Annotated in this window: 54 protein-coding genes and 1 pseudogene (2 of these 55 only partly in view); 11 read left to right on the forward strand and 44 right to left on the reverse strand. The window is 70.0% G+C overall.

Going from position 1 to position 57,087, the window contains the following annotated elements; translation table 11 throughout:
• Positions 1-404: the 5' portion of an enolase C-terminal domain-like protein gene (locus AC4BGC_RS13810; RefSeq protein ID WP_490556284.1), read on the reverse strand. 763 nt of this gene lie to the left of the window's left edge; 404 of the gene's 1,167 nt are visible here — the first part of the coding sequence; the start codon lies at positions 402-404; the stop codon falls past the left edge of the window.
• 109 nt (positions 405-513) lie between these two features.
• A complete protein-coding gene (locus tag AC4BGC_RS13815) occupies positions 514-1,347 on the reverse strand; it encodes a TetR-type transcription factor C-terminal domain-containing protein (protein WP_490556285.1) in 834 nt (277 codons plus the stop codon).
• A 152-nt stretch (positions 1,348-1,499) separates the two neighbouring features.
• Between AC4BGC_RS13815 and AC4BGC_RS13820 the strand changes: the two genes are divergently transcribed.
• Together AC4BGC_RS13820 and AC4BGC_RS13825 are read left to right on the forward strand one after the other, a co-directional pair.
• On the forward strand, positions 1,500-2,066 hold the full coding sequence (locus tag AC4BGC_RS13820; protein ID WP_490547830.1) for a VOC family protein: 567 nt from the start codon (positions 1,500-1,502) through the stop codon (positions 2,064-2,066).
• The gene (locus AC4BGC_RS13825; protein ID WP_490556286.1) at positions 2,063-2,431 is read left to right on the forward strand and encodes a nuclear transport factor 2 family protein; all 369 of its coding nucleotides are present in this window, start codon (positions 2,063-2,065) and stop codon (positions 2,429-2,431) included. The genes AC4BGC_RS13820 and AC4BGC_RS13825 overlap by 4 nt, the downstream gene beginning before the upstream one ends.
• A 96-nt stretch (positions 2,432-2,527) precedes the next feature.
• Here AC4BGC_RS13825 and AC4BGC_RS13830 read toward each other — a convergent pair whose 3' ends face one another.
• The 20 genes from AC4BGC_RS13830 to AC4BGC_RS13925 all read right to left on the reverse strand — a co-directional run bounded on the left by AC4BGC_RS13830 (position 2,528) and on the right by AC4BGC_RS13925 (position 21,977).
• Positions 2,528-3,313 (reverse strand): IclR family transcriptional regulator, encoded by a 786-nt coding sequence (locus tag AC4BGC_RS13830; RefSeq protein WP_490547827.1) that lies wholly within the window; start codon positions 3,311-3,313, stop codon positions 2,528-2,530.
• 49 nt (positions 3,314-3,362) lie between these two features.
• The gene (locus AC4BGC_RS13835; RefSeq protein WP_490556287.1) at positions 3,363-4,931 is read right to left on the reverse strand and encodes a long-chain-fatty-acid--CoA ligase; all 1,569 of its coding nucleotides are present in this window, start codon (positions 4,929-4,931) and stop codon (positions 3,363-3,365) included.
• Positions 4,928-6,061: an alpha/beta hydrolase family protein gene (locus AC4BGC_RS13840; RefSeq protein WP_490556288.1), complete on the reverse strand. Its 1,134-nt coding sequence runs from the start codon at positions 6,059-6,061 to the stop codon at positions 4,928-4,930. Before AC4BGC_RS13840 ends, AC4BGC_RS13835 begins: the two co-directional genes overlap by 4 nt.
• Positions 6,058-6,636 carry an NADPH-dependent FMN reductase gene (locus tag AC4BGC_RS13845; RefSeq protein WP_490547824.1) on the reverse strand — a complete coding sequence of 193 codons (579 nt, stop codon included), beginning with the start codon at positions 6,634-6,636 and terminating at the stop codon, positions 6,058-6,060. Before AC4BGC_RS13845 ends, AC4BGC_RS13840 begins: the two co-directional genes overlap by 4 nt.
• A complete protein-coding gene (locus AC4BGC_RS13850; RefSeq protein ID WP_490547823.1) occupies positions 6,633-7,424 on the reverse strand; it encodes an ABC transporter ATP-binding protein in 792 nt (263 codons plus the stop codon). Before AC4BGC_RS13850 ends, AC4BGC_RS13845 begins: the two co-directional genes overlap by 4 nt.
• On the reverse strand, positions 7,417-8,226 hold the full coding sequence (locus AC4BGC_RS13855) for an ABC transporter ATP-binding protein (RefSeq protein ID WP_490556289.1): 810 nt from the start codon (positions 8,224-8,226) through the stop codon (positions 7,417-7,419). Before AC4BGC_RS13855 ends, AC4BGC_RS13850 begins: the two co-directional genes overlap by 8 nt.
• The gene (locus tag AC4BGC_RS13860) at positions 8,223-9,338 is read right to left on the reverse strand and encodes a branched-chain amino acid ABC transporter permease (protein ID WP_490547820.1); all 1,116 of its coding nucleotides are present in this window, start codon (positions 9,336-9,338) and stop codon (positions 8,223-8,225) included. The genes AC4BGC_RS13855 and AC4BGC_RS13860 overlap by 4 nt, the downstream gene beginning before the upstream one ends.
• Positions 9,339-9,341: 3 nt before the next feature.
• Positions 9,342-10,223: a branched-chain amino acid ABC transporter permease gene (locus AC4BGC_RS13865; RefSeq protein ID WP_490547819.1), complete on the reverse strand. Its 882-nt coding sequence runs from the start codon at positions 10,221-10,223 to the stop codon at positions 9,342-9,344.
• 83 nt (positions 10,224-10,306) lie between these two features.
• Positions 10,307-11,557 (reverse strand): ABC transporter substrate-binding protein, encoded by a 1,251-nt coding sequence (locus tag AC4BGC_RS13870; RefSeq protein ID WP_490547818.1) that lies wholly within the window; start codon positions 11,555-11,557, stop codon positions 10,307-10,309.
• Positions 11,558-11,823: 266 nt separating this feature from the next.
• A complete protein-coding gene (locus tag AC4BGC_RS13875) occupies positions 11,824-13,482 on the reverse strand; it encodes a long-chain fatty acid--CoA ligase (protein WP_490556290.1) in 1,659 nt (552 codons plus the stop codon).
• Between the two features lie 61 nt (positions 13,483-13,543).
• Positions 13,544-14,209, reverse strand: a complete 666-nt coding sequence (locus AC4BGC_RS13880) for a TetR/AcrR family transcriptional regulator (protein ID WP_490556291.1) — start codon at positions 14,207-14,209, stop codon at positions 13,544-13,546.
• A gap of 97 nt (positions 14,210-14,306) precedes the next feature.
• Positions 14,307-15,047 carry a 3,4-dihydroxyphthalate decarboxylase gene (phtC, locus tag AC4BGC_RS13885; RefSeq protein WP_490556292.1) on the reverse strand — a complete coding sequence of 247 codons (741 nt, stop codon included), beginning with the start codon at positions 15,045-15,047 and terminating at the stop codon, positions 14,307-14,309.
• Positions 15,044-16,294, reverse strand: a complete 1,251-nt coding sequence (locus AC4BGC_RS13890; protein WP_490556293.1) for an NAD(P)/FAD-dependent oxidoreductase — start codon at positions 16,292-16,294, stop codon at positions 15,044-15,046. The genes phtC and AC4BGC_RS13890 overlap by 4 nt, the downstream gene beginning before the upstream one ends.
• Complete coding sequence (locus AC4BGC_RS13895; protein WP_490547813.1) at positions 16,291-16,488, reverse strand: ferredoxin; 198 nt, start codon at positions 16,486-16,488, stop codon at positions 16,291-16,293. Before AC4BGC_RS13895 ends, AC4BGC_RS13890 begins: the two co-directional genes overlap by 4 nt.
• 13 nt (positions 16,489-16,501) lie before the next feature.
• Entirely contained in the window at positions 16,502-17,281 is a 780-nt protein-coding gene (gene hcaB / locus AC4BGC_RS13900) for a 3-(cis-5,6-dihydroxycyclohexa-1,3-dien-1-yl)propanoate dehydrogenase (protein WP_490556294.1), read from the reverse strand.
• Entirely contained in the window at positions 17,278-17,634 is a 357-nt protein-coding gene (locus tag AC4BGC_RS13905; protein ID WP_490556295.1) for a hypothetical protein, read from the reverse strand. Before AC4BGC_RS13905 ends, hcaB begins: the two co-directional genes overlap by 4 nt.
• Positions 17,631-18,218, reverse strand: coding sequence for a 3-phenylpropionate/cinnamic acid dioxygenase subunit beta (locus AC4BGC_RS13910; RefSeq protein WP_490547810.1), 588 nt, complete (start codon positions 18,216-18,218; stop codon positions 17,631-17,633). The genes AC4BGC_RS13905 and AC4BGC_RS13910 overlap by 4 nt, the downstream gene beginning before the upstream one ends.
• The gene (locus AC4BGC_RS13915) at positions 18,215-19,618 is read right to left on the reverse strand and encodes an aromatic ring-hydroxylating oxygenase subunit alpha (RefSeq protein WP_490547809.1); all 1,404 of its coding nucleotides are present in this window, start codon (positions 19,616-19,618) and stop codon (positions 18,215-18,217) included. Before AC4BGC_RS13915 ends, AC4BGC_RS13910 begins: the two co-directional genes overlap by 4 nt.
• Before the next feature lie 186 nt (positions 19,619-19,804).
• Positions 19,805-21,052 (reverse strand): CaiB/BaiF CoA transferase family protein, encoded by a 1,248-nt coding sequence (locus AC4BGC_RS13920; RefSeq protein WP_490556296.1) that lies wholly within the window; start codon positions 21,050-21,052, stop codon positions 19,805-19,807.
• A gap of 40 nt (positions 21,053-21,092) precedes the next feature.
• Entirely contained in the window at positions 21,093-21,977 is an 885-nt protein-coding gene (locus AC4BGC_RS13925) for a hydroxymethylglutaryl-CoA lyase (RefSeq protein ID WP_490556297.1), read from the reverse strand.
• A gap of 98 nt (positions 21,978-22,075) precedes the next feature.
• On the opposite strand from AC4BGC_RS13925, the gene AC4BGC_RS13930 reads away from it, so the two are divergent.
• Complete coding sequence (locus tag AC4BGC_RS13930) at positions 22,076-23,068, forward strand: phosphotransferase family protein (protein ID WP_490556298.1); 993 nt, start codon at positions 22,076-22,078, stop codon at positions 23,066-23,068.
• A 2-nt stretch (positions 23,069-23,070) separates the two neighbouring features.
• On the opposite strand, the gene AC4BGC_RS13935 is transcribed toward AC4BGC_RS13930, so the two are convergent.
• Genes AC4BGC_RS13935 through AC4BGC_RS13950 form a run of 4 tightly spaced genes read right to left on the reverse strand, consistent with a single transcriptional unit; the run spans position 23,071 to position 25,648 of the window.
• Complete coding sequence (locus AC4BGC_RS13935; protein WP_490547805.1) at positions 23,071-23,367, reverse strand: putative quinol monooxygenase; 297 nt, start codon at positions 23,365-23,367, stop codon at positions 23,071-23,073.
• 54 nt (positions 23,368-23,421) lie between these two features.
• Positions 23,422-24,612: an acyl-CoA dehydrogenase family protein gene (locus tag AC4BGC_RS13940; protein ID WP_490556299.1), complete on the reverse strand. Its 1,191-nt coding sequence runs from the start codon at positions 24,610-24,612 to the stop codon at positions 23,422-23,424.
• The gene (locus AC4BGC_RS13945; RefSeq protein WP_490556300.1) at positions 24,609-24,995 is read right to left on the reverse strand and encodes a DUF6285 domain-containing protein; all 387 of its coding nucleotides are present in this window, start codon (positions 24,993-24,995) and stop codon (positions 24,609-24,611) included. Before AC4BGC_RS13945 ends, AC4BGC_RS13940 begins: the two co-directional genes overlap by 4 nt.
• The gene (locus tag AC4BGC_RS13950; protein ID WP_490556301.1) at positions 24,995-25,648 is read right to left on the reverse strand and encodes a carboxymuconolactone decarboxylase family protein; all 654 of its coding nucleotides are present in this window, start codon (positions 25,646-25,648) and stop codon (positions 24,995-24,997) included. The genes AC4BGC_RS13945 and AC4BGC_RS13950 overlap by 1 nt, the downstream gene beginning before the upstream one ends.
• A 191-nt stretch (positions 25,649-25,839) precedes the next feature.
• Between AC4BGC_RS13950 and AC4BGC_RS13955 the strand changes: the two genes are divergently transcribed.
• Positions 25,840-26,706, forward strand: a complete 867-nt coding sequence (locus tag AC4BGC_RS13955; protein ID WP_490556302.1) for an aspartate/glutamate racemase family protein — start codon at positions 25,840-25,842, stop codon at positions 26,704-26,706.
• Positions 26,707-26,728: 22 nt separating this feature from the next.
• On the opposite strand, the gene leuC is transcribed toward AC4BGC_RS13955, so the two are convergent.
• From leuC to AC4BGC_RS14030, 15 genes and pseudogenes are all read right to left on the reverse strand, one after another.
• Entirely contained in the window at positions 26,729-28,183 is a 1,455-nt protein-coding gene (gene leuC / locus AC4BGC_RS13960; protein WP_490556303.1) for a 3-isopropylmalate dehydratase large subunit, read from the reverse strand.
• 5 nt (positions 28,184-28,188) lie between these two features.
• The gene (locus AC4BGC_RS13965; RefSeq protein ID WP_490556304.1) at positions 28,189-28,893 is read right to left on the reverse strand and encodes an SDR family oxidoreductase; all 705 of its coding nucleotides are present in this window, start codon (positions 28,891-28,893) and stop codon (positions 28,189-28,191) included.
• A gap of 129 nt (positions 28,894-29,022) precedes the next feature.
• Entirely contained in the window at positions 29,023-29,472 is a 450-nt protein-coding gene (locus AC4BGC_RS13970; protein WP_490556305.1) for a hypothetical protein, read from the reverse strand.
• Between the two features lie 8 nt (positions 29,473-29,480).
• Positions 29,481-31,127, reverse strand: coding sequence for a GMC oxidoreductase (locus tag AC4BGC_RS13975; protein ID WP_490556306.1), 1,647 nt, complete (start codon positions 31,125-31,127; stop codon positions 29,481-29,483).
• A gap of 125 nt (positions 31,128-31,252) precedes the next feature.
• The gene (gene katG, locus AC4BGC_RS13980; protein ID WP_490556307.1) at positions 31,253-33,523 is read right to left on the reverse strand and encodes a catalase/peroxidase HPI; all 2,271 of its coding nucleotides are present in this window, start codon (positions 33,521-33,523) and stop codon (positions 31,253-31,255) included.
• The gene (locus AC4BGC_RS13985) at positions 33,520-33,972 is read right to left on the reverse strand and encodes a Fur family transcriptional regulator (RefSeq protein WP_490556308.1); all 453 of its coding nucleotides are present in this window, start codon (positions 33,970-33,972) and stop codon (positions 33,520-33,522) included. The genes katG and AC4BGC_RS13985 overlap by 4 nt, the downstream gene beginning before the upstream one ends.
• A gap of 46 nt (positions 33,973-34,018) precedes the next feature.
• A complete protein-coding gene (locus tag AC4BGC_RS13990; RefSeq protein WP_490556309.1) occupies positions 34,019-35,725 on the reverse strand; it encodes a phytoene desaturase family protein in 1,707 nt (568 codons plus the stop codon).
• An 89-nt stretch (positions 35,726-35,814) separates the two neighbouring features.
• The gene (locus AC4BGC_RS13995) at positions 35,815-37,599 is read right to left on the reverse strand and encodes a helix-turn-helix domain-containing protein (protein ID WP_490556310.1); all 1,785 of its coding nucleotides are present in this window, start codon (positions 37,597-37,599) and stop codon (positions 35,815-35,817) included.
• Positions 37,600-37,677: 78 nt separating this feature from the next.
• Positions 37,678-39,363, reverse strand: coding sequence for a long-chain fatty acid--CoA ligase (locus AC4BGC_RS14000; RefSeq protein WP_490556311.1), 1,686 nt, complete (start codon positions 39,361-39,363; stop codon positions 37,678-37,680).
• Positions 39,360-40,385, reverse strand: coding sequence for an ABC transporter ATP-binding protein (locus AC4BGC_RS14005; RefSeq protein ID WP_490556312.1), 1,026 nt, complete (start codon positions 40,383-40,385; stop codon positions 39,360-39,362). Before AC4BGC_RS14005 ends, AC4BGC_RS14000 begins: the two co-directional genes overlap by 4 nt.
• A complete protein-coding gene (locus AC4BGC_RS14010; protein ID WP_490557186.1) occupies positions 40,382-42,097 on the reverse strand; it encodes a dipeptide/oligopeptide/nickel ABC transporter permease/ATP-binding protein in 1,716 nt (571 codons plus the stop codon). Before AC4BGC_RS14010 ends, AC4BGC_RS14005 begins: the two co-directional genes overlap by 4 nt.
• Before the next feature lie 114 nt (positions 42,098-42,211).
• Positions 42,212-42,394, reverse strand: a pseudogene (locus tag AC4BGC_RS14015) (hypothetical protein); the annotation flags it as partial.
• Positions 42,391-43,338, reverse strand: a complete 948-nt coding sequence (locus AC4BGC_RS14020; RefSeq protein ID WP_490556313.1) for an ABC transporter permease — start codon at positions 43,336-43,338, stop codon at positions 42,391-42,393. The pseudogene AC4BGC_RS14015 and the gene AC4BGC_RS14020, both read right to left, overlap by 4 nt.
• A gap of 25 nt (positions 43,339-43,363) precedes the next feature.
• The gene (locus AC4BGC_RS14025) at positions 43,364-44,911 is read right to left on the reverse strand and encodes an ABC transporter substrate-binding protein (protein ID WP_490556314.1); all 1,548 of its coding nucleotides are present in this window, start codon (positions 44,909-44,911) and stop codon (positions 43,364-43,366) included.
• An 88-nt stretch (positions 44,912-44,999) separates the two neighbouring features.
• Positions 45,000-47,600, reverse strand: coding sequence for a CaiB/BaiF CoA-transferase family protein (locus tag AC4BGC_RS14030; protein WP_490556315.1), 2,601 nt, complete (start codon positions 47,598-47,600; stop codon positions 45,000-45,002).
• 203 nt (positions 47,601-47,803) lie between these two features.
• On the opposite strand from AC4BGC_RS14030, the gene AC4BGC_RS14035 reads away from it, so the two are divergent.
• Genes AC4BGC_RS14035 through AC4BGC_RS14050 form a run of 4 tightly spaced genes read left to right on the forward strand, consistent with a single transcriptional unit; the run spans position 47,804 to position 51,321 of the window.
• A complete protein-coding gene (locus AC4BGC_RS14035; protein ID WP_490556316.1) occupies positions 47,804-48,991 on the forward strand; it encodes a thiolase family protein in 1,188 nt (395 codons plus the stop codon).
• Positions 48,992-48,996: 5 nt separating this feature from the next.
• Positions 48,997-49,416 carry a Zn-ribbon domain-containing OB-fold protein gene (locus AC4BGC_RS14040; protein ID WP_490556317.1) on the forward strand — a complete coding sequence of 140 codons (420 nt, stop codon included), beginning with the start codon at positions 48,997-48,999 and terminating at the stop codon, positions 49,414-49,416.
• Positions 49,409-50,551, forward strand: coding sequence for an acyl-CoA dehydrogenase family protein (locus tag AC4BGC_RS14045; protein ID WP_490556318.1), 1,143 nt, complete (start codon positions 49,409-49,411; stop codon positions 50,549-50,551). The genes AC4BGC_RS14040 and AC4BGC_RS14045 overlap by 8 nt, the downstream gene beginning before the upstream one ends.
• Positions 50,464-51,321 (forward strand): SDR family NAD(P)-dependent oxidoreductase, encoded by an 858-nt coding sequence (locus tag AC4BGC_RS14050; RefSeq protein ID WP_490556319.1) that lies wholly within the window; start codon positions 50,464-50,466, stop codon positions 51,319-51,321. The genes AC4BGC_RS14045 and AC4BGC_RS14050 overlap by 88 nt, the downstream gene beginning before the upstream one ends.
• 82 nt (positions 51,322-51,403) lie before the next feature.
• Here the strand turns inward: AC4BGC_RS14050 and AC4BGC_RS14055 are convergent, their stop codons facing one another.
• The 3 genes from AC4BGC_RS14055 to AC4BGC_RS14065 form a co-directional block, all read right to left on the reverse strand.
• Complete coding sequence (locus tag AC4BGC_RS14055) at positions 51,404-52,057, reverse strand: TetR/AcrR family transcriptional regulator (RefSeq protein WP_490556320.1); 654 nt, start codon at positions 52,055-52,057, stop codon at positions 51,404-51,406.
• Entirely contained in the window at positions 52,029-52,415 is a 387-nt protein-coding gene (locus AC4BGC_RS14060; protein ID WP_490556321.1) for a hypothetical protein, read from the reverse strand. The genes AC4BGC_RS14055 and AC4BGC_RS14060 overlap by 29 nt, the downstream gene beginning before the upstream one ends.
• Positions 52,416-52,486: 71 nt before the next feature.
• Positions 52,487-52,936 (reverse strand): Hsp20/alpha crystallin family protein, encoded by a 450-nt coding sequence (locus AC4BGC_RS14065; protein WP_490556322.1) that lies wholly within the window; start codon positions 52,934-52,936, stop codon positions 52,487-52,489.
• Between the two features lie 264 nt (positions 52,937-53,200).
• Here AC4BGC_RS14065 and mgtA point away from each other — a divergent pair, with 264 nt between their 5' ends.
• From mgtA to AC4BGC_RS14080, 3 genes are all read left to right on the forward strand, one after another.
• On the forward strand, positions 53,201-55,873 hold the full coding sequence (gene mgtA / locus AC4BGC_RS14070; protein WP_490556323.1) for a magnesium-translocating P-type ATPase: 2,673 nt from the start codon (positions 53,201-53,203) through the stop codon (positions 55,871-55,873).
• A gap of 119 nt (positions 55,874-55,992) precedes the next feature.
• Positions 55,993-56,541 carry a copper chaperone PCu(A)C gene (locus tag AC4BGC_RS14075; protein ID WP_490556324.1) on the forward strand — a complete coding sequence of 183 codons (549 nt, stop codon included), beginning with the start codon at positions 55,993-55,995 and terminating at the stop codon, positions 56,539-56,541.
• Positions 56,538-57,087, forward strand: the start of a protein-coding gene (locus AC4BGC_RS14080) for a Dyp-type peroxidase (protein WP_490556325.1). It continues 668 nt past the right edge of the window; 550 of the gene's 1,218 nt are visible here — the first part of the coding sequence; its start codon is at positions 56,538-56,540; the stop codon falls past the right edge of the window. Before AC4BGC_RS14075 ends, AC4BGC_RS14080 begins: the two co-directional genes overlap by 4 nt.

The following is a 57,087-nucleotide window of genomic DNA, read 5'->3' on the forward strand; positions in this document are numbered from 1 at the left end:
GCGATCGTCGCGTATGCCGGCTCCCCGGCCGCCTTCGCGAGCAGGTCCCAGCAGGCCAGCTCCAGGACACTGGCCGCCGCGGCACGGTCACCGTGACCCCCGGGCTTCTCGCCCTGCAGGCACACCGCGAGCACCGCCGCCGGCGAGAGCATCCCGGAGACCGGGTCCAGCAGCTCGTCCGGGTCGGCTGCCAGCAGCCGCGGGATCATCCGGTCACGCAGGATCCCGCTCTGGGCGTGCCGCCCGATCGAGTTGAACGCCACCCCGGTCAGCGGGCGGCCGTCACGGACCACGTCGGTGACCACCGCAACCAGCGAGACGGTGTGCCCCGCGAAGCTGACCACCGCATTGGCCAGGTTGCCGCCCAGCGGCACCGCGACCTCACGGATCTCCACGATGCGCATCAGCGCCCCACCCTCCGGTTGTTCGCACGCATGCGTTCGCCTCTCCACTAGTGAGCGTTCGCTAATTTAACCGGTAACGGTCACGATGCAAAGCACCGGCGGGGCCGGGTCAGGTCGCGACCGGCCGGACGCCTGCCATCGACAGGGCCAGGGCGACGTACTGCCGGGTGAGGTCGTCGGCAGGCCCGTGCAGGCGCTCGTCGTACCAGTCGGCGATCGCGACGCACATGGTGATGATCGCCCGGGCGGTCAGCTCCGCGGAGGTCTCCGCGACCGCCCCGGCCCGCGCCTCGGTGATCACCCCCTGGACCATCCGACGGACGTGTCGGCGCGAGTCGATCAGCCTGGCCTTGTCCTCCTCGCCGAGCGAGCGCAGCTCGGTCGCGGCCAGGACGGCCCAGCGCCGGCGGTGCAGGTGGAACAGCACGACGCACTCGGTGAGGTTGGCCAGGCGCCCTTCGTGCGTGTCCCCGTCGGCCGCGGCAGCGGCGCACCGGTCCGCGAGCTCGCGGATCCCCCGGGCGAGCATCCGGCTGAGCAGCTCCTGCTTGCTCTCGGCGTGGTGGTAGACGCCCGCGACCGAGAGCCCGCACCTCTCGGCGATCATCCGCATGGTCGAGGCGTGGTAGCCGAGCTCGGTGAAGATGTCGAGGGCAGCCTCCGTGACCGGGTCGAGCTCGACCGGGTCGAACTCGCGCCAGTGCTCGAACCACGGCGCGGGCGGTTCCGGGGTCGCCACCGTCACCGGCACCTCCAGCGCCCGGGAGAGCGCCTCGAGCCGCGGTGCGCCCGGGGTGGACTTGCCGTTCTCGAACTCGCTCAACGACGACGGGCTCATCCCGACCTGGTGGGCGAGCTCGCGCAGGCCGACGTGCCGGGAGACCCGGGCAGCCTTCATCCGGGCCCCCAGGCCCTGCTCCTTCACACTCCGCACCCGATCCACGGCGACACGTTATCCACGATCGGGCATCGATGCCGACCGTTCTCACGAGGGCTACTTAGCGGACGCTAACTATTGACATCGCCGAACACTTGTGACTATCGTCACCGCCAGGGTGCGAGGTTGCACACGTCACACACGTCAAGGAGAGACCCATGGCAAACACGGAATTCGAACTCGGTGGGCTCTGCCACCTCGCGCTGGTCTGCGAGGACATGGAGCGAACGGTGGACTTCTACACCAACGTCCTCGGCATGAAGCTCGCCAAGACCATCGCCATGAGCAACGGCGGCCAGCACTTCTTCTTCGACATGGGCCACGACGAGTACATCGCGTTCTTCTGGTTCCCCGGCGCGCCCAAGCGGGCCCCCGGCATCGCCTCGGCCGCCGAGCTGCCCGGCATCGGCGACATCGTCACCGCGCACGGCTCGATGAACCACGTCTCCTTCAAGGTGCCGCTGGAGAAGTTCGACGAGTACAAGGCCAAGCTCGACGCCAAGGGCGTCAAGACCGGTCCGGTGCTCAACCACGACGAGAGCGAGCGCGGCATCTCCGCGGAGCTGCACGACGGCGTCTACGTCCGCTCGATGTACTTCTTCGACCCCGACGGCATCCTGCTCGAGTTCGCCGCGTGGACCCGCGCCCTGACCCCCGAGGACGTCCGCCACGCCCCGATGACCAAGGACGGCGTCCCCGCCGGATCCGTCCCCGTGCCTGCATGAGCGAGATGCTCGCGTTCGCGGACCGCTTCTTCGCCGCGGTCTCCGGCGGTGACATCGAGGCGGTCGACAACCTCTACCGCGACGACGCCACCATCTGGCACAACTACGACCTCGTCGACCAGACCAAGGCCGAGAACCTCTCGACGCTGGGGAGCATCCCCGAGCGCTACGAGAGCTTCGAGTACGCCGATGCCCGCACCGTCGAGGTCGACGGCGGCTTCCTGCGCCAGCACGTGATCCGTGCCGGCCGCAACGGCAAGCTCGCAGTCGTGCCTGCGATCCTGCGGGTCTACGTCGAGGACGAGAAGATCACCCGGATCGAGGAGTACTTCGACCGCGGACAGCTCACCTCTGCGCTGAGCTGAGACAGACACCGGCAGAACCGAGGCCCTGCTGATCCGCGAGGATCGGCAGGGCCTCGTCTGCTTCCCGGCCCGGGCCCGGTAGGCCGGGCCGCCGGCTCAGATGAAGTACGCGGCGAGCTTCCCGGCCGCGCGGGTGAGCTCGTCGGAGATCTCCGCGCGCGTCACCTCGGTCATCCGCCCTGTGGGGGTCGCGACGTTCAGGGCGTAGCGGGCGCCGGCGTACTCACCGAGCGGCACCGAGACCGACGCCACGCCGTCCTCGCTCTCCTCCATGCTGACGGCGACCCCGGTACGCCGGGCCTCCTCGACCTGGCGCAGCAGCACCGAGCGCTTGGTGATCGAGTGGGGCGTGAGCTTCGGCAACCGCTCGGAGGGGAACAGCGCCACGATCGCCTCGTCGTCGAGCATCGTGAGCAGGGCCTTGCCCGAGGAGGTGCAGTGCGCCGGCATCGTCATCCCGAGCCGGGAGCCGACCCGCACGGCGCGGGTGCTCTCCACCGCGTCGACGAAGGTCACGGTGCTGCCGACGAGCCGGCCCAGGTGCACGGTCTCCCCCAGGCTGGAGGAGAGCTGCTCGAGGAACGGGTGCACGCGGGCGCGCACGTCGGCCTGGCGCAGGACCGCGAACGCGATCCCGGTCAGTGCCGGGCCGGGCTCGTAGGCGCGCGACCCCTCGGCCTGCCTGACGAAGCCGCGGTACTGCAGCATCGCCAGCAGCCGGTGCGCCGTGGAGGACGCCACCCCGAGGTACTCACTGACGTCGGTGAGCCGGATGCTGCGTCGCTCGGCGAAGAGCCGCAGGATCCGCAGCGCGTTGTCGACCGACTCGATCGGGTACTGGGGCCGAGGGCCGTGCTCGTCGTCGGTGTTCGCGTTCGCCACGACCGCAGCGTAACGATCCGAGACCGGCGTGGGGGTACGACGCAGCCGCTCAGCGCTCGCTGAGCCGCTCACGCAGCACGCCCTTCACGAGCTTGCCGGAGGCGTTGCGCGGCAGCGAGTCCAGGAGCACCAGCTCGGTGGGGAGCTTGTAGCGGGCCAGCTGGGCACCGGCCCAGGTCCGGAGCGCCTCGATGTCCAGCGGGTCCGCACCGGCCTTCAGCGCCACCACGGCCACCGGGGTCTCGCCCCAGACCTCGTGGCTGCGGCCGATCACGGCCACCTCCGCGATGTCGGGGTGTCCCGCCAGCACGTTCTCGACCTCGGCGCAGTAGATGTTCTCCCCGCCGGAGATGATCATGTCCTTGGCGCGGTCCACGACGTAGAGGAAGCCGTCCTCGTCCATCCGGACCAGGTCGCCGGAGTGGAACCAGCCGCCGGCGAAGGCCTCGGCCGTCGCCTCCGGGTTGTTCCAGTAGCCGAGCATCGTGCCAGGCCCCCGGTAGACGATCTCGCCCACCTCGCCCGGAGCGACGTCGCGCATCTCCTTGTCCACGATCCGCACCCAGACGCCGGGCGCGGGACGCCCGATCGACCCGAGCTTGCGCAGCGCGTCCCTGCCCTCGAGCACGCAGGTCACCGGCGACATCTCGGTCTGCCCGAACAGGGCGACGTTCGAGGACCCGGGGAACAGCCGGCCCATCTCCCGCAGCAGCGTGTCGCTGGCCGGCGCCGCGCCCCACCCGGTCACCCGCAGCGCGGACAGGTCCCTGGGCGCGCGCGCCTGCTCCTCGCACACCGCCTGCCACTGGGTCGGCACCATGAAGCACGAGGTCACCCGCTCGCGCTCGATCAGGTCCAGGGTGGTGGCCCCGTCGAACGCCCCCGTCGGCAGGATCACCGAGGTCGCGCCCATCATGATCGCCGGCGCGGTGGCGCCGATCGCGCCGATGTGGAACAGCGGCGAGGTGCACAGGTTGACCTCGTCGCGCATCTCGAACGCGAACGCGGTGAGCAGGGTCGCGCACTGGGCGGCCAGGTTGTGGTGGGTGAGCACCGCGCCCTTGGGTCGCCCGGTGGTCCCCGAGGTGTACATGATCAGCGCCGGCAGCTCCTCGAGCAGGTCCAGCTCGGGGGCCGGCTCCCCGCTCTCGGCCAGCAGCTCGTCGTACGCCGTGCCGACGCCGTGCGGTGACGCGCCGGCATCGACGATCTCCACCACCGGCAGCCGGTCACCGGCGGCAGCCGCGCCCGCCGCTGCCGTGCCGGCGTCGACGAAGAGCAGCGCCGAGCCGCTGTCGCCCAGGATGTAGTCGATCTCGGCCGCGCTGAGCCGGAAGTTCAGCGGGACGGCCACCGCCCCGAGCCGGTTCACCGCGATCAGGATCTCGATGTACTCCAGCCGGTTGCCCAGAAGCAGCGCGACCCGGTCGCCCTCGCGCACCCCACGCCGAGCCAGCGCACCCGAGAGCGCGAGCACGCGCTCCTCCAGCTCGGCCCAGCTCAGCTCCCGCCCGGCGCACTTCACTGCGCACAGGTCCGGCCGCTCGAACGCGTGCCGGGCGACCTGGTTGACCCAGTGCTGGCGACGAGCCCGCTGGAGCGCGTCCGCGTCCGTCACCCCTCGCCCCCCGCGAAGCGCGTGCTCACCCAGTGCGCGACGACGTCGGCGACGTCGCCCCGGGCGTGGGCGGGCTCGGCGAAGTAGTGGTCCCCGGGCATGTCGATCCGCTCCTTGTCGGTGCTCCCGATCGCGGCGAAGATCCGCTCTGCGTCACTGGGGAAGACTCCGGTGTCGGCCTCGGGGTTGACCACCAGCGTGGGCACGGTGATCTTGGCCAGGTGCGGCTCGGCGCGGGTCTGGGACTCCTCCAGGCTCCACATGTTCAGCCAGTTGCGCAGCGTGGTCTGGCCACCGATGCCGCGCTCGCCCCGGTTGGCCTCCTCGGTCGGGCCGCGGTAGCACCAGCCCGGCTTGCGGCTCGACGGGTCCAGGGTCGGGTCGACCATGCGCGGGTCGGCCCAGGTCCGGGACACGCTGAAGTACCGGTCGTGGTAGCCGGCGGCGGTGACCCGGTCGAGCTCGTCCTTCGCCCACGCGGTGATCCGGTGGTTGCGGGCCACCTGGGCGGCCCGGTAGCGGGCGACGAACTCCTCGGAGTACGGCGGCCCGTTCTCGGGGTTGAACAGGTCGAGGTCGGGATCGGTCGCGAGCGGGTCGAGCTCGTCGACGACCGAGGCGTCCATCCAGTCGGTGAGCACGTCGGGACGGCCCAGGTGCGCGGCCATCGAGATGTAGCCGTCACCGGCGATCAGCTCGTCCACGCCGGGCGCCGGCTCCATGTCGCGGGCGGGGCGGATGCACGGCTCCACCGCCTGGGACTGGTACGCCGCCATCAGCGAGCCGCCCCCGGAGTTGCCCAGCAGGATCACCTGGTCGACCCCGGCCTGCTCCTTGAGCCAGCGCACGCCGACCCCGATGTCGACCAGGGCCTGGTCGAGGTTGAACAGCCACTCGTAGCCCCGGAACCGGGTGTTCCACCCGAGGAAGCCGAGGCCGCGCGCGGCGAGGAGCTCGGCGAGGTAGTGCTCGGAGAAGTCGATCTGGTAGTGCGTGGCGATGACCGCGATCCTCGGGCGCTCCCCGGCCGGGGAGTGGTAGAGCCCCTGGCAGGGGTGGCCACCGGCGCCGGCGCGCGGGGCACCGGGCGAGGCGCTGCTGACGAACTGGCGATCGATCGTGCTGCTCATCCGAGGACCTCCTGGGCCTGGTTGATCCGGGCATAGCGCTTGAGCCCGTCGAAGATGGAGGCGAGCCGGTCGATGGCGACCTCGTCGGTCAGCCGGCCCTCCTCGTCGAAGGCCGCGTCGGCGAAGCTCAGGATCAGCTCCGGCCCCGCCACCACCGGGGACTGGGAGAACAGGAACGTCGCGCGCAGGTCGAGCTGGCTGCGCGCGGTGCCCAGCCGGCCGGGCGAGGCACCCATCACGGCCACCGGCATCCGCTGCAGCACGGATCCACCCAAGGGGAGGGAGAGCCAGTCCAGCGCGTTCTTCAGCACGCCCGGCACTCCCCCGTTGTACTCCGGGGTGACGATCAGGAGCGCGTCCGCCGCGGCGACCTCCGCCCGCATCGCCTCGACCCCCGCCGGGCAGTCCACGAGCAGGTCCTCGTTGAACAACGGGATCTCCGGGAGCAACCCGGTGATGTGGACCTCGATGTCGGCTGGCGCCAGCTGCTTCGCGGCACTCAGCAGCTTCCGGTTCACCGATCCCTCACGCAGGCTGCCCGCGATCCCCCAGACCTTCAACGGCTCGGCGCTCACAGGGCACCCCCCAGGTAGGCGGCGATGACGCGCTCGTCGCGAGCCACCTCGGCCGGGGTGCCCAGCGCGATCCGCTGGCCGAAGTCGAGGGCGCAGATGCGGTCGGAGATGCCCATCACCATGTGCATGTCGTGCTCCACCAGCAGGATCGCGACGCCGAGGTCCTTGTTGACCTGCTGGATGGCTGCGGCCATCTCCGCGGTCTCGTCGAAGTTCATCCCCGCCACCGGCTCGTCGAGCATGATCAGGCGCGGCTCCATCGCCAGCACCCGCGCCAGCTCGATCCGCTTCTGGGTGCCGTGCGGCAACGGGCCGACCGGCTCGTCGAGCAGGTGCACGATGTTGAGCAGGTCGGCGTACTCGCGGACCTTGACGGCCGCCTCACGCTCCTCCTTCAGCGAGCGCCCGACCCGGACCATGCAGGCGATCGGGCCGCTGCGCATGAAGTTGTGCCGCGAGAGCAGCAGGTTCTCCTCCACCGTCATCGCGGGGAAGACCTCGACGTTCTGGAACGTGCGCGCGATCCCCTTGCGGGCCACGACGTGCGGCTTGAGGCCGAGCAGCTCGTCCCCGGTGAAGCGCACCGAGCCCGACTGCGGCCGGTAGACCCCGGAGATGCAGTTGAACAGCGACGACTTGCCGGCCCCGTTGGGGCCGATGACCGAGAACAGCTCGCCCTCGCGGACCGAGAAGCTGACGCCGTCGATCGCCTTGACCCCGGCGAAGCTGAGCGAGATCTCCTCGACCTCGAGCAGGTCGGGCTGGTGGTGGGTGGTCGGGTCAGGCATGCGTGCCAGCTCCTTCGGCGCGAGGTCCGGTGCCAGTGGGGGCCACTCCCAGGTAGAGCGAGATGATCTCGTCGTCGGCGCGGAGGTCCGCTGCGAGACCCTCCTTGACCACGCGACCGTGCTCGAGGATGTAGCCGTGCTGTGCGATCGAGAGCGCCATCGCGGCGTTCTGCTCGACGAGCAGGATCGAGGCGCCCTCGGCGTTGATCGCCAGGATCACGTCCCGGACGTTCTCGACGATCTTGGGAGCCAGGCCGAGGCTCGGCTCGTCCAGCAGCAGCACCGAGGGCTGGGACATCATCGCCCGCCCGATCGCGAGCATCTGCTGCTCGCCGCCGGAGAGGTAGCCGGCCTTGCGGTCCAGCAGGGCGTGCAGGGCCGGGAAGTGGCTCAGCACCCGTTCCCGCACCTCGTGCGCCTCGGCCTTCTTGTACCTGCGTATGTAGGCCCCGGAGGCCAGGTTCTCCGCGACGGTCAGGTCACCGAAGACCTGCCGGCCCTCCAGCGCCTGGGCCAGGCCGCGGCGTACCCGCGAGGACGGGCTCTCGGTCGTGACGTCCTCGCCGAGCAGCCTGACGCTGCCCGACGTGACGACCGCGCCGTGCGTTCCCAGCAGCCCGGACACCGCGCGCATCATCGTGGTCTTGCCGGCGCCGTTGGGGCCGAGGAGCGTGACGATCTCGCCCTTCGGCACGGTCAGGCTCACGTCGGTCAGCGACGTGTTCGCAGCGCCGTACCGGACGCTGAGACCCTCGACGGCCAGGGCCGGGGCCTCGGCGGAAGGGGTGGATGTCGGGTTCACTGGGTCGCCCTTTCTCGACGTGCGCGGACCGCGGCGAACGCCCTGCGGAACATCTGGTTGAGGCCGCGCGGCTCGAAGATCAGCACCAGCACGATCACCAGTCCGTAGACGAACTGGGACAGCAGCGGCGCGGTGATGCCGCCCTCGACCTTGGCGTCCTGGGAGATGCCCGGGACGAAGGTCGCGAGCCAGTTCACGACCTCGGGGATCGCCTTGAAGAAGAAGGCGCCGAGGACCGCACCGGAGATGCTGCCCAGGCCGCCGATGACGACCATGCAGATGATGTCCACGGAGAGCATCAGCGACCACTGGGTGGAGGAGATGAAGCCCATGTACCCGGCCAGCAGCGCACCGGAGAGACCGGCGAAGGCCGAGGAGATCGCGAAGGCGACCACCTTGGTGCTGGTCACCGGGATGCCGGCGACCCCTGCGGCGATGTCCCGGTCCCGGACGGCGAACATCGCGCGGCCCAGGCGGGAGCGCTTGATGTTCCAGGTGAGCAGTACGACGACGGCCAGGACGGCGAGGATGAAGTACCACCACGCCTGGAACAGGGTGAACACCTGGGTGTCACCGCTCCAGTAGCCGTCGAGCAGGTTCTGCCCGTTGATCTCGACCGCGGCGGCCGTGCGGCCGCTGCCGCCGCCGGTGAAGCTGGTCCAGGTCTCCCAGACGTAGAGGCCGATGAACACCAGCGCCAGGGTGGCGACCGCGAGGTAGAGCCCGCGGATCCGGACCGCGATCGGTGCGAAGATCGCGCCGAAGACGCCCGAGATCAGGGCGGAGGCCGGCAGCCAGATCCACCACGGCTGCTCGAGGTCGACCCCGAGCCAGGCTGCGGAGTAGGCCCCGATCGCCATGAAGGCGGCCTGGCCCATCGAGATCTGGCCGGCGAAGCCCATGATCACCTGCAGGCCGACCGCGCTGATCGCGGCGATCAGCGCGAAGACGCCGATGCCCATCCACTTGTCGGAGCCGATCACCAGGGGGGCGACCAGCAGCACGACGGCCCAGGCCAGCAGGCCCCAGGGACGGCGCCGGGGGCGTAGCGCCGCGAGCGACTCCGCGGCGGGGGCGCCCTCGACGCGTTCAGGATTGATCGTGGCTGACATCTGTCACACCCTTTCGATGCCGCGGCTGCCGAAGAGCCCGTACGGTCTGACTGCCAGGACGACGAGCATCAAGATGTAGGGCAGGACCTCGTGGAGCTTGCCTCCGCCGAAGTCGGCGAGGTAGCCCGAGCCGAGGACCTGGATGAGCCCGACGAGGAGTCCGGCGACGACGGCGCCGAGCAGCGAGTCCATCCCGCCGATCACGATCGCCGGGATGGCGACCAGGGCGACGTGCGCCATCGAGGGCGAGACGACCCTGGGGAACGAGGCCAGGAAGATGCCGGCGACGACGGCCAGGGACGCGGCGATCGCGAAGGAGAGCGCGAACATCCTGCCCACGTTGATCCCCTGGGCAAGGGCGGCCTCCTGATGGCTGGCCGTGGCACGCAGTGCCAGGCCGTAGGGCGTGCGCCGGAAGAAGAGGGTGAGCAGGGCCAGCACGGCCAGCGAGCTCACGATGGTGACGATGCCGCTCCAGGTGAGCACGACGCCGCCGATCGTGGTGGTGCCGCCGCCGACGGGGCCGGCGGAGTCCTTCGACCCGATGCCCCAGATCATCAGCACCAGGGCGTGCACCATGACACCGATGCCGAGCGTGGCCAGGACCACGACGGTGACCCCGTGCCCGATGAGCTTGCGGAGCAGGACGGCCTCGACGACCAGTGCCAGCAGGACGGTCGCCACCACCGCGACGATGAACGCCAGCCAGTACGGCATGTGCGGCATCATCGCGAGCACGAGGTAGGCACCCAGGGCAACGAACTCGCCGTGGGCGAAGTTGAAGGTTCCCGAGCCCTTGATCATGATCACGAACCCGAGCGCGATCAGGCCGAGGACCATCCCGAGGGCGAGCCCCTGGAAGGTCAGTTGCAAGAAGAGGGTCATCTGTCTGTCTGCTCCCGTGTGAGTCGAAGGACTGAGCAGTGCGGGGCGCACGGCAGGTTCACCGCGCGCCCCGCACAGTGGAATCAGAAGCCGTTCTTCTCGCCCCACGCCTTGGAGACGTCAGCGGCGGCGAACTCGGTGATCGGGGTCAGCTGGCCGTCGGCCTCGACCTTGTTGATCCGCGAGTTGTAGCTCACGATCTGGCTGCCGTTGCCCAGGTCGATGGGCGGGGTGATGCCCTGGTAGTCGACCTTGAGGTCCTTCATCGCCTTGATGACGCCGGCGCGGGTCAGGTCCTTGTCCTCGCACGCCTTGGTCAGGGCGGCGATCACGGTGTCGCCCATCATCCAGCCGGCGACCTGGAAGTTGTTCGGCTTCGACTTGGGCGCGTACTTCGCGATGGCTGCGTCGAGGGCCTTGATCCCGGGGACGTCGTCGCTGAGGCCGCCGTAGCCGCCGGAGACGTAGAAGTCGTCGAGCAGGCCCTTGAGCGGGACGGCCAGTGCGGCGGACCAGGCGCCGGAGTCGGCGATCCAGGTCGGCTTGAAGCCGAGCTGCGCGGCGGTGCCGACGAAGCCGGCGGTCTCGCCCACACCGTTGCCGAGCACGACGACGGTCGCGCCGGACTTCTTCAGGTCGGAGACCTGGGCGGTGTAGTCCTTGTCGGTGGGTGCGTAGGTCGGTGTGGCGACGACCTCGACGCCGGGGGTGCCCTCGGCAGCGAACTTGACGGCGTCCATGTAGACCTTGCCGAAGTCATCGGTGCTGGCGACGATGCCGACCTTGATCGGGTTGCTCTCGCTGGCCTTGGCCTGCTCGGCAGCCCAGACGAGACCGTTCATCAGCTCGACCTCGAAGGTCGGGAGCGTGACGTAGACGTCCTCGAGGGAGAGCGTCGTGGTGTTCAGGGAGCCCGCCAGGGTCGGCATGTCGTCGCGGGCGATGTTCTCCTTGACCGCGTTGATCGACGCGGTGCCGATCACCTGGCCGAGCATCACGACGTCGTTGGCGTTGGCCCGGTAGACCTGGGTGGTCTGCTGCGCGTCGTACTTGGTGTCGCCCTTGACCGCGACGAGCTTGCGTCCGCAGATCCCGCCCTCGGCGTTCTTCTCCTCGAGCTTGACCTCGAGACCGAGCGAACCCGACGTGGCCGCCTCGGCGATCGGACCGGAGTAGTCGGTCAGGATGCCGACCTTGATCTCCTTGGCGGAGACGCCGGGACCCATCTTGACCCCGTCCTTGGCCTCGGAGCTCCCGGAGGAGGAATTGCCGCAGGCGGTCAGCGTCAGGAGGGCGCCGGCGGCGAGCGCAGCCGGGATCGTCTTTCGCAACATCTGGTGGTGTCCCTTCAAACTGTGATGTGACTCACGAGCGTGGTCGGGTGGAAGTTGAACATCCGCTAAGTGGGAAGTCAAGTTCTTCTTAGCGTTCGCTAGGCATCCGAATATAACGATTTGCTGAGCGTCGACTGAACCACTTGATTCGCTGTGCAGAAGTTGCTTCTGCCGAACACGAGGACCGGCCGCTCTGCGGTTCGAGCAGCCGTTCGGTGGCGGTGGTGCGGGGGTCCTGGCCGGCGCGGGAGGGCGGGCCGCGTGCCCTAGAGGGTGCGGACCTCGAGGCTCGCGTCGGCGACGAGCGTGCGCATGGCGCGCTTGTCGAACTTCCCGACGCTGGTCAGCGGCAGCGCGTCGAGCAGCACCCAGCGCTCGGGGATCCACCACTTCGGCACCGCCTCGAGCAGGGCGGTCCGGAGCTCATCGAGGGTGACCGCGGCCCCGGGCCGCAGGACGACAAGGGCACACGGACGCTCGTCCCAGCGTTCGTCCGGTACGCCGATGACGGCCGCCTGCGCGACGTCGGGATGCTTGGCGATCTCGAGCTCGAGGTGCACCGAGGAGATCCACTCGCCCCCGGACTTGATCACGTCCTTGGCCCGGTCGGTGAGGTTCACGTAGCCGAGCGGGTCGAGGGTGCCGACGTCGCCCGTGCGCAGCCAGCCGTCGTGGAACTTCTCCGGCGCGTCGGTGCGGTAGTAGGAGTCGGCGATCCAGGGGCCGCGCAGCTCGAGCTCCCCGACGGTCTCGCCGTCGGCGGGCAGCACCGTCCCCGTGTCCGGCTCCACCAGCCGGATGTCGACGCCGGCCAGCACCCGGCCCTGCATCCCCGCCCGGGTCTCGGGGTGCGGGTCCTCCTCGGGCCGTGGCGGCCGGTTGAGGGTCACCAGCGGCGACGTCTCGGTCATCCCCCACCCCTGGAGCGCCTCCACTCCGTAGCGGTCCCTGAGCCCCGAGCGGAGCGTCTGCGGGATGGGGGCGCCACCGAGGATCACCCGGTCCAGGGACTCCAGGTCGCGGTCCGGGTCGGCGTCGAGATGGCTGAGGATCTCGTTCCACACCGTCGGCACGCCGTTGGAGTAGGTGGGCCGGTACTTGCGCACGGCCTCGACGACCGTCGCCGGGTCGACGCTCTTGTTGCACAGCAGCAGGTCACCGCCGGCCCAGAAGTTCGCGTAGGGGTAGCCCCAGGCGTTCGCGTGGTACATCGGCACGATGATGTAGCCGCAGTCCCTCGAGCTGAGGGCGACCGCGTTGGCCGTGCACAGCGACAGTGCGTGGATCCAGATCGACCGGTGGCTGTAGGCGACGCCCTTGGGGTCCCCGGTGGTGCCGGTGGTGTAGCACAGGGTCGCCGCAGCGCGCTCGTCGAGCACCGGCCAGGCGAACTCGGTGGGCTGGGCGTCGACGAGTGCGCCGTACCCGATCGACTCCGCGGAGAGTCCGGCCAGCGAGCCGTGCTCCCCCGACCCCACCACGACGACCGCCCGCACCGTCGGCGTCCGGTCGGCGATCGCGGCGACCTGGTCGACGAACGCGGCATCGACCAGCAGCACCTCGTCGCCGGCATGGTTGATCGTGAACGCGATCTGCTCGGCGGAGAGCCGTGGGTTGATCGTGTGCAGGAGGCCGCCCATGGCGGGCACGGCGTAGTAGGCCTCCAGGTGCTCCCGGGTGTTCCAGAGCAGCGACCCGACACAGGTTCCCTCGGTGACCCCGAGCTCGCGCAGCCCGTGGGCGAGCGCAGCCGCCCGGCCGGCGAAGTCACCGAAGCTGATCGCGGACTCGTCGGCGCCGACGGTGCGGATCGTCCGGTCGGCGTGCCAGGTGGACCCGTGCCGCAGCAGCTGGGTCACGGTCAGGTCGCCGTGGCCGATGTTGCCGGGGACGAACCCGCGGTCCGCAGTGCTGGCGGTGCTCATGGTGCCTCCAGTCGGGCGTGGTGAGGAAGGGCCGGTGGCGGCCGGGATGCGGAGCAGGGACCTACGGTCGGGCGAGGGGGCGCGGTGCTCCGAGCAGGGCGAGACTCAGGTCGACGTACCGGGCGGCGACGTCCTGCGGGGGCAGCGGACCCGAGGTCACGTACCAGCGCGCGATCGCCTGGAGCATCCCGAGCAGCGCCCGGCTCGCCTCCTTCGGGTCGGCCACCGCGAACACACCCTGGTCGAGGCCGCGTTCGATGACCTCCAGGGTCATCAGCTCGTTGCGCTTGCGCAGGTCGGCGTACGTCGCCCGGGCCTCCGGGCTGAGGTAGCGGTACTCCGAGTCCAGCGCCGCGAGGCGGGCCCGCACGGTCAGGTGCAGCACGATGCTCTCGACGAGGTTCGTCATCTGTTGCAGCACGTCGTCGCCGGCCTCGGCGATCGCCGCCTCACCACGGGGCAGCAGGTCCCCGATCGCCGCCTCGAGCACGGCCGCGAGGATCGCCTCCTTGTTCTCGTGGTGGTAGTAGAGCGCCGGCACGGTGACCCCGACACGGTTGGCGATGTCACGCACCGTGGTGCCGTGGAACCCGTGCTCGTAGAACGCCTCGCTGGAGTGCTGCAGGATCGGGCTCAGCTCGACGGGGCGGCAGTCTCGCCAGTCGACCGGGCCGGGTTCGGCCACGTCGGCGTCGGCCGCCGGGCCGGGATCGGATGGCGCAGTCATGGAGATCGGTGTCCGCTCTGCCCCGCGGGGCGGTCGAGGCGTGTTCTGTGTCCGTGGGCCGAAGGCCGCAGGATCAGCACTTTCTAACGAACGTACGCTAAGTGACCGGGCCCTGCTGCGCAACGAGCCTCGCCAGCTCGTGGCGCCAGGCTGCACCGAGGTTCAGCCCGTTGCCCACGTCGGGGAGGTCGGCCAGGTCGTCGGGGCCGATCGGTTCCAGTGTCCCACCCGCGGCGGCCACCTGGAGCGAGAGCGAGGCGATCGTTGCCACCGACAGGGCCTGGAGCACCGCCTCGGGAACCGAGGAGGCCACTGAGGTCAGCCCGTGCCCGCGCATCACCACCACCGGCCGTTGCCCGAGGGAGTCGGCGAGCGCGTCCCCCAGGGCGGCGGTGTGCACCAGCACCGAGCGCGGGTGAACCGGGACGCCGCCGGCCGCGAGCTTGGCCCCCGGGATGTCGAAGGCACCCACGATGGGCCGGATCGAGAGCCCGGCCAGGTCCGCGGCGACCACGTCACGCGGGTGCGCGTGCACCACGCAGGTCACGTCGGGCCGCCGGCGGAGCACGGCCGTGTGCAGCGGCAGCTCGAAGGGGACGGTGTGCTCGTCCAGCTCGCCTGCGGCTCCGGGCCTGCCGTCGAGGTCGACCAGCCGGATGTCCTCGGCAGTGGTGAACGCCAGACCGCGTTCCCGGGGGCCGCGGCAGCGCACCAGGAGCAGGTCGTCGTCCACCCGCACGCTGATGTGCCCGAGGATCCCGGGGGCCAGGTCGCGCGCGGCGAGCACCCGGCAGCCCTCGGCCACCTCCTCGCGCAGCTGTGCCAGCGTCGCACTCATGCCGACACCGCCGCATCGGCCTGCTGCCCGGCCGGCCGGCTGCCCGACGCGCCGCCCAGCTGGTCGAGGAGCGTCTGCACGGAGCTCTGGGCAGCCACCGCACCGCGCAGCCGGACCGAGGCCTTGGGCCAGTTCACGGTCATCCCGCCGGTGACGTGGCCGTCGTCGTCGGACCAGAGCGCAGCCAGGCGGAACGGGTCGCCCTGCTCGAGCACCTCGGGCGCACGCCGCGGGTCGCGGGTGCCGGCGAGGTGGATCCTCCAGTCGTACTGGTCGCTCCAGACGAAGCCGACCGGGTCCAGCGACCGTGGCTCCTGGGGCCGGACGATGTTGTGGGCGACGCACCCGGCCTGCTCGGTGGCGTTGGTCCAGTGCTCCACGCGCTCGGCCCGGCCGAGGCGGGGCTGGTGCCAGCGGGCGACGTCACCCACGGCGTGGATCCCGGGACAGCCGAGGACCCGGCCGGAGTCGTCGCACAGCACCCCGTCGTCCAGGACCGCACCGGAGCCCTCCAGCCACCCCAGGTCGAGCTCGGAACCGATCCCGACCAGGACCGCGTCGGTGTCCACCGTCGTGCCGTCGGAGAGCCGGGCACGCAGCCGAGGACCGGTCCGGCTCAGGTCCGTGACGACCGTCCCGAACCTGGTGTCGGCCCCGTGACGACGGTGCAGCGCGGCGAGCCGCTCGCCGAGCACGTCGCCGACCACGCGGCTCATCGGGATGGGGGCCGGGTCCACCAGCGTCACGGCGATGCCGTGCCCGCGAGCCAGCGCGGCCACCTCCGCCCCCACGAAGCCGGCACCGACGACCAGCAGGTGCTCGGCGGTGCGGAGGTCGGCCCGGAGCGCGCGTGCGTCCGCGACCGTGCGCAGCACGTGGACGTGCGGGTCCACCCAGGGCGCGGGGCGCGGCGTGAGCCCGGTGGCGATCACGAGCGTCTCGTAGCGGAGCCTGTCGCCGTCCTGCAGCACGACCTCGGAGGTCGCCACGTCGAGCGCCGCGGCCCGGCGGCCGAGGACGAGCTCGATCCCGAGCTCCTCGGCCTGCGCGTGGGTGATCAGCGGCACGAGCGCGTCGTCCTCGACCGGGGCCTTGGAGAGCGGGGGCTTGTCGTAGGGCACCTCGGCCTGCGCGTCGAGCACGCGCACCGTCCCGGCGTACCCCTGGGCGCGGAGCTCGCGGGCGGTGGCCACTCCGGCGACCGAGGCGCCGACGACGAGTACGCCGGAAGTCGCGGCCTGGCTCACTCGTCCTCCAGCCACAGCGCCGAGACGGGACAGCTGCGGGCAGCCGCTCCGACCCTGGCGACCTCCTCCGGGGCGATGCTCGTCCGGAGCAGGACCACGGTGCCGTCGTCGTCGAGGTCGTAGACGTCCTCCGCGCCCACGACGCAGTTCGCGTATCCCTGGCACGCGTCCAGGTCGGCCCTCAGCAGTGCCATCGGACTTCCTCTCTCATCCCTTGATCCCCATGCCGCCGTCGGAGTGGACGACCCGTCCCGAGATCCCCCGCGCCCGGTCGGAGGCCAGGAACACGTAGCTCCAGGCGTGGTCGTCGCCGGAGAGCGCGACCCCGAGCGGGTTGCGAGCCGCCAGCTCGGCGGCCCGGTCCGGGCCGTCGAGACGCTGCTCGGTGAGACCCAGCGAGCTGAGCCCCTTCAGGTCGGTGGCCAGGGTGCCGCCCGGCGCGACCCCGTTCACCCGGACCTCGGGGGCCAGCTCGTGGCCGAGCGTCGTCACCAGGCCGCGCACCGCGAACTTCGAGGCGACGTAGAGGGTGCCACCGCGGCCGGGGTAGTACGCCGAGGTCGACTCGGTCAGCACCACGTTGCCACCGCTGGCCCGCAGCGCCGGGATCGCCGCCTTGACGCTGTGCAGGTGTGACTTCACGTTGACGCCGAACATCTCGTCGAACGCGTCGTCGAGGTCCGCCGCGTCGATCTCGGCCAGGGGCCGGTAGAAGTCGAAGATCCCCACGCAGGTGACCAGCACGTCGAGCCCGCCGAAGGCCTCCACCGCGGCCGCGACGGCGGCGTCGTTCGCGGCGGCCGTGGTCGCGTCGCCGTGGACGACCACCGCGTCGGTCTCGGCCCGCAGCCGCTCGCACTTGTCGGCGTCGACCTCCAGCACCGCGACCCGGGCGCCTTCGGCGGCGAACGCGGACACCACGCCGCGGCCGATCCCGGAACCGCCCCCGACGACCAGCGTGCGCTTGCCCTCCAGCCAGCCGCTCACGCGCGGGGCTCCCCGGGCTCGTCCGGCTCGTCGGCCTCGTCCGGCTCGTCCGGCTCGTCCGGGAGCAGCGGGGCGAACGGGTGCCCGACCATCGCGGACAGCGTCGTCGGGTTCTGCCAGGTGAGGGCCTCCATCTCAAGCGGGTCGAGCGTCACCCACTGCCCGGACTTCGTCGACTCCACCAGCAGCCGGGCCCCGTTGCGCGTGAGCACCTTGGAGACCCGCACCGTGGAGAACTCGTTGCCGATCGTGAGCGGCTCGCCCTCGGTCTGCTCGGCCAGGCTGCTCCGGGCCGAGGCCGCCCGGGCAGCGGCGACGGCGTCCTCGGCCTCGCCCTCCCAGGAGAGCTTCACAGGAAGATCGCCAGGTTCTGGGTGCGCAGCACCGACTCGTCCACCGCGATGTGCCTGCGGGCCAGCAGCCAACGGTCGCCCTCACGCCGGAGCAGGTCGGTGCGGCCGGCCGAGATCAACGAGGGCTCGTTGACGTCACCACGGCTGCGGAACAGCAGCACGGCCGACTCGACGACCAGCTCGTCCGGCACGTCGGTGGCGAAGGTGCGGACGTTGGAGAGGTGGTGCCGGATCCGCGAGGGCGGGTCCTCGGTCCAGGCGTGCTCGGTCTGGAACCGCGCGACCCGCCGGCTCAGGGAGTACTTGTCCTCGTCGAAGTGCGCCATCCGCCTGGCCGTGTCGTAGCCGGTGCCCAGCGCGGTGGTCACCTTGATCGGCATGAAGTAGTGGATGTCCTCGGCCAGCACGTCGAGCCAGAGGTCGTAGTCCTGGTGGTCCAGGAGGTAGGCCTCCTCGACCAGCCAGCGGTGCGCCAGCAGGTGCCGGGCGTCGTCGAAGGCCAGGGAGGCGCCGACCGCCTCGGTCCTCGAGGCGTCCTGGCCCAGGGGCGAGGAGTCCGACCGGATCGGGATGTGGGTGGTCACAAGCACGCCTCCGGCACCTTCGCAGCGGCGTCCTGGCCCGGCATCCCGACGATCGTCGGCGCACTGGGCACCGGCTGCCGCTCAAGGTGGTCGGCCCACTCGGCGAGCAGCGCCCGCTGGTTGTACTCGCCGTACCCGACCCTGGCCACACCCGGCCCGGCGAACTCCTCCGCGCTCAGCGGCGCCACCACGGGGGTGTCGTCCTTGAGCAGCCCCATCCGGCCGTTCAGCAGCAGGTTGCGGGCCATCGTGCCGGCCGCGGTGTTGGTCAGCGAGACCCAGTTCTCCACGTCGTCCTGCTCGAACATGCCGGTGCTGCCGAAGCACATCAGGTAGGCCTTGTAGGACAGCTTCTTGAACTCCTCCGGCGCCTCCTTGTCCACGACGAACCAGGACACGACCTCGGTCTCGTTCTCGCTGATCGGCTGCCACTGCCGCAGCGAGATGAACGGCACCACGTCGTCGGAGTCACCGACCTTGGGCCAGTTGTGCACCAGGCTCAGGTTCGGGAACACCGAGGCCGCCGAGATCATGAAACCGTCCCTGCCGATGACGTCGAGCTGCTCGGCGGACCACTGCTGCTTCATCCGCTCGATCATCTCCGCGGGGTAGCCCACGTAGGCGATCCGCTCCTCCAGGGTCCCCGGGGGCAGCTTGTACGTCGTACCGCCGCCGCGACCGGCCCAGTAGGTGTTCCCGTCCTTGCGCTTCTCGGCCTTCGGCTCCCGGAACAGGCCGATCTCCACGACGCTCGTGTGGGTCTGGGGGGTGTGGTACATGTCGCCGGCGAAGTTCTCGGCGCCGATCTTCCAGTTGGCCTTGACCCGCCACCGCTGGGGGCCGAGCACCTCGACGCCGCTCGCGCTCTGCCTGGTGTAGTAGTCGAGGTAGAAGGCGAAGTCACCGAGGTAGTCCCGCAGCGGCATCGCGTCAGGGTCCATCGAGACGAAGACGAGTCCGTTGATCGAGTCCAGGTTGGGCGCGGGCACGAGCCGGGCGCCCTTCTTGGCGAACCCCTCCTCGCCGCCGTACGCCTCCTTGTGGAAGGGCAGCCCGACGATCCGGCCGTCGTTGCGGTAGGACCAGCCGTGGTAGGGGCAGCGGAAGTGCGAGGCGTTGCCCTGCTCGGCCCGACAGACCTGCATGCCGCGGTGCAGGCACATGTTGAACATGGCGTGGATCGTGCCGTCCTGCGCGCGGCTGACGATGAACGAGTTGTCCATCACCCGGCGGACCACGTAGTCGCCGACGTCGGGGATCTCGGACTCGTGGGCGACGAACATCCATGCTCGGCCGAAGAGGCGCTCCTTCTCCGCGGTGAAGATCTCCGCGTCGTTGTAGATGTGCGCCGGCAGCATCCCCCGCCGGACGTGCTCGAGGACCTCGGGCAAGTCGCTCATCTGACTCCACTTCGCTCAGTAGTTCTGGATAACAGAGCCATATTCTGCAAAACAGAACCAGGGGTGTCAAACAGGGCCGGACCGGCCGGAGAACGCAGATGGGCCGGACCCGCGGTGGCGGATCCGGCCCAGGGGCGGAACGACGAGGGCGCGGCGCGGATCTGCGCGCGGCACCCTCGGGTCGGGTCAGTCGTTCGACTGGAACGTGACCCCGGCCTCCTCGAGGCGCTGCCAGTGCTCGTCGTCGACGCCGGCGAGCGAGCCGAGGACGTCCCGGGTGTGCTCACCGAGGGCAGGACCCGCCACCGGCGCGCCCGGGACGGTCCGGGAGAACTTCGGTACCACTCCTGCTGCCGGGACCTCGAGGCCGAGCTTGTTCACCATCCGCACGACCATCTCCCGCGCGGCGAAGTGCGGGTCGCTGAGCATGTCGGCCGCGGTGTAGATGCGCCCGGCCGGGACGCCGTGCCTCTCCATCGTCGCGAGCAGCTCGTCGGCCGGGATCGCACCGGTCCAGGCCCCGATCAGGTCGTCGAGCTCGGCCATGTTCTCCCCGCGGGCGGCATGCGTGGCGAACCGGGGATCGGTCGCCAGCTCCGGGCGGTCCATCGCCTCGCAGAGCCGGCCGTAGACGGTGTCGGCGTTCGCCGCGATCAGGACCTCGGCGTCGTCCGCGGTCGGGTACACGTTCGAGGGGGAGACGCCCGGGAGCACCGAGCCGGTCCTCCCCCGGGTGACCCCGGCGAGCTCGTGGTCGGCCATGGTCGACTCCATCAGGGCGGCGACGGCCTCGTAGATCGCGACGTCCACCTCCTGGCCACGGCCGCTCACCGAGCGCTCGTGCACCGCGGCAAGGGTTCCGATCACCGCGAACAGCGCGGCCAGCGAGTCACCGAGGCTGATCCCGCTGCGCGTCGGCGGCAGCTCGGGGTTCCCGGTGGTGTGCCGGATCCCGCCCATCGCCTCGCCGATGCTGCCGAAGCCGGCATCGGTGGACCGGGGACCGGTCTGGCCGAACCCCGAGACGTGCACCATGATCACCCGCGGGTTGATGGCGGAGAGGTCGTCGTACCCCAGGCCCCACTTGGCCAGGGTGCCCGGCCGGAAGTTCTCCAGCACGATGTCCGCCTCGGCCACCAGACGCCGGATCAGCTCCCTGCCGTCGGGCTGGCGCAGGTCGATCGCGATCGACTTCTTGTTCCGGGCGATCACCGGCCACCAGAGGCTCTCCCCCTCCAGGTTGATCCCCCAGCGCCGCATCGTGTCCCCGGAGCCGACCGACTCGACCTTGAGCACCTCGGCGCCGTAGTCGCCGAGCAGCTGCCCGGCGAAGGGTCCGGCGATGAAGCTTCCGAGCTCGATGACGCGCAGCCCGCTCAGGGGGCCCGTGGTCCCGCTTGGGGTTCCGGGCGTCGGGGAGGTGGTCGTGTCCATCCCAAAATTGTACACAATTTTGAGAGGTTGGTGGTGATCGTCAACCAGGAAAGGCGCCGGCGCGAGACAGCTGTCCCGGCACCGTGTCACCGAGCACCCCACCGAGCCAGACCGCGGTCTCCATCACCTGGGCGAGGTCCACCCCGGTCGCGGCGCCGCTGCGCTCCAGCAGGTAGACCAGGTCCTCGGTGGCGATGTTGCCGGTCGCGTCGGGGGCAAACGGGCACCCACCGATGCCGCCCGTGGAGGAGTCCAGCGCGTGCACCCCGGCGGCGACGGCCGCGATCGCGTTCGCGTACCCGGTGTTGCGGGTGTTGTGGAAGTGGCACCGCAGCTGGACGGAGGGCGCCACGGCGGCAGCCTGCTCGAGCAGGCTGGTCACCTGTGCCGGGACACCGACGCCGATGGTGTCGGCGAGGGCGACCTCGTCCACGCCGAAGTCGGCGGCCTGGCGCACCAGGTCGATCACATGGGCCTCGGGGACCTCGCCCTCGAAGGGGCAGCCGAAGGCGGCTGCGATCGTCACCGACAGCGTCAGTCCGGCGTCGCGGGCGTCCTGGGCGAGGGAGCCGACCGTCCGCACCGAGTCCGCGACCGACATCCCCTGGTTGCGCTGGCTGAACTCCTCCGAGGCCACCACCACGCAGTTGACCTCGTCCACCCCGGCCGCCACCGCGCGGTCGAAGCCGCGCCGGTTCAGCACCAGCCCGATGTAGGAGACGTCGTCGCGCCGGGGGACGCCGGCCATCACCGCCTCAGCGTCGGCCATCTGCGGCACCCGCCGGGGGTGGACGAAGCTGGTCGCCTCGATGCGCCGCAACCCGGCTGCGATGCTGCGTTCCACGAGCTGGATCTTGTCCTCGGTGGAGACGAGCACGTCCTCGTTCTGCAGGCCGTCCCTGGGCCCGACCTCGATGATGTGCACGATGTGGCCTTTCAGTCAGGAGCGCGGTGCGAAAGCTGGCGTGATTGCATACACTCTAGGCCGGTTCTCGGCCCTGCACACAACCACGGAGGTATCCGGTGACACACAGCCCCGCCAGCGCCGCCGCTGACGACCTGGGCGTCCGGCTCCGTGCGGTGCTACGACGTAGCACCGGCGACGACACCCTCGAGGTCTCCGACCTGAGCCGGCTCCCTGCCGGGGCGTCGCGACACACCTGGCTGTTCTCGGTCGAGGGCGAGCAGACGGCGCCGGCCACCCTGATCCTGCGGCTCGACGCCCCCGGGTCCGTGGAGACCGAGGCGATGGGCCGCGAGGCCGGGCTGATGGTCGCGGCCGCGGAGGCCGGCGTGCCCTCGCCCGGGATCATCACCTCGAGCACCTCCGAGGACGACCTCGGGGCGGCGTACGTCGTGATGGAGCGGATCCTCGGCGAGTCGATCCCGCGGCGGATCCTGCGCGACGCGGAGTACGCCGGCGCCCGCGAGCTGCTCGCCGGGCAGTGCGGCCAGATCCTCGCCCGCCTGCACCGGATCCCGATCGAGGCGGTGCCCGGCCTCGAGAAGCGGGACCAGCTCACCGAGTGGCAGCGCGCCCTCGACCGGACCGGACAGCCGCACCCCGCCTTAGAGCTCGCCTTCCGCTGGCTCGAGGAGAACCGGCCCGACCCGGTCCCCGCCCGCGTGGTGCACGGCGACTTCCGCAACGGCAACTTCATCGTCGGTCCTGAGGGCGTGCGCGCGGTCCTCGACTGGGAGCTCGCCCACCTCGGCGACCCTCTGGAGGACCTGGGCTGGCTGTGCGTCAAGGCCTGGCGGTTCGGCGAGAAGCCCGAGGTCGGTGGCTTCGGGACGATCGACGACCTCGTGGCGGCGTACGAGGCGGAGAGCGGCACCACCGTCGACCGCCGCGCCCTGCACTGGTGGCAGGTCATGGGCACGCTGAAGTGGGGGATCATCTGCATCGTCCAGGCCGAGCGGCACCGCTCGGGAGCGATGCGCTCGGTCGAGCTGGCCACCATCGGGCGGCGTGCCGCCGAGACCGAGTGGGACCTGCTCCAGCTGCTGGGCTGAGCTCAGCGACGCGTGGTCGAGGAGACCTCGTGGATGCGCACGTCGCGGCCCTGGATCCAGTCGACCGCCTTGGCCGCGAACGCCTGGTAGTGCTCGGTGGCGAGGTGGCGGCTGAACGCCTCCATGTCCTCCCAGTGCTCGACGAAGACGAACCTGGAGGGGTTCGAGACGTCCCGGGAGCACTCGTAGGACAGGTAGTCGGGCTCGGTGCTGGTCGCGAGCACGAGCTCACGCACGTTCGTCGCGAAGTCGTCCTCGGTCCCTGCCCGGCAGGTCATCCATGCTTCGATCACGATCATCGTGGTGCTCCTTCTTCCTGGCGCCCGCGAGGGCAGTGATGGTGGTGGCGTGGCTCAGCGGAGCCCGAACTCCCAGCTGCCGCCCTTGCGGTACTCGCTGAGGATCCTGCGCCCGACGCTCTGGATGTGCACCTCGTCGGCACCGTCGTAGAGGCGGGCGAAGCGTGCGGTCCGGTACATGTGCGAGAGCGGGGTGTCCTCGGTGAGCCCGGCCGCGCCGTACACCTGCAGGGCACGGTCCACGACGTCGTGGAGCATGTGCGCCCCGAAGACCTTGACCGCGCCGATCTCCACCCGCGCCTGCTCCCCCTGGTCCATCTGCTCGGCCGCCTTGAGCGTGAGCAGCCGTGAGGCCTGGATCTGGGTGTAGGAGTCGAACACGTGCTGCTGCATCAGCTGCTTGTCGGCGAGCGGGCCACCGAAGGCGACGCGCTCGTTGAGCCGGGTGCACATCAGGTCGAAGGCGCGCTGCGCCTGGCCGAGCCAACGCATCGCGTGGAAGATGCGGCCGGGACCGAGACGCTCCTGGGCGATCACGAAGCCGTGACCGCGCTCGCCGAGGATGTTCTCGGCCGGGACCCGGACGTCGTCGTACTGCACCTCGTAGTGGCCGCTGTCGATGCCGAGCACCGTGGTGTCGCGCAGGATCCGGTAGCCGGGGGTGTCGGTCGGGACGATGATCATGCTGAACGCCTGGTGCGTCGGGGCATCGGGCTCGGTGCGGCACATCACGGTCGTGTACGCCGCCTTCGCGGCTCCGGTCGTGAACCACTTGGTGCCGTTGATGACCCACTCGTCGCCGTCGAGCACCGCAGCTGTCTCCAACGCGGTCGGGTCGGAGCCGGCGACGTCGGGCTCGGTCATCGCGAAGCTCGGCGAGATCCGGCCCGCCACCAGCGGCTCCAGGTAGGCCTCGCGCCACCTCGGGCTGGCGTGCTTGTGCAGCATGATCGAGTCCTGCAGGGTCCAGGTGCCCAGGGCGAGCTGGCCGTACTCGCTGCGTCCCTGCACCTCGTTGATGTAGACGTAGTCGAGGAACGGCAACCCTCCCCCGCCGAGCTCGGCAGGGTGGCCCAGCGCCCACAGGTTGCGCTCCTTGGCCTCGGCCTGGAGGGCCGCGAGGAGGGTGTCGGCCTCCTCGCCACCGGCGTGCAGGACCGCCTCGTTCGGCTCGACCCGGTCGACCATGAACCGGTAGACCTCGTCGCGCAGCGGGCGGATGTGGTCGGGGACGGCGAAGGTCACGCGTGCTCCTGGAGGTAGGCGGGGTTGGCGACCCGTAGCTTGGCGGCGACGTCGGCGGCGATCGCCTCGGTGAGGTCTGGTGAGCGGTGGTCGAGCTCGCCACTGCGGATGGCGGCAGCGAGAGCCGTGTCGTCGGCGTACCCGAGGCCGGAGAGGCGGGCGGCATGGGCGCGGACGTCGGCGCCGTCCTGCTCGAGCTCGCGCTCCACGATGGCCAGCGCGTTCGCCGCCACGCGGGCGTGGAACCGGGTCGCGCCGGTGACCTGGTCGGCCACCACGTCCTGGAGGAACTCCCGGACCGCGGCCACCAGCTCGATGGCCGTCGGCACGTCGTGCAGGCCGGGCAGGCTGCCGGCCTCACCGGCCTCGCCCGCGCCGGTCATCAGGCGTCTTCGTCGAGGCTGATCGCGGCACCGAGGTCGAAGCCGGTGAAGCCCTCCGGCGAGGCGACCTCCACGATCGGCTCCTCGCGGTCGTCGAACTCCAGGCGCAGTGCCTTGCTCATCACGGCGTGCATGTCGTAGAGGCAGGTGATGTAGGTCAGCTCGAGCAGCACCTCGTCACCGAGGTGCTCCTTGAGGTACTCGAAGGTGCCGTCGTCGACGCGGCCGCCGTCGCCGACGAGGCAGTCGGTGTAGGCCAGCACCGCACGTTCCAGCGGGCTGAACAGCTCCGAGACGCCCCACGAGGCGACCGCCGCGATGCGCTCCTCGCTGACCTTGAGGGACCGCAGCGCCTTGCAGTGCTGGGAGAACACGAACTGGCTGCCGCGCAGGTAGCCTGCCCGGGTCTGGCCGAGCTCACGCAGCACCGGGTCCAGCTGGCGCACCGGGCTCCGGTAGAGCCCGAAGCCGCGGACCGCGTGCTCGAAGATGTCCGGGACGAGCGCAAACACGGTCCACCAGTTGCCGGGGGTTCCCGCGGAGGTGCCGGGCTGGCTCACGGGGTCGCGGTCGCTGCCGAAGAGCTTGTCGTACATGGCGAGCACGACGTCGGACTGGACTTCGGACCTGGGCACCTGGCGCAGACGTGGCACGGGGTATGTCTCCTTCTTCGATGAGCCGGGCGACCAGAACGGAGTCACTCGGTTGCACACAATCTATGCCTGTTCTGCGCTGCGGAACAACGGGAAAACGCCGAAGGCCTCCAGAAGGTGGTCCTTGCGCGCATCCTAATTGCATACGATACTGGCGCCTCGATAGCGCACCGGATGACCACGGAGGCACGATGAACAAGCGGCTCGCATACATCACCCTTAAGGGCGCTGCGGCGGCCGGCCTGCACATCGAGGACGGCCTGGTGCACGACGGCTACGAGGTCGACCTCGTCGAGACCGGGATCCGGGTGTTCCCGGTCGACCGGGCCGACCTGCTCCTCTCCGACCTCGCGTACGCCGAGGCGGCCATGCGCGCCCAGGACGAGGGCTACGACGGTGTCCTGATCGGCGCCCTGCCCGACTACGGCATCGCGGCTGCTCGCGCCGCCGTCGACATCCCGATCGTCGGGTGCGGCCAGGCGAGCGTGCAGACCGCCCTCGGTCTCGGTGAGCGCTTCGCCATCGTCACGATCTGGCCCGAGACGATGCACTTCGTCTACGACCGGATCCTGCAGGAGAACCACGCGGAGCAGCTGTGCACCTCGGTGCGCTATGTCTCCACGCCCGCCGAGCAGGCGACGCTCTCGGAGAAGGAGAACTTCCTGACCGAGATGAAGGCCGGCCGCGAGCACATGATCGAGCGCATCCTCGTCGAGATCGAGGCCGTCGCCGCAGAGGGCGCCGGCTCGGTCATCCTCGGCTGCAACTGCATGTCGCCGGTGGCGCGCACCCTCGCCGAGCGCTCGAGCATCCCCATCGTCGACCCGACCTCGGCCGGCTACTGCTCCCTGGAGTCCGTGGTGGCCCGGGGCGTGACGCACCGCCGGGACAGCCGGGTGCCGCGCTCGACCCGCCAGCCGATGATGGCCGAGATGCTGCGGACCGCAGACCAGAACATGACCGGCCAGGACGAGGACTGCCCGGTGTGCGTCCTCGGCGAGGACGGGACGGCGTCCTGCGACCTCCCCGCCCCAGCCGCCGAGAGCGCGCTCGTCTGAGCCGAGCTCGTCCTGAGGCGACTCAGAGGTCCTCTCTCCAGAGGTCCTCGGGGGAGCCGAGGCGGCCGCGGACCGCGGTCGCAGCGGCGACCACGGGTGAGACCAGGTGGGTGCGCGCCCCCGGCCCCTGGCGCCCCTCGAAGTTGCGGTTCGTGGTCGATGCCGACCGCTTCCCCGGACCGAGGGCGTCGGGGTTCATCGCCGTGCACATCGAGCAGCCCGAGCTGCGCCACTCGAAGCCCGCGGCGGTGAAGACCTCGGCCAGGCCCTCGGCCTCGGCGGCGTCGGCGACCGCACGGGAGCCCGGCACGACGAGTGCCCGGACGCCGGTGGCCACGGACCGGCCACGGAGGACCGCGGCCGCGGCGCGCAGGTCCTCGAGCCGCCCGTTGGTGCAGGAGCCGATGAACACCGTGTCGACGGCGATGTCCTTGATCGGCGTACCGGAGCGCAGGTCCATGTAGGCCAGCGCCTGGACGATCGCCTCGCGTGCGGCCTCGTCGGGTGCGTCCTGCGGTGCGGGCACCCGTCCGTCGATCGGCGCCGACTGGCTGGGCATCGTGCCCCAGGTGACGGTCGGGACCACGTCTGCGCCCTCGATCACCACGCAGCGGTCGTAGGCGGCACCGGGATCGGTCACGAGCGTTCGCCAGTACGCCGCGGCCTGGTCCCACTGCTCCCCGCTCGGCGCGTGGCGGCGTCCGGCCAGATAGGCGAACGTGGTCTCGTCGGGAGCCACCAGCCCGGCACGGGCGCCGCACTCGATGGTCATGTTGCACAGCGTCATCCGCTGCTCCATCGTCAGCGACCGGACCGCTGCACCGGTGTACTCGACCACGGCACCGGCTCCCCCGTTGGGCCCCAGCACGCGCACGACGTGCAGCGCCAGGTCCTTGGCAGTCACACCAGGGCGCAGGCTGCCCTCGACACGGACCTCCAGGGCCGCCGGGCGCGTGATCCACAGCGTCTGGGTCGCCAGCACGTGCTCGACCTCGCTGGTGCCGATCCCGAAGGCCAGCGCGCCGAACGCGCCGTGCGTGGAGGTGTGCGAGTCACCGCAGACCAGGGTCAGGCCCGGTTGGCTCAGCCCCTGCTCGGGCCCGATGACGTGCACGATCCCGTTGCCGGCCGACCCCATCGGGTGGTGCGGCACCCCGAAGTCGGTGCAGTTCGTGCGCACCAGGTCGAGCTGTAGCCGGCTCAGGGGATCGTTCACCACGGCGTCGGCGGCGAAGGTGGGGACGTTGTGGTCCTCGGTGGCCATGGTCAGGTCCGGGCGGCGTACGACGCGGTCGTTCTCGCGCAGCCCCTGGAACGCCTGCGGTGAGGTCATCTCGTGGAGCAGGTGCAGGTCCACGTAGAGCAGGTCCGGCCCGTCGGCACCCGCCACGACGACGTGGTCGCCCCAGAGCTTGCCCAGCAATGTGCGCGGAGCCGCCTCGCGGCGATCGCCGGGCTGGGGAACCGAGCTGGTCACGGCTCTCAGACCAGTGCGCGGGCGCCGTCGAGGTCGATCACGGCGCCACTCATGAAGCCGTTCTCGGCGCACGCGAGGATCTGCATCGCGATCTCGTCGGCCGTGCCGATGCGACCGGTCGGGCTGGCCTGCGCCAGGTGCTCGATGCCGTCGGGGAACCCGGCGCGCAGGAGCGGGGTGTCGGTGACCCCGGGCGAGACGCAGTTGACCCGCACGGGGGCGAGCTCCAGGGCCAGGCCTCGGGTCATCGACTCGAGCGCCGCACACGCAGCCCCGACGACGACCCGGTTGGGACGCGGGCGGCGGCCGGCGAGTCCGGAGACCAGCGTGATCGACCCGCCGGGGGTGATCGTCGCCGCCTTGGCCACGCGGTAGGAGCCCCAGAACTTCGAGCTGAACAGCTGCAGCGCCTCGTCCATCGGGAGCTCCTTCAGCGAGGCGCCTCCGGGCTTGGCCGCGGTCACGACCACGTGGTCGAACTCCTCGCCGGAGGCGAAGAATGCCTCGACCGAGGCGTCGTCGGTGGTGTCCATCGTGCGCCCGCTGCAGCCCTGACCGACCTGCTCGGTCGCGGCGTGCAACCGCGCTGCGTCGCGTCCTGCGACGGTGACCTGCGCGCCACGTCCGGCCGCCATGACCGCGACGGCCAGCCCGATCCCGGACGTGCCTCCGACCACGAGAACGCGTGAACCGGCAAGTGACGATGTCATCGAAGGACTCCTTGGGCTAGTGAGCGTTCGCTCAGGCTAGCAGTCGAGGAGCCTTGCCAGGGACGAGTGGACCATCATCGACGTCGACGCGGCATTGTCCGACTTATTGCGAGGTCGGATCGTGTCTTCCTACTCGCGGTGGAGCAGGAACGGCAGCCCGCCGCGGCGAACCAGCGGGCGGTCGACGTACGACATGCCGACGAGCACCCCGTCACTGCCGACGCGGAGCTCGTCGCGGACCCAGCGCCACGGGCGGGGTGCGTCGGCGGCGTAGGTCACCACCACGGCGGGCCGGCCGTCGGCGATCCCCTCCCCCAGCACCGCCCGCATCGGCAACCGCTCCTCCCGCTCACCAGAGCCGTGCCTGGCCCGGAGGAGATTGACCCCGGCCAGCTCCTCGGGTCCGCACCGCACGAACCGCTTGCCGTGCCAGCGCGGCAGCCCGACGAGGCCGAGACCCCCTGGGGCGACGTGGCGCAGCGGCGCCACGAACTCCGCACGCAGGTCGCCGACCACGTCGTCGAGCGCGGGCGCGGGGAGGCTGGACCACGCGCGCAACAGCGCGGGCACCCCGGTCACGCGGTGTCTCATCGGGCACCGTCCGTGACGTTCGGGGTGCCGGCCGGGTGCGCGGTGATCGGCTCCCGGCGTACGGCGCCCTCGGGTGCGGCCGGGAACAGCGACGCGAACCGCTCGGCCAGCGCGGTGATCGTCAGCGAGGGGTTCACCCCGAGGTTCGCGGGGATGGTGCTCGCGTCGGCGACGTAGAGGCCCGGGTGCCCGAACACCTCGTGCGAGGCGTCGATCACGCCGTCGGCGGGCGAGGAGCCCATCACCGCGCCGCCCAGGATGTGCGCGGTCACCGAGAGCCCGCCGACGGTCTCACCGAGCAGGTTCAGCGGGGTGCCGCCGGAGGACTCGGCGAAGGCGCGGGTGACCTCGTTCGCCACCGGCAGGTAGCTCGGCGCCTGGCGTCCGGGCACCGCCCGCGACCGCAGCACGCGCCGCCAGGGCCGCACCGGAGACCTCCGTCGCTCGAAGGCCAGCTCGTTGTCGAGGTGCTGCATCACGGTGAGCACCGTGAGCCGCCGCTCGAAGTCCCGCGCCGCCATCCGGCGCACCTGCGAGACGGGCGCGGCCGCCAGCCTGCCCAGGGTCCGCACGGCCCGGCCCAGCCTGCGCTCGCCGTCCACGATCGGTCCCACCTGGAGCCGCATGTGCCAGCCGCCCACGAAGCGGTTCTGGGTGACGTGGGTGTCGGGGTCGGGGTAGAAGTCGCTGGAGATCGTCGGCCCCCGGGAGAGGTCCTCCCCCGGCGGCTGGAGCACCGCGGTGAGCCCCTCGCTGTTGGTGCGGACCCGCCGGCCCAGCATCCGCGACACGTGCGGCAGCGTCCCCAGCTCGTCGCGGCAGCGGAACAGCAGGTCGAGGGTGCCGAGCACGCCGGCGGCCAGCACCACCCGGTTCGCCGTGATCGGCGGGATCGGCGTACGCCGCCACGGGTGGGCGACGGAGAGCTCGTAGCCGCCCCCGGGCAACGGCCGGATCCCGGTGACCTCGTGCTCGGCGCGCACCTCGGCGCCGTACCTCTCGGCGAGCGGCAGGTAGTTGCGGGTGAGCTGGTTCTTGGCGCCGTAGGGGCAGCCCAGCAGGCACTCGCCGCACAGCCGGCAGCCGGTCCGGGCCGGCCCCTCGCCCCCGAAGAACGGGTCCGGCTCGGTGACGCCCTCGCGGCCGAAGTGGATGGCCACCGGCACCGGCCCGTACGTCGAACCGGCCCCGACGCTCTCGGCAGCGGCGGCGAGGTGCTCGTCCATCGGGCCGCGGTGCCCGGTGACGACGCGGCCGAGCATGGCAGCCGCGCGCGCGAGGTGGGGGGCGAGCTCGCTGCGCCAGTCCGGGCGCAGGTGCGACCAGGCGGGGTCGGTGTAGAAGCCCTCGCGCGGCTCGAGCAGCACCCCGGCCCAGACGGTGGACCCACCGCCGACACCGCTGGCGCCGATGATCGCGGCGTGGCGGAAGATCCGCTGCCAGAAGAAGCCACGCAGGCCCGCGCCCGGCTGCCACAGGTAGGCGCGCGGGTCCCGGCGGGCGCGCAGCAGGTCCTCGTCGGAGAGGCGCCGGCCCTTCTCCAGGACCAGCACCTTGTGACCGGCCTCGGTCAGCCGCAGGGCCGCGACCGCCCCGCCGAAGCCACTGCCCACCACCACCACGTCTGCATCGAGCTCCGGCATGACCGGGACAGTAATGCTGTCACCGTGGCGCTCCCGCACGGGCCCGGCACTCGCGGGCGCAGGCCGGGGAGAAGACAGCAGAGCCCGCGGTCCCGGAGGACCGCGGGCTCAGCTGGTGGGTTGTCTCAGGCGAGGTCGAAGCGGTCGAGCTCCATCACCTTGGTCCACGCCGCGACGAAGTCCTGCACGAACTTCTCGGTCGCGTCGCTGCTGCCGTACACCTCGGCGAGGGCACGCAACTGGGAGTTGGAGCCGAAGATGAGGTCGACCGCGGTGGCGGTCCACTTCACCTCGTCGGTGTCCAGGTCACGGATCTCGTAGACGTTCTCCGCGTCCTCGGCTGCCTTCCAGCGGGTGCCGGGGGCGAGCAGGTTGGCGAAGAAGTCGTTGCTGAGCACGCCCGGGCGGTCGGTGAGGACGCCGTGCGCGGCGCCGCCGAAGTTGGCCCCGAGTGCGCGGAGGCCGCCGATGAGGACGGTCATCTCCGGCGCGGTCAGGTCCAGCATGTAGGCGCGGTCGACCAGGAGGATCTCCGGCTGGGTCTTCTCCCCGGGACGCAGGTAGTTGCGGAACCCGTCGGCCCGCGGCTCCAGCACCCGGAAGGAGTCGACGTCGGTCTGCTCCTGCGTCGCGTCGGTGCGACCGGGACGGACCGGCACCTTGATCTCGACGCCGGCATCGCGAGCCGCCTTCTCGACCGCCGCTGCTCCGGCGATGACGATCAGGTCAGCGAGCGAGACCTTCGCGTCGCCCTGGGCGTTGAAGTCGCTCTGGATGCCCTCGAGGGTCTCGAGCACCGTGGCGAGCTGCTCGGGCTGGTTGACCTCCCAGTTGCGCTGGGGCTCCAGCCGGATCCGGGCACCGTTGGCGCCACCGCGCTTGTCGGTGCTGCGGAAGCTCGCGGCCGAGGCCCAGGCGGTCGAGACCAGCTGGGCGATGGTGAGGCCGGAGTCCAGCACGCGTGCCTTGAGGTCGTCGATCTGGCTCTCGGTGACGAGCTCGTGGTCGACGGCCGGCACGGGGTCCTGCCACAGCTGCGGCTCGGCGACCCACGGTCCGAGGAAGCGGCTGACCGGACCCATGTCGCGGTGGAGCAGCTTGTACCAGGCCTTCGCGAACGCGAGCCGGAACTCCTCGGGGTTCTCCAGGAAGCGGCGCGAGATCTTCTCGTACGCCGGGTCGAAGCGCAGTGCGAGGTCACTGGTGAGCATCGTCGGCTTGCGCTTCGGGGAGTCGGGGGTCGGCCCGGGGATGATCGCGTCCGCGTCCTTCGCGACCCACTGCTTGGCGCCGGCGGGGCTCTCCGAGAGCTCCCACTCGAAGCCGAACAGGATCTCGAAGAACCGGTTGCTCCACTCGGTCGGCCGGTCGGTCCAGGTGACCTCGAGGCCGCTGGTGATCGCGTCCTTGCCCTTGCCCGACCCGAACGAGCTCTTCCAGCCCAGGCCCTGCTCCTCCAGCGGGGCAGCCTCGGGCTCGGGGCCGACGAGGTTGGCGTCGCCGGCTCCGTGGGTCTTGCCGAAGGTGTGGCCACCCGCGATCAGGGCGACCGTCTCCTCGTCGTTCATCGCCATCCGGGCGAACGTCTCGCGGATGTCGCGGGCCGAGGCCAGCGGGTCGGGGTTGCCGTTGGGGCCCTCGGGGTTGACGTAGATCAGGCCCATCTGCACCGCGCCCAGCGACTCGTGGAGCTCACGCTCGCCGGCGTACCGCTCGTCACCGAGCCAGGTGTCCTCGGGGCCCCAGAAGATCTCCTCGGGCTCCCAGACGTCCTCACGCCCGAAGCCGAAGCCGAAGGTCTCGAAGCCCATCGACTCCAGCGCCACGTTGCCCGCGAGCACGATCAGGTCGGCCCAGGAGATCGCCTGGCCGTACTTCTGCTTCACCGGCCACAGCAGCCGGCGGGCCTTGTCCAGGTTGGCGTTGTCGGGCCAGCTGTTCAGCGGTGCGAACCGCTGGCCGCCGTCGCCGGCGCCGCCGCGGCCGTCGTAGATGCGGTAGGTGCCGGCGGAGTGCCAGCTCATCCGGATCATCAGGCCGCCGTAGTGACCGAAGTCAGCCGGCCACCAGGTCTGCGAGGTGGTGAGCACCTCGGTGATGTCCCGCTTGAGCGCCTCGACGTCGAGCTTCTCGAACTCGCGGTCGTAGCGGAAGTCCTCGCCCAGCGGGTTGCCCTTCGAGGAGTGTGCGTGCAGCACCGACAGGTCCAGCGAGTTGGGCCACCAGTCCTTGAGGGAGTGCGGGCGGCCGCCGGTCTTGGGAGTCGGGGAGTCGATCGCGGGGTTCTCGCTCTCGCTTCCACCTGCGGTTGCCGAGTCGTGGGCGACTGGGCAGCCTGCCTCGGCCTTGGCGTCCACGCCCTGCGGGCTGGTGGGTTCGTCCTGGTTGCCGCTCATCTGATTCCTTCTCTCGGGAGTTCACTTGCGGATGTTGTCGAGCAGTCGGGGCAGGTGCCCCAGTAGATGACCTCTGCCTCGTCGATCGCGAAGCCGTGGTCGTCGCTGGCGTGCAGGCACGGGGCCCGTCCCACCGCGCAGTCGACGTCCACGATCGAGCCGCACGAGCGGCACACGAGGTGGTGGTGGTTGTCGCTGACCCGCGCCTCGTAGCGAGCGGTCGCGCCGGCAGGCTGGATGCGCCTGACCAGGCCGACCTCGGTGAGGACGCGCAGTACGTCGTAGACGGTCTGGTGGGACACCGAACCGAGGCTGGATCGCACCACGGTGGCGAGCGTGTCCGTGTCCGCGTGCGGGTGCTCGTGCACCGCGGCCAGGACCGCCAGCCGGGGGGCCGTCACGCGCAGTGACTTCTCCCGCAACCGACCCTCGAGTCCCGACACCGACATGCCCTCACCGTAGGACCTTGTCTGGAACGACTCAAGACTGCCCCCCTCAGCGAGCTCCGGTGAGGGGTCGGCGACGCACCGCGCGGCGGATGACCGAGCCGGGCTTGGACGCGAGCAGCGGGTCGAAGTCCTCGGTGATCGGCGTGAGGTCCGCCTCGTCCACGAACACGGCCCCGTCGCGCACCTCCTGCACCAGGTCGCGGCCGAGCACGGTGCCGGCCGTGCCCATGCCACCCCAGATCGTGGCGTTGATGCCGAACATGTGCTCGGTGCTGCCACCGGCGAGGAACAGCCCCGGGATGTGCGTGGTGACCCTCGGCCGGAACGGGCCGAGGTTCCTCAGCAGCGGCGCGATGCCGTAGCAGGACCCGTCGGTGGTGAGGGTGAACCGCTCCTGGGTGATCGGCGTGGACGCCTCGCAGAAGACCATCCGCTCGCGCAGGTCCGGGATCATCAGCTCGGCGGTGTCCAGCACCCGCTGGGTGAGCTCCTCCTTGACCTGGCGGTAGCGCTCGTCGCGGCCGTAGCCGTCCCCGTCCCCGGGGTCGCCGGCGACGTTCCAGAACTCGTGGTCCCTGGGCGCCCAGCTGACCAGCTCGAGCGTCGAGTAGCCGGGCGGCGCCGAGTGCGTGCCCTCGGGATCCTTGGCGGTGGGGCAGCTGATCCCGACAGGCATCTGCTCGGGGCAGCGGCCCGCGGCGACCTCGCGGTAGTACCCGTCGACGTCGTTGTTCGGCCACACCCACGCCAACGGGGGCGTGTCCCGCTCGCGCAGGTCGACGTCGAGGGCGACGTACACCGCGAACATCGGCAGGGTCATCTCGAGCTTCTCCAGCTTGCGGCGCAGCCGCCGGGTGAGGTGCTCCTCGCCGACCAGGTCGGCCCACGTCTTCTTGAAGTCGGCCGCGGAGACGACCACCTCGGAGCGGATCTCCTCTCCCCCGCGCAGACGTACGCCGACGGCGCGCCCGTCCTCGATCAGGATCTGCTCGACCCGGGTCTTGGTGCGGACCTTGCCGCCGTGGGTCGTGATCACGTCGGTGAGGTGCGCGCCGATCATCTGGCCACCGCCGCGCGGGTAGTACGCACCCGCCTGGAGGTAGTGGTGCAGGAAGCCGGCGTGCATCGCGGTAGGAGTCCGGTGCGGGGGCCAGGTGTAGTCGCCGTTCTCCGCGAGGATCACGGCCTGGGCGTCGGCGCTGAGCCCGCACGCGGCCATCAGCTTCGTGACCGGCCGAACCCCCCAGCGCAGCAGCGTCAACGGACGCCGGCGCGGCTGCTCGCCGGCCGCGATGATGCGCATGATCTCGACGCAGCGGCGCAGGCCGGCCTCCTCGTCGGGGAAGGCCGCGATCAGGCGCTCGAGGTAGGTGTTCCAGCCGGTCGGCGTCTGGAACGTCGTGCCCGGGATCATGATCTGGCAGTGGCCCTCGGGGCGCTGGCGCAGCCACTTGATCCGCTCGGTCAGCGCCAGGCCGGAGAGCGCGGTCTGCATCCGGCCGCCGGGGCCGCACTCCCCGACGTAGTGGGTGCCGACGTCGAACTCGAACTTGTTGCCCGCGCGGCGGAAGACCTGGGTGCTGCCGCCGACGACCTGGTTGGCCTCGAGCACCAGCACCCTCCTGCCGTTGGCCGCGAGGTACGCCGCACAGGTCAGGCCGCCCGGGCCTGCTCCCACCACCACCGCGTCCCAGGTCTCCTCGGCCTCACCCGGCTCGGTCCTCGAGGTCGGGGGCGTCGTGGTCTGCGTCATGGGGGCACCTTCGGGGAGTGATCTGGAGTCGGACTCCAGTTAACTCCCTGTGGCGTGTCTCGCCAAGGTGCCACCCTCCGTGAGGTGACTCAGGACATCGACTCGGGCCGGGGCTGACCTCCTGGGCCACCGTGCCCCGGCTGGGTGAGAACGCGATGCACCTGCGCGCCGAACTCGAGGTTGAGCAGGTCCCGCGGAGAGCGAAGCTCCACGTCGAGGATCTTCTCGATCCTGCCCAGCCGGTAACGAAGCGTGTTCGGGTGGACGTTGAGGGCGCGGGCCGTCTCCTTGTTCCGCATGTTGTTGTCGAGGAAGCAGCGCAGCGTTTCCACCAGACCTGACCCGTGCGCCTCGTCGTAGGTGAGCAGAGGCCCGATGGTGAAGTTGCGCACCGCGAGGAGAGAGTCCCGGTCGCCGACCTGGTACAGCAGCCGCAGCACGCCCAGCTCGCGGACGTCGATCGTCGGCGAGTGGTGGAAGGACTCGTCACTCGACTGCGCGAGAGACACCGCAAGCTGCAGGTTCTTCTCGACACTCCCCAAGGGGGTCTCCCCGATGATCACGAGGACCCATTTGTCGGGCACCACGTTGACCAGCTGACGGATGAGCCTCTCGGCCGCGCCCCCCTCGACCGACGCCGTCGGGAGCAACAGGCAGACCGACTGGCGTACGACCCCCATCAGGACACCCTCGGGCGGCAGCACCCGACGGAACGTCGCGGTGAAGCCATACAGCTCCAGCTCCGGAGTCGCAGCCCGGGGCACAGCCGCGAGCATGAACTGCGGAGAGGTCAGGTCCAGTCCCAGATGCGCAGCCTGCGCCTGTACCACCTCGCGCTGCGCATCGGTCTGGGCGTTGACCAGGTTCACGCACAGCTCGGTGAGGTTGGTCTGACGGTCGCGCTCCTCCACGGTGCGCCCCAGAAGCGCCAGAGAGGAGGCCACGGCTCCGTAGTCCAGCACCTTGCGTGGCGTGAGTCCCTGGTCCCGGTCCTGAGGCAGCGACCAGATCCTGGCCACCTCGAGACCGTCCATGCGGACGTCACGGAGGTAGAGGGACCAACCTCCGTTGGCCAGCCTGATCTCCTGGAAGACCGGAGAGGCCGCAACCGGTTCCCCGGCCAGCTCGCCGGCGCGGTGCGCCAGGACCATCATCCTCAGGGCACCCTCGCTCGAGGCCTCGGAGACCATCGCCAGGAGCCGACCCGACGGGTCCTCGATCAACAGCTCTCCCCCGAGCTCGGCCTGGAGGGAGCGAGCGATGTCGTCGAAACCGCCATGGGCCAGCACGACGCCGAGAAGCGCCTCGATCAAGGTCTCCTCCCGCGCCCTGACGCTGGTCAGCCGTTCGAGCTCCTTGACCTTCTGGCTCTTCTCGATGGCCCACGAGGACAACCGCACACCGGCTGTGGCGGCGTCGGCCAGGGTCGAGATCAGGGTGCACTCGAACGGCTCGAACCGATGCGACGTGCGGCGGTAGATGTTGATCACCCCGATGCTGCGGCCCAGGGATCGCATGGGGAAGGTGCCGACTGACAGGATGCCCTCCTTCCGGGCGACACGCACCCAGTGGGTGAGGCCGGGATCGGTTTCGATGTCCTCCACCAGGACGGGTCTTCCCGACTCCCAGGCAGCCCGGATGTTGGCGTGCGAAGAGGATTCCGCTAGGCGCTGGGGGTCGGTCACGATGGCGGCGTACTCGCTGGAGATGCCGAAGGTCGCTGCGTTCCTCATGCTCTCCGCGTCGTCCATCAGCAGGACCATCGCACCGTCGCACTGGGTCAGCCGGGTGGCCATCTCGGCGACCAGGCTGAGGAAGTCGCCCACGTCGCTGAAGTTGTTGACCTGGTTGAACAGGTCACTCAGCTCACGCACCCACTCAGCCAGCGAGTCCGGACGACTCCGCTCCTGAGGCGACTCGTTCCCGGAAGCCTGCGAAAGCACGGCCACACGCTACCCCTCGGCGGAATCCACCTTCCGGGCGCTCGTCTCCTCCACCACGAGGGCGCCCTCCCGACGCGCATAAATCTCCCGGAGCCGCTTCTTGTCGATCTTGCCGACCCCCGTCTTCGGGATCGAGTCGACGAACGACCAGCGTTCTGGGACCCACCACTTCGGCACGAGCGGCCGCAGGTGCGCCGCCAGGCCGGACGCGCCGGGAGAATCCTCGCCGGTGATGACGAACACCATCGGCCGTTCCTCCCAGCGCTCATCGGGCACACCGATCACGGCGACCTCGACCACGTCAGGGTGGGTTTGCAGATGACCCTCGAGCTCCACCGACGAGACCCACTCCCCTCCTGACTTGATCACGTCCTTGGCGCGGTCAGTGATCTGCAGATAGCCGTCCGCATCGATCCGCCCCACGTCACCGGTGCGTAGCCAGCCGTCGTCGAAGCTCTCCGGCGACGCACCCCGGTAGTACTCACCGGTGATCCAGGGCCCCTGCACCTGCACCTCTCCCACCTCTTCAGTGCCCCACGGCACGGGTGAGCCCGTGTCGTCCACCAAGCGCATCGCGACACCGAACACCCCGCGGCCCGTCTTGCTGTGCCAGGACCGAATCTCTGCCGGGTCCGAGGCGCTCTTGGGTGCCCTGGCCAAGGCGGCCAGCGGGCTCGTCTCGGTCATCCCCCACCCCTGGACCATGGGCACACCGGTGGTCGACGTCCACCGCTCGATCAGGGCGAGAGAGGTGGCGGAGCCGCCACTGACCACCATCCGCATGCTCGAGAGGTCGTGGCCTCCGGTGCGCACCTCGTCGAGGATCGAGGTCCAGATGGTTGGCACCGCTGCTGCGAAGGTGGCGCGCTCGGCCTGGATCAGGCCCGCGAGCTGGGCACCCCCGAGGGAGGCGCCCGGGAAGACGATGTCGGCACCGCTGAGCCACGCAGAGAAGGGGATGCCCCAGGCGTTGGCGTGGAACATCGGCACCACCACGAGGACCCGGTCCACCTCACCGATCGCGAAGCTGTTCGTCGTGCATGCGGCCACGGAGTGCAGGTAGATCGATCGATGCGAGTAGACGACGCCCTTGGGAGGACCGGTCGTGCCGGTCGTGTAGCACATGACGGCACCGAGGTTCTCGTCGAGCTCGGGCCAGTCGAACTCGGAAGACTGCTCGCCGACTGCCACCTCGTAGCGATGCACCGGGACGTCGCAGTCGAGGGCAGATGACGCGGATGGTTCGTCCTCCACGACGATCACGTGCTCGATCCCGCAGGCGTCGTCGCCAAGGAAGGACCGGGCGACGTCGAGCAACGATGCATCGACGACCAGCACCTTGGGCTCGGCGTCCGACACGATCGCCCGCAGCTGGTCACCACCCAGTCGCAGGTTCAGCGTGAGCAGCACTCCTCCCATGCAGGGAACCGCGAGGTAGGCCTCCAAGTGCCGTGCGTGGTTCCAGCAGAGGGTCGCGACCCTGTCCCCGGCCGTGACCCCACAGGCCTGCAGCGCGTTGGCGAGTCTGCCTGCCCAGGAGGCAACGCTCTCGAAGGTCCGATCGTGCACCGTGCCAGTGGGGTCGAGCGTTGCGACGACGCTGTCGGGAAAGTAACGGCGCCCGTACTCCATGATGCTGGAGACGACGAGTGGTTCACGCTGCATGGTGCCGTACATGGGCTGCTCCTCGGTCATGGTCGGATGAACTGTTCGGCCACGCCCAGGTCCACCGGGCTGCGTGCATCGGGATAGAGGTGACACCTGACCTGCGTGTCGCCGGGCGATGGCCGCATCGCCGGCGGGTCGGTCGTGCAGATCTCCATGGCATGGGCGCACCGGGAGTGGAAGTGGCAACCCGGCGGCAGGTCCAGTGGCGAGGGGATGGTTCCGCTGAGCACGATCCGCTGCCGGGTGCGTTGTCGGACGGGATCCGGCACCGGGACCGCCGAGAGCAGGGCTTGCGTGTACGGGTGCGAGGGGACCCCGTGGACCTGCTCCCCGCTCCCCTCCTCCACGATCTCGCCCAGGTACATCACGGCGATCCGGTCGCTGATGTGCTGCACGACGGACAGGTCGTGGGCAATGAACAGGTAGGCCGTGCCCAGCTGTCTCTGGAGGTCCTGGAGCAGGTTGACGATCTGCGCCTGGGTGGAGACATCCAGGGCGCTGACCGGTTCGTCGAGCACCAGGACTTCGGGTTCCACGATGAGCGCTCTCGCAATGGCCGCTCGTTGCAGCTGCCCTCCCGACATCTCCCCCGGATAGCGGGCCTCGAAGGAGACGGGGAGACCGACGAGCTCGAGAGCATCACGCACCGCGGTCCTGGCCGCAGGGCCACCCACCTGCAGGTGGACCTTGAGCGGCTCGGCGATGCTGCTGCCGATCGTCGCGAGCGGGTCGAACGAGGAGTGCGGATCCTGGAAGACCATCTGCATGTCACGACGGCGAACGCGCTCCGTCCCCGGGACGGGTTCGGTTGCACCCGGCGGTCGCACCGTGCCGGACGTGGGCTCGATCAGCCCCATGACCATGCGCGCAAGGGTGCTCTTGCCGGAACCCGACTCGCCCACCAGACCCAGGGTCTCGCCCCGGTCGAGGTGCAGGCTCACCCCGTTGACGGCGTGCACCTTCCGCGCCTTCCTGCGCCTTCCTCGGCCGACGGCGAAGACCTTGGTGAGGTCCCTCGCCTCCAGGACCCGAACCCCAGCCCCGGTCATGCGCGCTCCTCGAGGTGCAGGGGATCGCGTGTCTGCATGTCTGCCCCTTCCAGGACCAGCTCGTCGTGCCGGATGCAACGGGTCCAGCGCCCGGGCGACACCTCCAGCAACGGGATCTCACCCTGCGTGCAGCTGGTGGTCGCGTAGGCGCACCTGTTGCTGAAGACGCAGCCGGGAGGCCGTTCGCCGGGTTCCGGGACGGACCCGGGAATGACCCGGAGCCGTTCGTCCTTCCGACCGATCTGCGGCATCGCCTGCAACAAGCCCTCGGTGTAGGGATGCTGCGGTCGCGCGAACAGGTCGTAGACGCCAGCTTCTTCGACGATCTGACCCGCGTACATGACCACTACGCGCTGGCACTGCTGCGCCACCACGCCCAGGTCGTGGGTGACCAGCAGGATGGACAGGTCCAGCTCAGACTGCAGCTTCTGGAGGAGCTCCAAGATCTGCGCCTGGACCGTGACGTCCAGCGCCGTGGTCGGCTCGTCGGCGATCAGGAGCTCAGGCCCGCCGGCGAGTGCCATCGCGATCATCACCCGTTGGCGCATTCCCCCGGAGAGGTTGTGCGGATAGTCGCGCATCCGGCTCCGAGCCTCAGGGATCCCGACCTGCTCCAGCAGCTCCACGGCCGCTGTTTCGGCTCCCTTGCGACTGGTACGCCGGTGCAACCGCACCGCTTCCACCAGCTGGTTCCCGATCGTGAAGTTGGGGTCGAGGCTGGTCATCGGATCCTGGAAGATCGTCCCGATCGACTTGCCACGGAGGCCGATCACGTCCCGGAACGACATCTGCAACAGGTCCTGTCCACGCCAGAGAACCTGTCCGGAGACGATGCGTGCCGGTGGGGATGCGAGCAGGCGCACGATGGACATCGAGGTCACCGACTTGCCGGAGCCGCTCTCGCCCACCAGCCCGAGGACCTCCCCGCGATCCAGGTGCAACGAGACCCCGTGGGTGACCTGGCGGGTACCGCTCTTCGTCCGGAACTCCACACCGAGGTCCTTGACCTCGAGGAGGTGCTGGGGGGCGGACGCCTCGGGCTCGCGCACCGAGGTGGGCTGGGCAGCCGACCGCGCGACCGTCGTGAGGCCGCGGACGTCGCCCCGACCCATGCGCACCTTCTTGCCCTCCGCGCCCATGGCGCCCCGGACTCCCTCGGCCAGCGAGGTGGCCGCGAGAACCGTGACAGCAATGGCGAGCCCGGGGAAGACGAGCTGCCACGGGTGCGTGAACAGCGCCTTGTCGTAGGCGCGCCTGAGCATGTTGCCCCAGCTCGCGTCGGGCGGCTGCGCCCCGAGACCGAGATAGCTCAGGGCTGCCTCCGCGAGCAGGGCCGCTGCCATGGCGAACGCGACCGCGATCACCAGCGGTGAGATGAGGTTCGGCAGGACCCGGTGCGAGATGATCCACCGGTCCGAGGACCCGACGCTCCGGGATGCCTCGACGTAGGTCTCCTCCCGGATCGCCATCGCCTCGCCTCTCACGAGGCGCGCGATCTGGGGAGCGAACACGAAGGCCAGGGCCAGGACGATCTTCCAGGTGCCGGGTCCGAGCACACCCACCAGCGACAGTGCCAGCACCAGCGGGGGAAAGCTGAGTGCCGCATCCATCAGCCTCATCAGGACGTAGTCGACCCTGCCCCCGAAGTACCCGGCAACCAGGCCCAGGGGCACCGCGAAGAGCAGGGCAAGACCCACAGCTGCGAAGGCCACGGTCATCGACAGGCGAGTCGCGTGGATCAGGCGACTCAGGAGGTCACGCCCGAGGTCGTCGGTACCCAGCAGATGCTTCGCGTCCGGAGTGCTGAAGGCTCCTGAGAGATTCTGCGCAGACGGGCTGTGCGGAGAGATGAGCGGTGCGAACACAGCGACCAACACCATCACCAGCAGCACTCCCCCGCCGATGATCGCTTGCGGGTGTCCGATCGCCTGTCGCAGTGCCCGCGCACGTCCCGGACGAGCACCTGGCGTCTGGGGAGTCCGTGCGACTCCATCGTCGAGCGTGCTCATGCGGACCTCACCTTGGGATTGAGGAGGCCGTAGCTCACGTCGACCGCCAGGCTCATCAACATCTGCATCACCACGAAGACCAGGGCGACGCCCTGGATGACGGGGAGGTCGCGCGTCAGGGCTCCCTGCAACAGGTAGCTGCCCAGCCCTGGGATGGAGAAGATCTGTTCGATGATCACGGTGGCCCCCACGAGGTGGGCAAGCTCCACACCGAGCACGGTGACCACGGGAGGTGCAGCGCCGCGCACCCCGTGCTTGAGGATCACGGACCGGGGCGGGGCCCCCTTGGCCCACATGGACCGGACGTAGTTGGAGTCCAGCTGGGCCGCAAGAGCCGACCTCAGCTGGCGACTGACCTGGGACGAGAGGTACACACCCAGCGCGACCGCCGGCATGCAGATCGACTGCAGCCATCCGGTGAACGAGGTCGTCGGGCCGACGTACCCCGACGAAGGGAGCCATCCGAGCGTCACCGCGAACACGATGATGAGCAGAGCGGCCAGCCAGAAGTTCGGGATTCCGCTGCCCAGGGCCGCGACGACCCGACCGACCCGGTCACCGGCCCCTCCCGGCCGGATACCGCCGATCAGGCCCAGCGGTGCGCCGATGAGAAAGGCGACCACGGCAGCCCCCAGCACGAGCCCCAGGGTCACCGGGGCCTTCGCCAGGATGTCCGAACCCACAGTGGTGCCGGAGAACATCGACGATCCCAGGTCGAGCTGGACGACGTTGACCAGCCAGATCCAGTACCGCTCGAGCATCGGCGCATCGAGGTTCAGCGACTCCCGTACGGCGGCGATCGCCTCGGGCGTCGCGTCGGTCCCGCCGGCGAGGGTGGCCGCCGGGTCACCCGGGATCAGCTCGGTCAACAGGAAGACCCCGAAGGTGACCAGGAGCAGGATCGGGACGAACCCAGCGAGCCGCCTCGCCAGCAGACCTAGCACCGAAACAAACCTCTCGTCGGCGAGCTCACTTCAGGTACACGCCTGCGAGCACGGGACCCTCGAGGTCGCTGCGCACTTCACCGACCCCCTTGACCTTGTCGGACATTCCCAGCGTCACAGGCTCCTGCGCGAAGAAGAAGATCGGGAGATCGTCGAGGAGAGCCTGCTGCGACTCGGAGTACGCCTTGTTCAGTGCGGCTTCGTCGTCCGCTCCCAGGCTCAGCTTGGTGGCCTGCTCGAACTTCTCGCTCTTGTAGCCCATGTTGTAGGTGCCGTTGGAGTTGAGGAACGAAGCCGGGAGGTTGTAGTTGATCGTGGAGGCGAACAGGCTGTCCGGCTTCTTGAGCATCTCGTCCACGAAGTTCGGTGTGACGTTCAGCTTGAGGTTGATCCCCACTTCCTTCAGCTGAGCCTGGAGAACCTCCGCACCGGCCTGCATCTCGGGGATGTTCTGGACCAGCGCACCGATCGTGGTGCCCTCGGGCACCCCGGCGGCACGCAGCATCTGCGCGGCCTTCTTCGGGTCATGGGCGGGGGCACTCTCGAGCCCGTCGACGTGGAAGGGCGAACCCGGGTAGTACAGCGTGTCAGTCTCGACGCCGCGCCCGCCGTACGCCGCCTCATTGATGGCGCCTCGATCGAAGGCGTAGGAGAGCGCCTTGCGGGCCGCGAGGTTGTTGAAGGGCGGCCTGGTCAGGTTCACGAAGTAGTAGAGAACCTCGGTCCCCGGCTTGGACACTGTCGTCAGGCCCTTGCGCGACTCCAGGGCGGGGACGTCGGTCTCGGTGATCCTGGCGAGGTCGATCTGTCCCGACTGCAGGGCCGACATGGTGGCGGCCCCGCGAGCGGTCTGGATGAAGTCGACGCCATCCAGCTTCTGGTTCTTCGGCTCCCAGTACCCGTCCCATGCGCGCAGCGAGAGCTTCTGCCCCGCTGCCATGGACTCGAACTTGTACGGACCGGCGCCGACCGGGTTGCTGTTGAACTTGGCGCCGAGCTTCTTCACCGCTGTCGGTGAGGCGATGACGCCGAACCCGCGCGAGAGCACGAAGGTGTTGTTCAGCGTGAACGCCGTGGCCGGTGAGGAGTACTTGATCCGGGCAACGTTCTCGGAGACCACCTCGACCCCGGTCACGTTCTGGAAGTCGGCCGGCCTGGCCAGCGACTCCTCGGCCATGGCCCGGTCCCAGTTGAACTTCAGCGCAGCGGCGTCGAGCTTGGTGCCGTCCTGGAACTCGACACCGCTGCGAACCGTCACGTCGAGGGTCAACGGGTCCACGACCTTCCATTCCTGAAGCAGTCCGGGCTGCAGGGAGCCGTCCTCGTCGCGGTAGATGAGGCGGTCGAAGATCAGGTCGTTCCACGAGTTGCGGTTGGGGACGAGGGACTTGCCGTCGTTGAGCGGGTCGAACTGAGCACCTCCCATCGGGGTGAGGTCGACCCCGTACCGCAGAACCGAGCCCTCACTGGAGCTGCTGTTCGAGGATTCCCCACATGCCGCCAGTGTGAGCGGCAGTGCGGCCGCCAGTCCGATGGCGCATGCCTTCGCACCCCAGGCCTTGACTCTGATCATTCTTCTGTCTCCCTTCGCGCAATGGCCCGAGCAGTCAGCGCGTTCGTGGTTCCGTCAGTTGTGTGATGTCGGTGCTGCCGTGATTCCTCTAGTGGAGTCGACCCAGGGCGATGCCCGTCACCGCTTCGGTGCTTGCACCCAGTCCCGGGATCTCCACCCCCTTGTCTGCGTCGAAGATGGTTGCCATACCGGTCCAGGCAGGACGGGGGAAGAGAATCTGGTCGCCGTCGGGGGAGGAGACCGGTGTGAAGTAGCCGCGGTCGTGCAGGTGCCGGTCTGTGACCAGGTCGGCCGCGCTCATGACCTTGGCCCAGGGGATGGAGCGACGCTGCGCCTCGTGGAAGACGTAGTCCGAGTCATGGACGGCACAGAACTTGGCGAACTCGCCTGCCAGGGCGTGGAGGTTCTCTTCCCGCAGCTTGTGGGTGGAGTATCGCGGGTGAGCGAGATCGTGCGCGACCCCCGCGTCGTCGAACCAGTCCCGGAGCGCCTGGAACCGCCGATCGTTCAGGTACAGAGGGAGCGCGCAGACGTAGGCTCCGTCCGCACACTGATGCTGCCACTGCGGCGTGTGCGGAGCCGCTGCCGAGTGTCGTCCGGTGTGGCGGCGCACCTCGGTCTTGCCAAACTCCCACAAGGACAGGGGAATCTCGGTGGACAGGGCGATGCAGTCGTGGACGGCCACATCGATCTCGCGCACGCGGTCGCCAGGCGCCTGCTGCAGCGCCGCCACCGCAGCAGTCGCGGCGATCACGCCCGCGTAGTGGACGGCCTGGCCGCCCGTCGGAGCGATGGGCTGAGCCGGCTCGTCCCCCACTGCGTCGTAGCCGGTCTGTCCCACAACCCCGCCGAGCGCCAGCGAGACCAGGTCCGAACCTCGGTAGTCCCGCCACGGACCCGTCCGTCCGAACCTGGAGACCGCCACATGGACGGCTCCCGCAGCGGCGCCGGCCAGCGCGGAGAGGCCGAGCGCATCGGACCGGGTGGGCGCGAGACCGTCGAGGAGCACGTCGCACGACGCGACCAGCGATGCCAGGCGCTCGCGATCGTCATCGGTGTCGAGATCGAGCACCACGGAGCGCTTGCCTGCGTTGTAGTACCAGAAGCCGAGGCTCCGCTCGGGACCCGGAGCGTTCCCGTGGAACGGCCCGTTCCGTCGAGCCGGAGATCCAGCCGGGGGCTCCACCTTGATGACGTCGGCACCCAGGTCGGCCATCAGCTTCCCGGCGTACTGCGCGACGCCGTCATCCAGCTCGACGACCACGACACCGCTGAGAGGAAGCGCAGAGGGGTCGAGGCTGGCGTCCGCGGCAACGTGCTCGGCCCGAGCGCCCCTCCCGGAAGCGTCTCCCTGCTGGTCGCGCACCTGCTTGCCCACACCTGGTGCGACGGGAGCCCCGACGGGCTTGTCGCCGGTCGGCCACAGCGCTCCCTCGGCCTCGATCCGGGAGATCTCGTCGGGCGACTTCGCCAGCAGCCCGGTCAAGATGTCATAGGTGTCCTGTCCCAGGATCGGCCAGCGCTCCGCAACCGGCACGGGGCGATCGTCCACACGCAACGGGATCGACGTGAACCGGTGTTCCCCCACCACCGGATGACACCTGGTCCCGAACACGCCACGCGCCGCCAAGGACTCATCTCGCTCCAGCCGGTCCCGCCCGGTCTGCATGGCACCGGCCGGCACGCCCGCAGCCTGGAGGAGGGCCATGAGCTCGTACTTCCCGTGGCCGCGGGTCCACTCACCGATGCGGCGATCCAGCTCTTCCTGGTGCGCGAGACGACTCTCCAGGTCGCCGAAGTCGGCACTTTCGGCCCACTGCGGTGAGCTCATCGCCGCCTTCAGTGCGTGCCACTGGTCTTCTTCGAGAACCGTGATGGCGCAGAACGCGTCATGACCGGGGTCGCTCGTGGGGTAGATGTTGTAGGGAGCGCCGACCTCGAGACGAAACCCGTCGACCTTGGCGCCGGGCCAGCTGCTTCGGCACCCGGGGGGAAACCCTGGCCCGTCGAGCATCGTCGCGTTGGAGATCTGGTCGAGCAGTAGGACTCCGATCATGGAGGCACCGGTCTCGATCTGGGAAAGGTCGATCCGCTGACCACCGCGGCCGGCGCGTTGCTGGTGCAGGGCCGCCACGATGGCCCAGCTCGCCTGGTAACCGGCCATGACGTCGAGGTAGGAGAAGCCCCACCCGGCGGGAGGCCGCCCCGGCTCGCCGGAGGCGTGCGTGACGCCACTGGCTGCTTGCGCCGTCGGCCCGTACGCGACGTAGCGGCCGTAGGGGCCGGTGTGACCGAAGCCCGAGAGGCTCAGGTAGATCAGGTTCGGGTTGAGCTCCAGCATGCGCTCGTGGGTCCAGCCCCAGCTGGCCATCACTCCCGGGGAGAACGCCTCGATCAAGACGTCGCTTCGCTGGATCAGGCCTTCGATCACCTGCCGTCCGGACTCGCTCTTGGTGTCCACCGTCAGGCTGCGCTTGCCGATGTTGAGGTCGGCGAAGAAGCCGCTGCTGTCGATGACTCCCTCCTGGACCGGAGAGAAGGAGAAGTTCCGGCCGGGATCGGCACGCTCGGGCCATTCCACCTTGATGACGTCGGCACCGAACTCGCAGAGCACCTTGGTCGCGGTCGGACCTGCGACGTTCCAGGTGAAGTCCAGGACCCGGACGTCGGCCAGGGGCGAGAAGGGCATCGGTTCTCCGGTTTCGTGCAGGGAGGTGTGGGACGCATCACGTTAGGGGCAGAGCAACCCGCCCGCCATGTAACGAAGTGCCCAACTCGTGCGGGTTTCCTTGTGGCTTTTCACAAACCTCGAACTCCCTCGGGGCCGCGCACCGAGGTGCGGGCCAAGATGACGGCGACCGACGCGACCCGCGTCGGCGAGTGGAGGAATCGGTGAGCTCGAACACCCCAAGACAGCTGCAACCAGTGATCGCCGGGCTCGGTATGACCAGCCTGGGCAAGGTCTACGGGAAGACGCCGGCGCAGCTGGCCGGGGAGGCTGTCAGGCTGGCCGTCGCCGACGCCGGCCTGGGCATGTCCGACGTGGACGGCCTCCTGACCAATGCCGGGCTCTACGGCGGCACAGACATGTACGCCGCCAGGGACTTCGGTCTGCGGGACCTGAAGCTCCAGTCCGAGATGCAGGCCTTCGGCTCATCAGCCGGAAACATGGTGCAGTACGCCGCTCTGGCCGTCTCGAGTGGTCTCGCGAGCACCGTCGCTTGCGTCTTCAGCGACGCCCCTCTGCAGGCCGGGCAACGCACCGGCTCCGCCTACACGGGCAAGGGCAGGGCCCCAGCCGGGATCCCGGCCATCGGCTACGCGAGCGGGACACGTGGCGCCTCCACGATGTACGCGATGGCAGCGCGGCGGCACATGCACGCGTACGGCACCACCAGTGAGCAGCTGGGCGCAGTCGCTGTCGCCACGAGGGCGTGGGCGGCGCTGAACCCCCTCGCGCAGTTCCGCGAGCCATTGACCCTGGAGGATCACCAGGACTCCCGGATGGTGGCCGATCCCCTCCATCTCTACGACTGCTGCCTCGTCAGCAACGGCGCGATAGCCGTGCTCGTCACCACGGCGGAGCGAGCAGCCGAGCTCCAGCAACCGCCGGTACACCTTCTCGGCTGGGGGCAGTCGCACCCTGGACGAACACGCGAGCGAGGTTCCGCGTTCGGGCTCGAAGGTTCCGGCGGCCCATCGGGGGCGGCTGCCCTGGAGATGGCCGGGATATCGATCACCGATGTCGACATCGCCGAGCTGTATGACTGCTTCACCTTCACCACGATCCTCTCACTGGAGGACTACGGCTTCTGTCCGCGCGGTGAAGGTGGACCGTTCGTGGAGAGCGGCGCCACGGCGCCCGGAGGCTCTCTGCCGGTCAACACCGGAGGCGGACAGCTCTCCAGCTACTACATGTGGGGAATGACCCCGCTCTCCGAAGGCGTCATCCAGGCCCGCGGGCACGGCGGCGACCGACAAGTGGCGAAGAACGACGTGGTCCTGGTGAGCGGCAACGGAGGGATTCTCGACTTCCACAGCACCCTCATCCTGAGCCCACTCCCACCTTCGAAGGGATGAAGCACGTGACCATCGACCCAGCGGGTCTCGAACCGATCCGGCGCGACGCGGCGTCCGAAGAGTTCTTCGAGGCAGCCTCCGACGGCCGCCTGGTCCTCCCCCGATGTCGAGGATGCAGGCATTGGTCGCCTCTCACCGCGCAGGTCTGCACTGCGTGCGGTGCCGACGACCTGGAGTGGACCCCCGCAAGCGGACGCGCCCGGGTGGTCTCCTGGACCGTTCTTCCTCGGGCCGCGAACGGGACAGCACCGGAGCGGGTGATGGTGATCGCCGAGCTCGAGGAGGGGCCGTGGCTCGAGACGCGCTTGTGGGGCGCCGCTCCGTCGGCCGTGACCATGGGACAGGAGCTCCGCATCGAGTTCGCCACCCCTGACGACGGGGAAGCCCTGCCTCTGGCGCTCGCCGTGGAGGTCAACGATGCGTAGGACCATCTTCGATGCAGAGCACCGGTCCTTCCGCACGGCATTCCGCACGTTCCTGGACAGGGAGGCGGTTCCGAACGTGGAAGCCTGGGAGGCCGCCGGGACCCCCGATCGAGAGTTCGTCGCAACGGCCGGTCAGGCCGGATACCTCGGCTTCGAGTTCTCTCCCGAGCACGGCGGCCTGGGCCTGGAGGACTTCCGATACAACGCGGTCATGGCCGAGGAAGTCGTGGCCTCCGGCACGGCGGGCGACACGTTCACCATGCAGAACGACATCATCGCTCCCTACCTACGACATCTGACCACCCCCGCCCAGCGGAACCGGTGGATTCCCAGGTTCACCTCGGGCGAGCTGGTGGTCGCGCTCGCGATGACCGAACCGGGCGCCGGATCCGATCTCGCCGCGATCACCACCTCGGCCCGACGGGAGGGCGACGAGCTCGTCATCAACGGAGCCAAGACGTTCATCACCGGCGGCAGCACCTGCGACCTCGCCCTGGTGCTCACGCGTACCGGGGAACGGGACGGACGAGGGACCACGTTCGTCGCAGTCGAGGCCGGCGCGCCGGGCTTCACCCAGGGCAAGCCCATGCACAAGATCGGGCGCAAGGGCCAGGACACTGCCGAGCTGGCCTTCGACGACGTGCGGGTGCCCCTCGACAACATCATCGGAGAGCCCGGGCGCGGGTTCGCCAGCGCGATGGCCAACCTCCCCCGCGAACGTCTGTCGCTCGCGGTCTCGGCAGTCGCGTCGGCGCGCCGTGCGACCCAGCTGGCCGTGGAGCACCTTCGCCAGCGGATCGCCTTCGGGGCACCCCTCGCGCAGCTGCAGTCGGTGCGCATCGCGCTCGCGGAGATGCACACCGACACCGAGGTCATGGAGTCCTACGTCGACCGATGCGTGGTCGCACTCAACGCAGGTGAACTGACGCCGGTGGAGGCTGCCGGCGCGAAGTACAAAGCGACCGATCTGCAGTGGGACGTGAACGACAGGGCACTACAACTGTTCGGAGGCTACGGATACATGGAGGAATACCCGATCGCCCGCATGTGGCGCGACGCACGTGTGCAGCGCATCTACGGCGGCGCCAACGAAGTCATGAAGGACCTGATCGGCCGATCGGTGGTGGGGGGTTGAGCACCCTGGCAGGTCGAGTCGTCGTGGTCACTGGTGGGTCCCGTGGAGTCGGCCGGGGAATCGCCGAGCGGCTCGGTCGAGACGGTGCGACCGTGGCCGTCAACTATCGGCGCGACGCCGAGGCGGCGCGTGAGGTCGTCGACCAGATCCGCCGAGCCGGTGGCACGGCAGGGGTCTTCCAGGCCGCCATCGACGACCCGGCGGCGGTCGCCGACATGGTCAGCCACATCCGGCGGGATCTCGGTCCAGTCTCCGCTGTCGTCAGCAACGCCGGCGTCGCCAGCCGCGGCGCCACGGTCGTCGAGTCGTCGGAGCGCGACTTCCTCACCCAGCTGCGCGTGCACGCGCTGGGACCGATCAACCTGATCCATGAGGTGATCGAGGACCTGCGCAGCAGCCCCCGCGGCGACGTCATCATGATCTCCAGCACGAACGTCGACACGGCACCGGCCGGCACCGCGCCGTACACGATGGCGAAGGCAGCCATGGAGAGCTGCATCCGCACGCTGGCCTGGGAAGAGCGCGGGCACGGAGTCCGCGCCAACATCGTGGCCCCCGGGCTGGTTGCCACCGAGATGGGACGGCGTCTCGTGGAAGCCACGTCGGACGGCACCCTGGCTGACCTCGACGCCCAAGCCCCCTTCGGGAGGGTGTGCCGGCCTGAGGACATCGCCGGCGCGGTGGCCTACCTTCTGTCGGACGACTCGGGCTACATCACGGGGCAACGCATCCGGGTCGACGGGGGCGGACGCGACCCCTCCATCTACTGAGGATGAGGGGCTCTGGTGCGGGCAGTGCCATGGCCCACCATCGAGCTCGGCTCCCGACTGGGCTCAGCCGGTGGCCGAGCGCTCAGTCCTCCCCGGACTGTCCGATCAGGCCCTCGAGCAGCACCAGCCCGGCCTCGATCACGGCCTGCTCGACACGCTCGGGCGACAGCACCAGGGCGTCGCGGCGCAGCGCCAGCGCGGCGACCCCGTTCCAGGCGCCGAAGAGGAAGTACGACATCAGCTCCGGGTCGACCTGCCGGATCGCGCCGCTCTCGACTGCTTCGCGGATGCTCTGCTCGAACTCCCGCCGGAGCTCGCTGAACCGCGCGACCACCTCGTCCTCGACGGGCGTGCGCGGACCACGTTCACCCGTGACCGTCAGGTACTTCACCACCACCGGGTGGTCGAGCAGGAGCCGCAGGTAGGCGGCGCCGACCCCCGCGAACCGCTCGAGCGGGGAGGTCTCCGCGGCGTACGCCGACCGGAGCGCGTCGGTGGCCACGGCCAGGACCCGCTCGGTGACCGCTGCCAGCAGCGCGTCCTTGGTCCCGAAGTGCACGTAGACCGACGCGGGCGAGATCCCGGCCTGCGCGGCGACGTCCTCGATCCTGATCTCCTCGGGCGCCCGCTGCGACATCAGCTGCTCCGCCGCGTCGACGAGGAGGGCGCGCGTGCGCTCCCTGCGCCGCGAGCCACGCGCCACGGCGTCAGAAACGGGCTCCGGGGCGTCGGTCACCCAGACACAGTAGGGCTCCCCAGAGCACCACGGCCCCATCCACGGCTGCCGCGACGACCACGGCCATCGCGGCGCGGTTGAGGTCCGGGGTGAGGGTGCGGGCCATGCCGTGGACAGCGGAGGCGACGACGGCAGCGGCAACGGCCATCAGACCGGCGAGACGCAGATCCGCCCGCAGTGGACCCCCCATGAACGTGACCAGGGAGAACATCCCCACCAGTCCCCCGACGATCGCCGCCGCGCCGGCGCCGAGGACATTGGCGACCAGGACCGACGGGATCACCACCACGACGATCAGCACCAGCATCACCGGGCTGCCCTTGCGCTGGGGCACCTCGGCGTCCGCGGCCTCGGTCACGGCCGCACTCCTCGACGGACACCGGTCCGCACCGGACCGCCGCGCCGAGCCACGGCACGTAGCTCTCTCAGCTACTTGATCTCGATCCGCCGCGGCTTGTCCGCCTCGCTCTTGCGGATCGTCAGCCGCAGCACCCCGTCCTTGAGCGAGGCATCCACGCCGTCGGCCTGCACCTTGCCCGGCAGGTCGACCCGGTAGTCGAACTGCCCGGTCCGCCTGGTGTGCCGGTGCAGGATGCCCTTGTGCTCGCGCTCCTTGACCTCGCCGTGGATCGTGAGCCGGTTGTCGTCGAGCTCGACGTTGACGTCCTTGGCCTTCACGTCCGGGAGCTCGGCCTCGACGACGAAGGCGTCGTCGGTCTCCTCGATGTCCACGGGAGGTGCCCAGGACGCGCTCAGCAGGCTGGGTGAGTCACCGAAGGAGGACTCGAGCAGCTTGGAGAACCTGCTCTGGAGATCGTCCATCTCCTGCAGCGGGTTCCACGTCCTGACGTCACTGTTGCGGCGGCTGGGCAGTGCCATGTCGAACAACCTTCCTCGAGAGTCGAGCACTGCCTCGCTGTCGGGGCGGCACGACGAGTTGTGAGCTGGATCACCTACTCCGATGCTCCACCTGCATTCCAAACCGAGCCGATACCTGTCCCGCACGGAGACGCCCACAGGCTGCGGCCGGCGATGGATCCCTTGGGAACACACCCCGGACCGACGATGCTGGAGAAGCAGTTCAGCGCGACAGGCGCCCTCCGTGACCTTCGGGGACGGCTCCGGGAAGGGGCGCACAAGCCGATGGCAGCGACCGGAACGCCAGCGCCCACCGGCGGTCGCCCAGCGCCGGGGGACGCGGCGTACTGGGCCTCGTCGGGAAACCAGGTGCTCGACGACCTGGAGGCGGACCGCGCCGGACTCAGCAGCGACGAGGCGGCCAGGCGCCTGGAGGCCTCCGGTCCCAACCGGCTGTCGCCGAAGCGCCGGACAGGGGTGATCCACGAGCTGCGCTCCCAGTTCACCCAACCGATCGTGCTCATCCTGATCGCGGCCGCCGTACTGTCCCTCGCCCTCGGTGACCACATCGACGCCGGCGTCATCTTGTGCATCGTCGTGCTGAGCGGCCTGCTCGGCTTCTGGCAGGAGCACAGTGCCTCGACGACCATCGCCGGGTTGCTCGAACAGGTGCAGATCCAGGTCGAGGTACGGCGCGACGGACGTGTGGTGTCCATCGATCCCGCGGAGGTCGTCCCTGGCGACCTCGTGGTGCTCAGCGCCGGCGACGTCATTTCGTGCGACTGCCGTGTCCTCGCCGCATCCTCGCTCCAGCTGGACCAGTCCGCCCTCACCGGGGAGACCTATCCGCAGCACAAGGGCCCGGAGCCGGACCCGGCAGACGCCCCACTCGCCAACCGGCACGGCGTCCTGTTCCAGGGCAGCCACGTGGTGAGCGGACAGGGCGAGGCGGTGGTGGTCGTGACCGGTCGGGCCACCGAGCTGGGCCAGATGTCGCGAACCCTCGTGTCCGCTGCGCCGTCGACCAGCTTCGAGGAGGGGACCGCTCACTTCGGACTCCTCCTCGCCCGGGTGACGCTCCTGCTGACCCTGTTCATCCTGGTGGTCAACGTGGTCCTCGGCCGCCCCCTGATCGACGCGGCACTGTTCTCCCTCGCGCTCGCGGTCGGGGTCACCCCCCAGATGCTTCCGGCCATCATCTCGGTCAGCCTGTCCACGGGAGCGCGTCGGATGGCCCGTGCGAGTGTCATCGTTCGGCGACTCGACGCCATCGAGGACCTCGGCAGCATGAACGTGCTGTGCACCGACAAGACCGGCACCCTCACCGAGGGCAGCCTCACCCTCCACGCCGCCCTCGACCTCAACGGGGAGGAGTGCACAAGAGCCGCCGACCGCGCCGCGGTGAATGCGGCGCTGCAGACCGGGTTCACCAACCCGCTCGACCAGGCCATCCTGCGCAACGGACGTCCGGACGCGTCGTGGCAGGCCGTCGCAGAACTCCCCTTCGACTTCGAGCGCAAGCGACTCTCGGTCCTCGCCGACGGACCCGACGGGCGCGTCCTGATCACCAAGGGCGCCTACGCGAAGGTCCTGGAGCTGGCCGTCTCCGCAGCCACCCCCGACGGGACGCGCGCACTGGACGAGGTCAGGCACCTCTACGACGAGCAGTTCCGTGCGCTCAGCGCGGAGGGCTACCGGGTCGTCGCCGTGGCGGAGCGGTCCCTGCCGGACCAGTCGCAGGTCAGTACGGCGGACGAGCAGGGCATGACCCTCCTCGGCCTGTTGGCGTTCGACGACCCCGTCAAGGAAGGGCTCGACTCGACGATCACCCAGCTCACCGACCTCGGCATCCGCCTGTGCATGCTGACCGGCGACAACCGCCTCTCGGCGCAGCACGTGGCACGAAGGCTCAGTGCCGGCGAACCGCGCATCATGACCGGGGCCGAGGTCGACGCCCTGGACAACGAAGACCTGGCGCAGGCCGCCGCCGGGATGAACGCGTTCGCCGAGCTCACGCCGACCCAGAAGGAACGGATCATCACCGCGGTGCGCGCCGGGGGGTCGGTGGTCGGCTACCTGGGCGACGGCGTCAACGACGCGGGGCCCCTGCACCTGGCCGACGTCGGCATCTCGGTCGACACCGCGGTCGACGTCGCCAAGAGCGCTGCGTCGATGGTGCTGCTGGACAAGGACCTCGGGGTGGTCGTCGAGGGCGTCCGCCTGGGACGAGCGACCTTCACCAACACCCTCAAGTACATCTACACGACCGTCAGCGCGAACTTCGGCAACACCGCCAGCATGGCGGCCGCCTCCACCTTCCTGCCGTTCCTGCCGCTCCTGCCGCGCCAGATCCTGCTGCTCAACTTCCTCTCCGACCTCCCGAGCGTCACCATCGCCGCCGACCGGGTCGACCCCGAGAGCGTCGTACACCCGCGCAGGTGGGACCTGCGCGAGGTCAGGAACTTCATGGTCGTCTTCGGCCTGCTCAGCAGCGCCTTCGACCTGCTCACCTTCGCGATCCTGGTCCTGGTCTTCGACGCAGGCGCGACCCTGTTCCAGACCGGCTGGTTCATCGGCTCCACCCTCACCGAGCTCGCCGTCCTCTTCGTCCTGAGAACCACGCGGGTGGCGTGGCGCAGCCGGCCGGGCACTCCGCTCATGGTGACCTCCCTGGTCGTGGGCGTGACCACGATCGCCCTGCCGTTCCTGCCCTTCGCCCTCGACGCCCTGGGGCTCACCCGCCCATCCCTCACCCTGCTGCTGGTCCTGGCAGGCATCACCTGCACCTACGTCGCCTCCGCCGAGGCCACCAAGCGCGTCTTCTACCGCCGGGCCACGGACCCGCAGACCCGGCCGGCACCTGCGGCGCCACCGGAGCCCAGGCAGCACCGTCTCCTGGCGCGGCTCGCAGGTGAACACGGCCGAATCCGGACGCCCTCACTGCTCAAGCGGATCTGAAGGTCGCCCGCACGCGTCGGCGCTGGCACAGGCGTCCCGCGGGTGCCACCCACCCTCTGGGAACCTATACCCCTCTGGGTATCCTGCCGGCGACATCGTCGCTCAGGAGAAGAGGACCCATGAACCGCCTACGCCCCGCCGCTGCGGGCATCACTCTGGGCATCACTCTGGGCCTCGCACTGCTGCTTGCCGGCTGCGGCACGGAGGCCGCACCGGAGCCCTCGGCCAAGGCCCGTGGGGTGGAGGTCAGCGACGCCTGGGTGCGTGCCACGACGGGCAGCAAGGACGCCTCGATGACGGGCGCCTTCATGGAGGTCGCGAACAAGGGCGATGCCGCCGTACGGCTGGTGGGCGCCACGTCGTCGGCCGCACACATGACCCAGGTGCACACCATGGTGATGAAGGACGGCAAGAAATTGATGCAGCAGCTCGAGGAGGGCCTCGAGATCAAGGCCGGCTCCCACGTCCACCTGCGCCCCGGAGGCCACCACGTGATGCTGATGGGGCTCTCCGAGCCACTGGCAGCGGGCGACGAGGTCGACCTCACCCTCGAGTTCAGCGACGGCACCGAGGAGGACCTCACCCTCCCGGTGAAGGAGTTCACCGAGGAGGAGGACCACTACCACCCGTCGACGACCCCCTCGCCGTCGACGACCCCCGAGCCGTGACCGACGGGGGCCGCGACGGGGCGCCGTCGCGGCGCCACCTGCTGGGATGGGCGGGTGCGGCCGGAGCCGCTGCGGCCGCCGGGACAGCGGGCTTCACCTTCGCGCAGAGCAAGCACGACGACGTCGCCGTCGACGACGACACGATGGCGCTGCCGCGCACGGTGAGCCCCTACGGCGCGCACCAACCGGGCATCACTCAGCCGATGCCGCGAGCCGTGCGGCTGCTGGCCCTGGACCTCCTGGACGGCACTGACGCCGACGCACTCGCGCGACTGATGCGCCTGTGGACCGGCGACATCGCCGCGCTGGCGGCCGGGCGCCCTGCCCCCGGGGACACCGCCCCCGACCTCGCCCAGTCGGCAGCCGACCTCACGGTCACCGTCGGCTGGGGACCCGGGCTCTTCGACAAGACCGGCCTGGCCTCCGCCCGCCCCGCAGGGCTGAGCACGGTGCCGGCGATGCGCCACGACCGGCTGCAACCGCGCTGGGGCGGCGGCGACCTGCTGCTCGTGGTCGCCGGTGACGACGACACCAGCCTCAGCCATG

The organism is Nocardioides sp. Z38_18, assembly GCF_058215695.1.

Coding starts and splice junctions, on each gene's coding strand:
- AC4BGC_RS14030 (WP_490556315.1), bottom strand. CDS start 47,600: ATGCCCTTCTCGCCCCTGGCCGACGTCCGGGTCCTGGACTTCACCTGG.
- phtC (WP_490556292.1), bottom strand. CDS start 15,047: ATGAGTGCGACGCTGGCACAGCTGCGCGAGGAGGTGGCCGAGGGCTGC.
- AC4BGC_RS13850 (WP_490547823.1), bottom strand. CDS start 7,424: ATGCCTGACCCGACCACCCACCACCAGCCCGACCTGCTCGAGGTCGAG.
- AC4BGC_RS13895 (WP_490547813.1), bottom strand. CDS start 16,488: ATGGCACTGCTGAGGGCCGACCTGGACGCGTGCCAGGGATACGCGAAC.
- AC4BGC_RS14005 (WP_490556312.1), bottom strand. CDS start 40,385: ATGACCGGGGCTGGGGTTCGGGTCCTGGAGGCGAGGGACCTCACCAAG.
- AC4BGC_RS14000 (WP_490556311.1), bottom strand. CDS start 39,363: ATGACCGAGGAGCAGCCCATGTACGGCACCATGCAGCGTGAACCACTC.
- AC4BGC_RS13945 (WP_490556300.1), bottom strand. CDS start 24,995: ATGACCGGCGCGGGCGAGGCCGGTGAGGCCGGCAGCCTGCCCGGCCTG.
- AC4BGC_RS13965 (WP_490556304.1), bottom strand. CDS start 28,893: ATGACATCGTCACTTGCCGGTTCACGCGTTCTCGTGGTCGGAGGCACG.
- AC4BGC_RS13990 (WP_490556309.1), bottom strand. CDS start 35,725: ATGACGCAGACCACGACGCCCCCGACCTCGAGGACCGAGCCGGGTGAG.
- AC4BGC_RS13935 (WP_490547805.1), bottom strand. CDS start 23,367: ATGATCGTGATCGAAGCATGGATGACCTGCCGGGCAGGGACCGAGGAC.
- AC4BGC_RS13880 (WP_490556291.1), bottom strand. CDS start 14,209: ATGACTGCGCCATCCGATCCCGGCCCGGCGGCCGACGCCGACGTGGCC.
- AC4BGC_RS13820 (WP_490547830.1), top strand. CDS start 1,500: ATGGCAAACACGGAATTCGAACTCGGTGGGCTCTGCCACCTCGCGCTG.
- AC4BGC_RS14075 (WP_490556324.1), top strand. CDS start 55,993: ATGAACCGCCTACGCCCCGCCGCTGCGGGCATCACTCTGGGCATCACT.
- AC4BGC_RS13860 (WP_490547820.1), bottom strand. CDS start 9,338: ATGTCAGCCACGATCAATCCTGAACGCGTCGAGGGCGCCCCCGCCGCG.
- AC4BGC_RS13875 (WP_490556290.1), bottom strand. CDS start 13,482: ATGAGCACCGCCAGCACTGCGGACCGCGGGTTCGTCCCCGGCAACATC.
- AC4BGC_RS14045 (WP_490556318.1), top strand. CDS start 49,409: ATGCGTAGGACCATCTTCGATGCAGAGCACCGGTCCTTCCGCACGGCA.
- AC4BGC_RS13915 (WP_490547809.1), bottom strand. CDS start 19,618: ATGAGCGACTTGCCCGAGGTCCTCGAGCACGTCCGGCGGGGGATGCTG.
- AC4BGC_RS13955 (WP_490556302.1), top strand. CDS start 25,840: ATGAACAAGCGGCTCGCATACATCACCCTTAAGGGCGCTGCGGCGGCC.
- AC4BGC_RS13985 (WP_490556308.1), bottom strand. CDS start 33,972: ATGTCGGTGTCGGGACTCGAGGGTCGGTTGCGGGAGAAGTCACTGCGC.
- AC4BGC_RS13975 (WP_490556306.1), bottom strand. CDS start 31,127: ATGCCGGAGCTCGATGCAGACGTGGTGGTGGTGGGCAGTGGCTTCGGC.
- AC4BGC_RS13865 (WP_490547819.1), bottom strand. CDS start 10,223: ATGACCCTCTTCTTGCAACTGACCTTCCAGGGGCTCGCCCTCGGGATG.
- AC4BGC_RS13840 (WP_490556288.1), bottom strand. CDS start 6,061: ATGAGCAGCACGATCGATCGCCAGTTCGTCAGCAGCGCCTCGCCCGGT.
- mgtA (WP_490556323.1), top strand. CDS start 53,201: ATGGCAGCGACCGGAACGCCAGCGCCCACCGGCGGTCGCCCAGCGCCG.
- AC4BGC_RS13920 (WP_490556296.1), bottom strand. CDS start 21,052: ATGGACACGACCACCTCCCCGACGCCCGGAACCCCAAGCGGGACCACG.
- AC4BGC_RS14065 (WP_490556322.1), bottom strand. CDS start 52,936: ATGGCACTGCCCAGCCGCCGCAACAGTGACGTCAGGACGTGGAACCCG.
- katG (WP_490556307.1), bottom strand. CDS start 33,523: ATGAGCGGCAACCAGGACGAACCCACCAGCCCGCAGGGCGTGGACGCC.
- AC4BGC_RS13825 (WP_490556286.1), top strand. CDS start 2,063: ATGAGCGAGATGCTCGCGTTCGCGGACCGCTTCTTCGCCGCGGTCTCC.
- AC4BGC_RS14025 (WP_490556314.1), bottom strand. CDS start 44,911: ATGATCAGAGTCAAGGCCTGGGGTGCGAAGGCATGCGCCATCGGACTG.
- AC4BGC_RS13870 (WP_490547818.1), bottom strand. CDS start 11,557: ATGTTGCGAAAGACGATCCCGGCTGCGCTCGCCGCCGGCGCCCTCCTG.